The sequence below is a fragment of the Streptomyces sp. KL116D genome, from assembly GCF_030766975.1.
Classification (GTDB): Bacteria; Actinomycetota; Actinomycetes; order Streptomycetales; family Streptomycetaceae; genus Streptomyces; species Streptomyces longispororuber_A.
Window position 1 is genome coordinate 1 of sequence record NZ_JASERH010000043.1, and the last position, 56,819, is coordinate 56,819.

The window sequence follows — 56,819 nt, forward strand, 5'->3', positions numbered from 1 at the left end:
CCGTCGCCGCCGGCACCGGTGTGCTGCCCTCGCCGTTCGGCGGCCGGGACGACCCGGCGCCCGCGGCCTCCGTGTCCGCCGCCGCCAGCGCCGACGAGCCGCTCGCCTCGCCCTCGACGAGTTCGGGCCCGAGCGCCGATGCGCTGCCCGACGACGACGTGTCGCCCGACGGCAGCTCCAGTACCCCGGACCCGGACCACGGCCGGAGCTCCTCGACGGACGACAGGCCGTCCGCGCCACCGGGCCCCTGGGCCACCGAGAGCGGCAGGGACAGCGACGCGCTGCGCCGCCAGATCGTCGAGGGCTGCGTCAAGTACCGGAGCGGACAGCTCAGCGGCGAGCAGAAGCGACTGCTGCGGGAGTCCGTGAAGCGGTCCGGCAGGACCGACGACGACCTCGGCCGGCTCTGCGCGCGGGTGCTCGACCGGACCGACGACTCCGGCCCCGGCACGGACTCCGGAGGCGCCGGCGGCGGCAAGAACGACGGGAAGAACGGCGACCAGGACGGCGACGAGGACGACGACAGCAGCCAGGGCGGCAGCGACCAGAACGCCGGCTACTACCCGTCGGTGCCCAAGCCGAGCCTCTCCTACAGCGTGTCCCCGGAGCTGCCGTCGGCCACTCCGCGGCCGTCCGCGTCGTCGTCCGCCTCCGCGTCCCCTTCCGCGACGCCTTCCCCGTAACCCCCTGCGACCTGCGCAGATGTCATCCACCGAAGAAAGTCGCGCGACAGGTGTGACGTTTTTCGTGCAGACGACGCAGTACTGAGTGAGCCGACTGGTCATCGGCCGTGCACGAGCCGGGGTTCCCCCCGTACCTACGGCTCAGTGCCACTGGCGTGGGTGGGACACGTTCCCCCGGTCCCACCCACGCCGCTCAACTCTCCGGCCCGCTCGTGGCGGTCACCAGTAGACGACGACCTTGTCGCCGGTGCGGACCTGGGCGAACAGGCTCGCGATCTTCGCCTCGTCCCTGACGTTCACACAGCCGTGCGACGCGCCCGCGTAGCCCCGGGCCGCGAAGTCCGACGAGTAGTGCACCGCCTGGCCGCCGCTGAAGAACATCGCGTACGGCATCGGCGTGTGGTAGATCGTCGAGACGTGGTTGCGGGACTTGAAGTCCACGTGGAAGAGGCCCTCACGGGTCGGTGTGTACTGCGAGCCGAACCGGACGTCCGTCGTCAGCAGCCGCTTGCCGTCGACCATCCACGACAGCGTCCGGCTGGTCTTGCTGATGCACAGCACCCGGCCCGTCATGCACCGCGGATCCGGCTTCGCCGCGGGCTGCCCGCCCGCCGCGTACAGCTCGTCGCGGGTCGGCTGGTGCGTCATCCTCACCAGCCGCTGCCACGTCACGGTGTCCGTCGTGCCGGTGCGCGGCAGCCCACGCTTGCCCTGGAACCCCTTGACCGCCGCGGTCGTCGACGGGCCGTACGTGCCCGTCGGCCCGTCGAAGAGCCACGCCACCTGACGCAGCCGCGCCTGCAGCTCGCGGACCTTCGCGCCCTTGTCCCCGGGTGAGTAGAGGACCTCGGCCGGGGTGGGCGTCGGGGAGGCGGACGGCTTGGCGTCGTCCGCCGGGGCCGAGGGCGAGGGCGACGTCGATGACGCCTTCCCGGGCGACGGCGAGGCCGTGGTGGACGAGGCCGCCGACGGCGGCCCCCCGCTCTCGACCGCCTGCGCCGTACAGCCGCCGGCCAGGGCGAGCGCCCCGGCGACGGCGAGAGTTCTCCGTATGACAGATGTCCGCATGACGTCCCCCGCCTGCTGCGCTGTTCTCTCTTGTCACTTCAGATGCTGCCCGCGCCCGGATGGTTGCGAACTAAACGGGCCTGGTCCGGGAGTCCCCGGTCACCTGCGGGAAGGCTGTGAGCAAGGTCCCAGCGTGCGCCTCTCCACCCGCCGCACGCCCGCCGCTACAGTCCGTCGCGAGGGTCGGCTTTCTACTGGCAAGTAGCTCGCAGGCAACGCAAGCAACGGCAGATCGCTGGAGGCACAACCATGGCGCGCGAATCCGAGTCCGGACTGCCCATCGAGCCGGTGTACGGCCCGTCGGCTCTGGAGGGCTGGGACCCGGAGCAGAAGCTGGGCGAGCCGGGCGCCTATCCGTTCACGCGCGGTGTCTACCCGTCGATGTACACGGGGCGGCCCTGGACGATGCGCCAGTACGCGGGCTTCGGCACCGCGACCGAGTCCAACGCCCGCTACAAGCAGCTGATCGCGAACGGCACCATGGGCCTCTCGGTCGCCTTCGACCTGCCGACCCAGATGGGGCACGACTCGGACGCACCCATCGCCTCGGGCGAGGTCGGCAAGGTGGGCGTGGCGATCGACTCGATCGACGACATGCGCGTGCTGTTCGGCGGGATCCCGCTGGACAAGGTCTCCACGTCGATGACGATCAACGCCCCCGCGGCGCTGCTCCTGCTCATGTACCAGCTGGTCGGCGAGGAACAGGGCGTCGCCGCCGACCAGCTCACCGGCACGATCCAGAACGACGTGCTCAAGGAGTACATCGCCCGCGGCACCTACATCTTCCCGCCCAAGCCCTCCCTCCGGCTGATCGCGGACATCTTCAAGTACTGCCGGGCCGAGATCCCGAAGTGGAACACCATCTCCATCTCCGGCTACCACATGGCCGAGGCGGGTGCCTCGCCCGCGCAGGAGATCGCCTTCACGCTCGCCGACGGCATCGAGTACGTCCGCACCGCCGTCGCGGCCGGCATGGACGTGGACGACTTCGCCCCGCGCCTCTCCTTCTTCTTCGTGGCCCGCACGACGATCCTCGAGGAGGTCGCCAAGTTCCGTGCGGCCCGCCGGATCTGGGCGCGCGTGATGAAGGAGGAGTTCGGCGCGCAGAACCCCAAGTCGCTGATGCTCCGCTTCCACACCCAGACGGCCGGCGTGCAGCTCACCGCGCAGCAGCCCGAGGTGAACCTGGTGCGGGTCGCCGTCCAGGGCCTGGGTGCCGTCCTGGGCGGGACGCAGTCGCTGCACACGAACTCCTTCGACGAGGCCATCGCGCTCCCCACCGACAAGTCGGCGCGCCTGGCCCTGCGCACGCAGCAGGTCCTCGCCTACGAGACGGACGTGACGGCCACCGTCGACCCCTTCGCCGGGTCGTACGTCGTCGAGAAGATGACCGACGACGTGGAGGCCGCCGCCGTCGAACTCATGGGCCGAGTCGAGGACCTGGGCGGCGCGGTCAGCGCCATCGAGCACGGCTTCCAGAAGTCGGAGATCGAGCGCTCCGCCTACCGGATCGCCCAGGAGACCGACTCCGGAGAGCGCGTCGTGGTCGGCGTCAACCGCTACCAGCTCGACGAGGAGGAGCCCTACGAGCCGCTCCGCGTCGACCCGGCCATCGAGGCCCAGCAGGCCGACCGCCTCGCCGCGCTCCGCGCCGGACGGGACCAGGAGGCCGTCGACACCGCGCTCGCCGCCCTGAAGAAGGCCGCCGAGGGCGAGGACAACGTGCTGTACCCGATGAAGGACGCCCTGCGCGCCCGCGCCACCGTCGGCGAGGTCTGCAACGCGCTCCGCGAGGTGTGGGGCACGTACGTCCCCTCCGACGCCTTCTGACGATTCCGTCCCAAGATGTCCTGGTTCGAAGGCGCTTGGGGGTTCCGCCATCCGAAACCCCCGGGCGTCATGTCGTACGGTCGTGCGACACTCCGCCCATGCTGGGTGTCATCGATCTTCCGACCTATCTCGCGGGTCTCGTCCTCATCATCCTTCTCCCGGGGCCGAACTCGCTGTACGTGATCTCCGTCGCCGCCCGCCGCGGCATCCGCACCGGCTATACGGCCGCCGCCGGCGTGTGGTGCGGGGACACCGTCCTGATGACTCTGTCGGCGGCTGGCGTCGCCTCCCTCCTCCAGGCCAACGCCGTGCTGTTCGGCATCGTGAAGTACGCGGGCGCCGGCTATCTGACCTGGCTCGCGGTCGGCATGCTGCGCGCCGCGTGGAGCATGTGGCGCACCCGCCGCGAGCGGCTCGCCGAGCAGACCGGCGCCGCCGAGACGGAGCCCGTCCAGGAGCGGCCCTTCCGCCGCGCCTTCGTGGTCAGCCTCCTCAACCCCAAGGCGATCCTTTTCTTCATCGCCTTCTTCGTGCAGTTCGTCGACCCGTCCTACGCCTATCCCGCCCTCTCGTTCGTGATCCTCGGCGCCTTCGCGCAGATCGCCAGCGTCCTGTACCTGTCGGCGCTGATCTTCAGCGGCACGAAGCTGGCCGCCGCCTTCCGGCGCCGCAAGCGGCTCTCCGCCGGGGCGACGTCCGCGGCCGGTGTGCTGTTCCTCGGGTTCGCAGTGAAGCTCTCGCTCGCCAGCGTGTAGCCGCCCGGCGGGGGTGTGCCTCACGCCCCCGCCACCCCGGTCTCCGCCAGATACTCCACCACCCCCTCCGCCGTCTCCCCGGCCCACGCGACATAGCCGTCCGGCCGCACCAGGAAGACGCCCGTGCCGTACGCCTCGTACGCCGGGATCCGGGCCGTGCGCACCGCGTCGCCCGCGAGCTCCGGCAGTCCGGCCTCCGTGCCCACCGCCAGCAGCGTCCAGTGCGGCCCCCGGTACACGTCGAAGAGCCGCACCCCGCCGCGCCGCCCGTCCGGCGCCCGGTCGCCCGCCCGCAGCGCGTCCTCCGGCAGGCCCGTGCGGGTCTCCCGGGTCAGCGCCGACTCCCGGTAGCCCAGGGCGAGCTGCTTCACCTCGTCGCCGCGCTGCGTGTGCGCGCCCGCCGCGCTCGCCCGGTGGATGCGGGTGCTGATGCCGAGGACGTCCGCCGCGATCGGCAGCCGCTCCTCCTCGTACGTGTCCAGGAGCCCGGCCGGGGCGCCCGCCAGGACGGCTGCCAGCTTCCACGACAGGTTGTACGCGTCCTGCACGCTCGTGTTCAGTCCCTGGCCGCCCGCGGGGGAGTGGATGTGCGCGGCGTCGCCCGCCAGGAAGACCCGGCCCGCCCGGAACCGGTCCGCCATCGCCGCCCTGGCCCGGAAGTCCGAGGCCCAGAGCACCTCGGCGACGTGCTCCTCGGCGAGCGTCGTCCGGGTCGCCAGCAGCTTCGCCACGCCCGCCGGCGAGGTGTCCGGCACGGCCGACTCGTCCGCGTACTGCGCGGCCAGCTGGAAGACGCGGCCCTCGTCCGACGGCAGCGGGCAGAACGCCACGCCGCCGTCCGCCGCCTTCGGCCACACGTGCCAGTGCGTGTCCGGCACCGGCGCGTCGTCCGTGACGCGGACGTCCGCCACCAGCATCGGCTTCGGGTCGACCGTCTCCCCGGTCATGCCGATGCCGAGCACCCTGCGCACCGTGGACCGGCCGCCGTCCGCCGCCACCACGAACCGCGCGCTGACCCGTGCGCCGTCCTCGAACGCCGCCGTCACCCCGTCCGCGTCCTGGTCGAGTCCCGCGAGCGCGCAGCCGAAGCGGACGTCGCCGCCGAGCTCCCGCAGTCGCGCGTACAGCACCGCCTGCGTGCGGGCCTGCGGTATCAGCCAGCCCTCCGTGAAGGGGACCTGCTCGGTCGGCTCGGAGCGCTGCATCATGTCCCACTCCTGGCCCGGCTCGTCGCCCTCCCAGACCCGCATCTTCGGGTACGGCGTGCCCGCCGCGTGGATCGCGTCCAGCACCCCGAGGTCGTACAGCACCTCCTGGGTGCGCGGCTGCAGACCCTTGCCCCGCGAGCCGGGGAACAGGGACTCCGCCCGCTCCACCAGCAGCGCCCGCACCCCGCGCCGCGCCAGGTCCGCCGCGAGCACGAGCCCGGTCGGACCCGCGCCCACGACCAGTACGTCCGTCGTCCCAGCGGTCATCGCCACCGCCTCCTTAACGTCGTTAAATTGCGATGTCCCGAGCATGACCTTAACGGCGTTAAACTGTCAAGCGTGGCTGAGCAGAGGAACCCGAAAGAGCCGGAGAACGCGCCGGGGAACGCACCGAAGGGCGCACCGAAGAGCGCGGCGAAGAACGAGCCGAAGAACGAGCCGAAGAAGGCCAGGCTCGACAAGGCGTACGTCGCCGACACCGCCCTCGACCTGCTGAACGACGTGGGTCTCGAAGGGCTGACGCTGCGCGCCATCGCCAAGGAGCTCAACGTGCAGGCACCCGCCCTGTACTGGCATTTCAAGAACAAGCAGGCGCTGCTCGACGAGATGGCGACCGTGATGTTCCGGCGCATGACGGAGAGCGGCACGGAGGGCGGCACGGAGGCCGACAAGAGGGCCGGCAAGGGGGCCGGGTACGAGCCCCGCGGCAGCTGGCAGGAGTGGCTGCTGCTCGGGAACCGGCAGCTGCGGGCGACGCTGCTGCGCTACCGCGACGGCGCGAAGGTCTTCAGCGGATCACGGTTCACCGGCACCGACCACGGGCCGCAGATGGAGGCGAACCTGCGCTTCCTGGTGGACTGCGGCTTCACCCCCGACCAGGCGACCTGGGCCAGCTCCACCACGTACATGTACACGCTGGGCTTCGTCACGGAGGAGCAGGGCATGCGGTCGCAGGCCCCGGACGCCCCGCCGCCCGTCGACGTGGCCGAACGGGCGGAACTGCTCGCCGACTATCCGATGGCGGCGGCCGCGGGGGAGCAGCTGTTCGCCGCGTACGACGAGCGGTTCGAGGAGGGGCTGCGGCTGATCGTGGCGGGGATCGAGGCGCGGTACGGGATCCGCTGAGCGGTCGTCCCCGGTGCCGCCCGCAGGGCGTCAACCGGTGGATCCCCCGGTGAAGCCCGCGGGCAGCGGTGTACCCGTCGCGCGCAGCTGCCTGATCGCCGCCACGATCGAGTAGCAGTCGAAGAGCGCCGAATGCTCCTGCCCCGCGCAGGGCACGGGCAGCCCGAGCGCCTGCCACAGCCGCCCCGAGTTCACCGAAGTCGTCTCGGGCGCGGCCGAGTTGAGCCAGGGCCGCAGCGTCATGAAGTGGACGTCGAGGAAGCCGTTCTTGACCTCCTCGCCGCGGGCCCGCGCCCACCCCACGTTCTCCCCGAGCACGACCATGTCGTTGCCGTACGACAGGGCCGACTGCCCCGCGCAGAAGCCGAGGAACTCGCCGAGCGCCTCCGCGGGCGGGCGCCCCTCCCGGTCCACCGCCTCCTGCGTGATGCCGGTCAGCTCGGTGAAGTAGGCGGACAGACGGGGGTTGGCCACGGGGCGGACCAGCGTCTCGAACTCCTCGACGACGCGGTACTCCTCGTCCAGCCGCAGCGCACCGATCTGGACCAGCTCGCGGAGCCGGCCGGGACCGCCCCAGTCCTGCTCCAGGGCGCCCGGCCACGTGGTGAACTCGAGGTCGAACACGACAAAGGTCGACGAGGTTGCCACGTCACTGCCTGCGCGTCCCACCACGTCACTGCCTCCGCGTCCCACCACGTCACTGCCTCCGCGTCCCGCGACGTCACTGCTGCCGCGTCTCAGGCTGCCCTACGCGTCCGGTTCAGCGCCTTGCGCAACGCGGGCGTCGCCCACTCCTCGACGTAACGGTTCAGCAGCCAGGCGAGCAGCAGCATCGCGCCGACCGTGCCGGCGAACGTGACCGACGACGGCAGCCCGGCCTTGCGGTGCAGCGCCTCTATGACCACCCAGCCCAGGTGCTCGTGGACCAGGTAGAAGGGGTACGTGAGGGCGCCCGCGACCGTCAGCCAGCGCCAGTCGGCCCACCGGGTCCAGCCCAGCGCGATGGCCGCGACCGCGAAGAAGCCGAGCGTGACGACCGCGATGATCCCGTACGAGGAGCGGTTCGAGAAGAAGTCCGGGTTCGGCGCGTGCCACAGCCGGTCGACCGCGTAGTGCTGGCCGATCAGCCAGCTGACGGCGACGATGCCCCACGCCGTCATGTCACGGCGGTCCCGGTGCACCAGGTACAGGCCGACGCCGCCGATGAAGAAGGGCGCGTACTCCGGCATCAGGGCCAGGTCGAGGAGCGGCTCGCCCGACCCCTGGGCGAGGGCCGCAGCCAGTGTCCACACCGCGCAGAACAGCACGACCCGGTGCCGGGTGGCGCCCGGCAGGACGACGCACAGCGCGAACAGGGCGTAGAAGCGCAGCTCCGCCCAGAGCGTCCAGCACACCCCCAGCACCCGGTCCACGCCCAGCGGCTGCTGGAGCATGGTGAGGTTGACCAGGGCGTCGCTGGGGGACACCGCGTGGTACGCCACGACCGGCAGCGCGAAGACCCCGGTGACCAGCACGATCGCCACCCAGTACGCCGGGAAGAGGCGGGAGACCCGGGACGCGAAGAACGAGCGCAGCGGGCGCCCCCAGCCGCTCATGCAGATCACGAAGCCGCTGATGACGAAGAAGATCTGCACGCCGAGACAGCCGTACGCGAACCAGCCGTGCAGGGACGGGAACTGGGTGCGCGGCGAGGTCCCCCAGGCGTGCGAGACCTCGCCGTCCCGGCCGCCGTAGTGGTACGCGGCCACCATCAGCGCGGCGATCAGACGCAGCCCGTCGAGCGCGTACAGACGGGCTGCCGCGGGTCTCGGGGACGGCGGCGCGGCCGGGGCTTCGGGGCCGGAGGCCGGCTGGGGGACTGTGGTCGTACCGGTGACGGTCATCCGAGTGCGGCTCGCTTGAAGGATCGGGCCCGCCGCGCGACCCGGCGTACCGCCGCGTTCCGGGGAATGAAGGACAGCTGGGTCGGGATCGCCCCCGGAAGGGCGAGGGAGGTCAGACGCCGGCGCTTGAAGTAGCGCCAGGTGTGGTCGTCGAGGCGGGTCGACAGATAGCGCTCGGCGGCCGGCCGCAGGTCCGGGTAGATCTTGGCCTGCATGGCGAAGCCCACCGCGCGCAGCAGCTCCGTCAACTCGGCGACGGACGTGCCCTGTTCCTGCGACTCGACGCCCGGCCGGTCGGTCAGTTCCGGCAGCAGCGCGTCGACGATGGTGACCGGGACGCGGTTGCTGTTCTGGTACGGGGTGAGGCGGTCCAGGAGGGTGCCGGTGCCGACGCGGGCCACCGGGATCCCGTACAGCGCTTGTGCGGTGAGCAGGGCCGTGGAGAAGCAGCCGACGACGAGGGCCGGGCGCATCCGCTGGTAGAGGACCTCGGCGAGGACCGGGGTGTCCAGGACGGTCAGCTCGACACCGAGCTTGTCCGCCTCCTTCTCCAGGGTGCGCGACCAGCGGGCCGGAGCGGTGGGGTGCGGCTTGAACACGATCTGGTGGTGGCCGAGTTCGGCGGCGCCGCGCATCATCCGGACGTGCAGGTCCTCCTCCTCCTCGGCGGTGAGGATGTCGAGCGCCGAGAGGTACTGGCCGAGGAGCAGCGCCGGTTCGCCGGTGAGCTCGGGCAGGTCGGTCGCGGTGTCGCCGAGTTCGGCGAGCACCTTGACGAAGACCTCCGTCGGCACGATCTCCGGCTCGACGCCGAACTCCGTGAGCAGCAGCGGCTTGAGGCCCGGCACCAGATCCAGGTGGAGGAGGCGGCGCACCCGGGTGCCGACCAGCGGGTCCAGCTTGTTGCGGGTCGGGCCGTAACTCATCAGGCCGTCCGCGTACACGTCGACGGGCGCGCCCGTGAAGATCTGCGCGACGGCCATCGCCGGGTTGACCTGGATGGACTCGACGGCCAGCTCGACGTCGTCGTCGCCAAGACCCCAGTGCAGCCTCAAGTACCGCTCCCAGAGCGGCAGGTCGTCGGCGCGCGGTGCCCAGCCGCCCGGGTGGAACGGCGAGATCGCCTCGTTCCACGACAGGACGCCGTCGAAGCGGCCGCGCAGCCGCTCGAAGCCGGGCATCTCGTCGACGGCGGGCGTCGTCTCGGGCGTCGCCGCGTTGTTGGCGACAAGCAGCAGGGTGCGGTCCGCCGGGGCGAACCGCTCCGCGTCCAGGGCCGCCGCCAGGGTCGCGGCGCCGTACAGGGTCGAGGCGAGCAGGATCCGGGTGGTGCTACGGGTCGTCACGCGGCGGCCTCCGCACTCACCGGGCGACGGCGCAGGCGGCGCAGCCGCGTGGCGCGCTGTATGTCCATCGAGTCGAGCGCCTCGTCGAGAACCTGCTGCGGCATGCGCTTGAGCGCCGCAGCGCTGAGGGACTTCAATTTGCGCGCCACAGGTGCTTCGAACCTTTCGATGGATCCCAAGTGATGGGAAATGATGGCGCAGTAGGTGCGCACGGCCTTCGGGAGAAGCTGATCGGCGTCCCGGTCCTGCGCGGTTTCCCGTACGACTTGGTCGAATGCGCGAATGAAATCGAGCTGGCGTACGTCACCGATCTGGGTGAGCGACGACGCGACACCGCGCCGGTAGAAAACGCCCAACAGGCCGACCGCGGCGAAGGATTTCGCCTCGCGGTGCAGCCGCCAGATCCACGGCCGGTCCTCGGCCGTGCGCAGCCCGTCGGTGAAGTGCAGCAGTCCGGCGTCGGCGAGCCGGCGGTGGTAGATGCCGGCCCACGCGTACGCGTAGTCGACGGAGGTGGAGCGGTCGGCGGGCAGGATCGCGTCGCGCGGGTCCATGACGACACCGCGCAGACCGGTCGGCACCCGGTGGATGGAGCGGGCCCGCGCGGTGCACTGGACGTGGTCCGTGCGCACGAAGTCGCAGCCCAGGTCCTCTATGGCGGCGAGGAGTTGCGGATAGTAGCCGGGCGCGAGCCAGTCGTCTCCGTCCAGGAACGTGAGGTACTCGCCGCGCGCCGTGTCCAGTCCGGTGTTCCGGGCCGTGGCGAGTCCCCCGTTCCGCTCGTGTCTGACGACGACCGCGCCGGGCAGCTCGCGCTCGGCGCGCGCGAGAATGTCCGGTGTCTCGTCCTTGGAGCAGTCGTCGACGAGAATGAATTCGAAGTCGTCCCGCGCGTTGGCGCGAAGACTTCTGAGGGTGTCGGGCGCGTATTGCTGCACGTTGTAGAACGGCACGATGACGGAGAGCTTGACCACGTCGGTGACGTTAGGCGGCGGCCCGGCATTCGTCTTGACCGGCAACTTGATGTCAGGTGAACGACGTGTGGCGGGACCGTGAACCGGCCCTGCCGGAGGGCTTTTCCGAGGCTGATTCGCCATTCGTCGGTGTGCTGTTAACCGTTTGTTGCACTCCGGTTGGGCCGCGGCTCGAAATGCCTTCCTAACTTCTTCGACGTGCCAGCAAGTACCGAAGCAAGGAACGGAAAGACCCCAGGGAAGCCTCCCCGGGTCGCCGTGCTCGCGGACTCCGACACCCGATGGAAATGGGGGTCGCTCACCGCCTCCCGACTCCTTCCCGAGAGCGCCGCCCTCGACGGCTTTCTGCTGCGGGGTCGCGCCACCCCCACTCCCCGCCAGCTCACCGAGGTCGGTGTCCGCGCCGACAGCCTCCACGAGGTGACGGCCGCCGAGTTCCTCCACCGGATGCAGCGGGACTCCGCATCGTACGACGTGGTCGTCCTCGCCCTCGTGGGCGGAGCCGTCCAGGCCGTACTGCACGGACTCGCCCACGCCTGGCAGGGGGAGGCCCGCCGGCCCGTCGTCGTCACCGGCTACGTCGGCGTCGTCTACGAGAAGCTCGCCGACGGCCTGCTGCTGCGGCACGGCGCCGACGTGGTCCTCGCCAACTCCCGCTACGACGCGGAGCGCTTCCGCGCCGTCTACGAAGGAGTGGGCGCGGACGCCTCGTCGGTCACGGAGTGCGCGCTGCCGTTCCTCGGCGGGGCGCCCTACGAGGCGGAGCACGACCCGTACACGGTCGTCTTCGCCGCGCAGCCCTCCGTGCCGGACACCCCGGCCGACCGGCTGTACCTGCTCAACCGCCTTGCGCAGCACGCCCGTCTGCACCCGGAGCGCGAGGTGCTGCTCAAACTGCGCAGCAAGCCGGGCGAGCACACCACGCACATCGAGGAAGTGCCCTACCAGAAGCTCGCCCAGCGCCTCGGCGACGAACTGCCGTCCAACGTCCGGCTCGTGTACGGGAACATGGGCGAGGTCCTGGACCGCACCGACCTGCTGGTCACCGTCAGCTCCACCGCCGCCCTCGAATCGCTGCACCGGCGCATCCCCACCGCGCTGCTCACCGACCTCGGGGTGCGCGAGGCGCTCGGCAACCACCACTTCACCGGTTCCGGCTGCCTCGTCTCCTGGGACCAGTTGGACGCCGGGGAGCGGCCCGTGGCGGATCCCGCGTGGGTCGCCCGCCAGGGAGTCGCCGCCGACGGCACGTACGAGCACGCCTTCGACGGGGCCCGCGCCAAGGTCGCCGAGCTGCTGGGCCGGGACCGCGGGCCGCTCGCCCCGTACTACACGCGCACCACGGCCCCCGGCTACCTGCCGCGCGTCCTCGCCCGCCACCACCTCGCGCCCGACGGCTCACCGCTGCCCGGCGCGCCCGCCGCCGACAAGGAGGCCGGCGCCGTCCGGCAGATCGTCCGCCGCGCCGCCCGCGGCGCCTACCGGCACGGCGTGCAGCGCGTCGCCCCCGTGATCCGGCGGATGGGGGAGCTGTGACCCCCCACACCCACGAACTCCCCGAAGGAGAACCGCAGATGACCGACCCGGAAGCGGGACAGGCGGCCCCCGTGCGCCGTGTGCTCGCCGTGATCCCCGCCCGTGGCGGCTCCAAGGGGGTCCCGGCCAAGAACCTCGCCGCGGTCGGCGGCGTGCCCCTGGTCGCCCGCGCCGTCCGCGAGTGCCTCGCCACCCGGCACGTCACCGACGTCGTGGTCTCCACCGACGACGCGGCCATCGCGGCCGCCGCCCGGGAGGCGGGCGCCGAGGTCGTCACCCGGCCCGCCGCCATCGCCGGTGACAAGGCCACCTCCGAGGCGGCCGTGCTGCACGCCATGGACGCCCACGAGGCGCTGCAGGGCGCGGCCGTGGACGTCGTCCTCCTCGTGCAGTGCACCAGCCCCTTCATCGAGCGGGACGACATCGACGGGGTCGTGGCGGCCATCGTCGAGAACGGCGCCGACAGCGCGCTGACCGTCGCCCCGTTCCACGGGTTCGTGTGGCGGGACGCGGCTGACGAGCCCAAGGGCATCGCGGCCGAGCGGACCGCGGCGGAAGGCGGCGGCGTCGCCGTCCTCACCGGTCAGGAGACCAGCGGCGGCTACGGCGTCAACCACGACAAGTCGTTCCGGCCGCGCCGCCAGGACCGCCCCCAGGACCTCCTGGAGACCGGTGCCGTCTACGCGATGGAGGCCACCGGCTTCCGCCGCCACGAGCACCGCTTCTTCGGCCGTACGGAACTCGTCCGCACCGACCCCGCCCGGGTCCTGGAGATCGACGACCCGCACGACCTGGCCCGCGCCCGCGCGCTGGCCCCTCTCCTCGACCTCACCGCCGCCGCGGCACGCACCCTCCCCACCCGGGAGGACATCGACGCGGTCGTCCTCGACTTCGACGGCACCCAGACCGACGACAAGGTGCTGATCGACTCCGACGGACGGGAGTTCGTCACCGTGCACCGCGGTGACGGCCTCGGCATCGCGGCCCTCCGCAAGAGCGGCCTGACGATGCTGATCCTGTCCACGGAGGTGAACCCGGTGGTCGCCGCCCGGGCCCGGAAGCTCAAGATCCCGGTCCTGCACGGCATCGACCGCAAGGACCTCGCACTGAAGCAGTGGTGCGAGGAGCAGGGCATCGCGCCGGAGCGCGTGCTCTACGTCGGCAACGACGTCAACGACCTCCCGTGCTTCGCCCTCGCCGGCTGGCCCGTGGCGGTCGCGAGCGCCCATGACGTCGTGCGCGGCGCCGCACGCGCGGTCACCACCCTCCCCGGTGGCGACGGCGCGATCCGAGAGATCGCCAGCTGGATCCTCGGCCCCTCTCTCGACTCCCTCGAAACCAAGTAAGGAACGCACCTCTCATGTCTGTTCTCAACTCCCGCCTCCGCACCTTCGGTTCGCGCACCGCGGGCCCCGGTCAGCCCGTGTACATCACCGGTGAGATCGGCATCAACCACAACGGCGACCTGGAGAACGCGTTCAAGCTGATCGACGTCGCCGCCGAGGCCGGCTGCGACGCTGTCAAGTTCCAGAAGCGCACGCCCGAGATCTGCACCCCGCGCGACCAGTGGGACATCGAGCGGGACACCCCCTGGGGCCGCATGACCTACATCGACTACCGCCACCGCGTCGAGTTCGGCGAGGACGAGTACCGCCAGATCGACGAGCACTGCAAGAAGCGCGGCATCGACTGGTTCGCCTCCCCGTGGGACACCGAGGCCGTCGCCTTCCTGGAGAAGTTCGACGTCCCGGCCCACAAGGTCGCCTCCGCGTCGCTGACCGACGACGAGCTGCTGCGCGCCCTGCGCGCCACCGGCCGCACCGTCATCCTCTCCACCGGCATGTCGACGCCGAAGCAGATCCGCCACGCGGTCGAGGTCCTCGGCTCCGACAACATCCTGATGTGCCACGCCACGTCGACGTACCCGGCGCAGGCCGAGGAGCTCAACCTCCGCGTCATCAACACCCTCCAGGCCGAGTACCCGAACGTCCCGATCGGCTACTCCGGCCACGAGACCGGCCTGCAGACCACGCTCGCCGCCGTCGCCCTCGGCGCCACCTTCGTCGAGCGCCACATCACCCTCGACCGCGCCATGTGGGGCTCCGACCAGGCCGCCTCCGTGGAGCCGCAGGGCCTCACCCGCCTCGTCCGCGACATCCGCACCATCGAGGCCTCCCTCGGTGACGGCGTCAAGAAGGTCTACGAGTCGGAGCTCGGCCCGATGAAGAAGCTGCGCCGCGTCGCGGGCGTCGTCGCCGAGTCGGAGATCGCCGTCGCGGCCGGCGAGCCCGTGGCCGTCTGATCCGTACGACCCCCACCTCCACCGCGGTCCGGCGCACTCGACCAGCGCCGGGCCGCCACGGCGTCCCCGGGGAGGGCCGCAAATGTCCAGCAGCACGCTGTGCTTCGTCGAGAGCCCGGTGCAGCTCCTCAACGTCCTGGAGTGGGCCCACCACGACGGGGCCACCGCGACCGTCGTCGTCCTGTCGCCCACCGACCCGATGACCCGCGGCCAGCTGCGCCGGATGGCCGAACTCGCCCGCGGGGAAGGCCACACGGTCCGCTGGGAGGAGGCGCGCGGCGGCGCGGCCGCCCCCTTCCAGACGATCGGCGGCCTCGCGGGACCGCTGCGGGCGGCCGACCGGATAGTGATCGGCGACCCGTTCTCCCGCTACGTGCAGCTGCTGCTGACGATCACCCGCGCCCGTGACCTCGTCGTCGTCGACGACGGCACCGCCACGATGGAGTTCGTCTCCCAGCTCGCCCGCGGGGAGCGGCTGGTGCGCTGGCACCGGCGCGGCGGCCGCCCTGGACCCCGCGATCTGGTCTTCGGCCCGATCTCGTCCGCGGCCCGCCGCCGGCTCACCCCGCGGGCGGGCCGCCGGGCGGTGTCCCTGTTCACCTCCATGCCGGTCGACGAGGCCCTCGACGGAGTCACCGTCAGCGCCAACGCGTACGCCTGGACCCGGGCCCGCTTCGGCCCGCCCCGGCTGACCCGCGGCGCCGACCTGGTCGGCACGTCGCTCGTGGAGACCGGCGTCGTCGACCTCGACCGCTATCTCGAAGCGGTCCGCGAGCTGGCCCGCGCGCACGGCGCCACCCGCTACTTCGCGCACCGCCGCGAGAGCGCCGACAAGCTGCACCGGCTGGTCGCCGAGACCGGCCTGGAGGTCGTCCGCCCCGACCTCCCCCTCGAACTGATCGCCCGGCGCGGCCCCATAGGCCGGACGATCCTCAGCTTCCCGTCGACCGTCGTGCACACCCTGCCCATCGCCCTGGAGGGCACCGGCGTCAAGGTCGCGGTCTGCGAGATCGACCCGGCCTGGCTGCGCCAGGGCGTCTCCGACCACGCGCAGGGCTTCCTCGCGGGCATCGCGGGGTCGGCGCGGGGGGTGCGCACGGTGTGAGGCCCGGCGGGTCCGGCCCGCCGGGACGGCACGGCGAAATCCCCTGGACCCGGGCCACCCGGGCCGCCTAGCCTGCCTTCCGTGACCAGCCCCGAGTCCGACAGACTCCGGCCACCGGCAGCCGTCCGGTGGCCTTCTTCCGCGCAGCGCCGAGGCATCCCCTCCGGATCCCGCCTCCGCTGACGCCTGCCATCGGACGCACTGCCGTACCGCGACCTTTCCCTTTCGTCGTTCGTACGGTCACGGAGTCCGCTGTGCCCTTCACCCTCCATCTGCTCGCCCTCGCCGTCTTCGCGCAGGGCACCTCCGAATTCATGCTGTCCGGCCTCCTGACGGACATCGCCCACGACCTGGGCGTCTCCGTCCCCGCCGCCGGCGCGCTCACCTCGGCCTTCGCCGTCGGCATGATCGTCGGGGCGCCGCTCATGGCGGTCCTCGCGGTCCGCCGCTCGCGCCGCGCGGCGCTCCTCGGCTCGCTGTCGGTGTTCCTGCTCGCGCACGTGGCGGGCGCCCTCACCAGCAGCTACGGCGTGCTGCTCGCGACCCGCGTCGTCGCCGCGCTCGCCAACGCCGGGTTCCTCGCGGTCGCCCTCGCCACGGCCGCGGCCCTGGTGGCCCCCGACGCCAAGGGCCGCGCCACGTCGATCCTGCTCGGCGGCACCACCCTGGCCTGCGTCGCGGGCGTGCCGGGCGGCGCGCTGCTCGGCCAACTCCTCGGCTGGCGCGCCGCGTTCTGGGCGGTCGCGCTGATCTGCGTGCCCGCGCTCGTGGCGGTCGTGCGGTCGGTCCCGGCGGGCGGCGGCTCCCGGGCCGGGGTCCGCGGCGAACTCCCCGCCCTGCGCAGCCCCCGCCTGCTGACGGCCCTGCTGCTCGGCGCCCTGGTCAACGCGGCCACCTTCGCTACGTTCACCTACCTCGCGCCCCTGGCCACCGAGGTGACCGGGATCGGGGCGGACCGGGTACCCGTGCTGCTCGCCCTGTTCGGGCTCGGCTCGTTCACCGGGGTGAGCGTGGCGGGCCGGCTCTCGGACGCCCGGCCGCTGCCGGTCCTCGTGGGCGGCGGCGCGGCGCTGGCCGCGGGCTGGCTGCTGCTCGCCCTCACCGCGGGGAACGCGCCGGTCACCCTGGCCCTCGCCTTCGTGCAGGGCGCCCTGTCCTTCGCGGTCGGCTCGACCCTGATCGCCCGCGCCCTCTACGCGGCGTCCGGCGCGCCCACCCTCGCGGGCGGCCTCGCGACGGCCGCCCTGAACGTCGGGGCGGCGCTCGGGCCCTGGGCCGGCGGGCTCGCGATCGGGGGCGGCCACGGATACCGGGCGGTGCCGGGGGTGAGCGCGGGGCTCGTGCTGGCCGCGTTCGCGGTGGCGGCCCTCGCCGCGTACAGGCGTTCGTACGGAGACACGGCGAAAGCCCCGGTGTAGCCGCAGGTCGAAAGAGTCGTCATACCCGTCTGGCGCGATCCATATGCGTAGCGCGGCCAGGTTTCTTACCCCAATCTGGCTGAACTTTTGTTGATCGAGGGTTAGTTGGCCTGTGCATCGCCCTACCCTTCAGAGGGTGAACCAGACGATGTCCCGAGAGTCCGAGGCCGACAAGCCGGGGGAACCCACCCCGGGCGGCGCCCTCCCCGGTGTGCTGCCCGACGCGCTGCGCGCAGAACTCGTCGCCTTCCGACGTGACTTGCACATGCACCCCGAGCTGGGCAACCAGGAGTTCCGTACCACCGCCGCACTCAAGACCCGCCTGGAGAAGGCCGGGCTCACACCGCGCGTGCTCGGCATCGGCACCGGACTCATCTGTGACATCGGCACCGACGCCGGTGAGTGGACCGGCGGCCGCGGCATGCTCGCGCTGCGCGCCGACATCGACGCGCTGCCCATCCCGGACACCAAGGCGGACTGCGCGTACCGCTCCACCGTCCCGGACCGGGCGCACGCCTGCGGCCACGACGTGCACACCACCGTCGTGCTCGGGGCCGGCCTGGTCCTCGCCGAGCTGCACCGGGCCGGCCGGCTCCCGCACCCGGTCCGGCTGATCTTCCAGCCCGCCGAGGAGGTGCTGCCCGGCGGCGCCCCCGACGCCATCGAGTGCGGTGTGCTCGACGGCGTGCGGCGGATCGTCGGCGTGCACTGCGACCCGAAGGTCGAGGCCGGCCGGATCGGGCTGCGGCACGGCGCCATCACCAGTGCCTGCGACCGGCTTGAGGTCACGCTCGACGGGCCCGGCGGCCACACCGCGCGCCCCCACCTCACCACCGACCTGGTCACCGCCGCCGCCAAGGTCGCCACCGACGTGCCCGCGCTCGTCGCCCGCCGGGTCGACGCCCGCTCCGGGCTCGCCGTCACCTGGGGCCGCCTGGAGACCGGTCACGCGTGCAACGTGATCCCGCAGCACGCCGAGCTCTCCGGCACCGTCCGCTGCCTGGACATCGAGGCGTGGCGGCACGCGCCCGACCTGGTGCACGGCGCGATCCAGGAGATCGCCGACCAGTACCGCGCCAAGCCCGTCGTGAACTACATCCGCGGCGTGCCGCCGGTCGTCAACGACCCGGCGGTGACCGATCTGCTGCGCGACGCCATGGTCACCCGGCTCGGCCCCGACTCCGTCGAGGACACCCAGCAGAGCCTGGGCGGCGAGGACTTCTCCTGGTACCTGGAGCACGTGCCGGGCGCGATGGCCCGGCTCGGGGTGAAGGCCCCGGGGGAGCGTGGCAGCAGGGACCTGCACCAGGGGGACTTCGACGCCGACGAGTCCGCGATCACGGTGGGCGTGGAGCTCTTCACGGCGGCGGCGCTGCTCGACGCGGGGGAGTGAGCGGAGCGGTCGGTTCGACACCGTTCGCCGGAGTGCTTCACCGGCCCGTAACCGGCGGGCGGCACGAATCGATAACGGCCCGTTCGCAGGGCATTCCTAGGAGTGTCTACGCGCGTTATCGTGCGCCGAACTGAGCGCCATTTCAGGCGTGTTGGATGATTGGGGAACTTCCTGATGCGTCGAATATCACGGCTGACGCAGATTGCCGTCGGCGTCACCGGCCTGGCGCTCGCCGCCACCGCTTGTGGCGGCACCAGCTCCGAGAAGAACGCGGGTGGTGAGGGCAAGTCCGACCTGGGCCTGGCCATCGCCTACGACGTGGGCGGCCGGGGCGACCAGTCGTTCAACGACTCCGCGTACGAGGGCCTGGTCAAGAGCCAGAAGGAGTTCGGCTACAAGACCGCCGACCAGGAGCCGAAGGACGGCGAGTCCGACGACGACAAGGCCCAGCGGCTCTCCAACCTGGCCAAGGCCGGCTACAACCCGGTCGTCGGCATCGGGTACGCCTACGGCCCGGCGATGACCGAGGTGTCGAAGAAGTTCCCGAAGACCACGTTCGGCATCGTCGACTCGGTCGTCGAGGGCAAGAACGTCGCCTCCCTGGTCTTCGCCGAGAACGAGTCGTCCTACCTGGCCGGCGTGGCCGCCGCCAAGGCGACCAAGACGAACCACGTCGGCTTCGTCGGCGGCGTCGACAACGAACTGATCAACAAGTTCCAGGCCGGCTTCGAGCAGGGCGTCGCCGACACCAAGAAGGGCATCAAGGTCGACGTCCAGTACCTGGACGAGGACCCGGCCAAGGGCTTCGCGAGCCCGGACCTCGGTGAGGCCGCCGCCGGCAAGCAGCTGGAGGACGGCGCCGACGTGCTGTACCACGCGGCCGGTCTCTCGGGGCAGGGCGTGATCAAGGCGGCCGCCGAGCAGAAGAAGTGGGTCATCGGCGTCGACTCCGACCAGTACAAGCAGCAGTCGCTGGCCAAGTACAAGGACTACATCCTCACCTCCGCGCTCAAGGAGGTCGGCGGCTCGGTCTACGCGCTGGCGAAGTCGGTCAAGGACGGCAAGCCGCTGAGCGGCGTGCAGACCTTCGACCTCAAGGTCGACGGCGTGGGCGCCTCCGAGTCGAACCCCAAGTTCCAGGAGATCGCCGGTCTCGCCGACGCCGTCGCCAAGGCCAAGAAGGGCATCATCGACGGCACGATCAAGGTGGACACCAAGCCGAAGAAGTGAGTTGTACGTATGACGTCGAATCCGTCATACGTACAACGTCGAGGGCGGGCGCCGGACTCTTCGGCGTCCGCCCGTCTTCGCATTCGGAAAGCCCCGTCGGGAGTGTGGCGAGCGCCTCGCATCGCCCTGGTAACAAGTTGGACAGACAGGGTTTTATGTTTTGTCTACGCGCGTTACTGTGCGGCGAACTCAGCGTCGGGTCCTCTGCGCCGGCGCTTGTACGAAGGAGCACTTCTCAATGCGCCGGGTTTCCCGCATAGCGGTCGCAGGCACCGCGACCGCCTCGCTCGCTCTCGCCCTCTCCGCCTGTGGCGGCACCTCCTCCGACGCCCAGTCGTCCGACGACGGCGGCAAGGCCAAGGGCCTCGCCATCGCCTACGACGTGGGCGGCCGTGGCGACCAGTCCTTCAACGACGCCGCCTACGAGGGCCTGGTCAAGAGCCAGAAGGAGTTCGGCTACAAGACCGCCGACCAGGAGCCGAAGGACGGCGAGTCCGACGACGACAAGACCCAGCGCCTGGTGCAGCTGGCGAAGATGGGCTACAACCCGGTCGTCGGCATCGGCTACTCCTACGCCCCGGCCGTGAAGGAGGCCGCGGCGAAGTACCCGAAGACCACCTTCGGCATCGTCGACGACTCCTCGGTCCAGGGCAAGAACATCGCGGACCTGGTCTTCCAGGAGAACGAGGTCTCCTACCTGGCCGGCGTCACCGCCGCCCTGAAGACCAAGACCGACCACGTCGGCTTCGTCGGCGGCGTCGACAACGCGCTGATCAACAAGTTCGAGGCCGGCTTCCGCCAGGGCGTCGCGGACACCAAGAAGAGCATCAAGGTCGACGTCCAGTACCTGGACGAGGACCCGGCCAAGGGCTTCGCCTCGCCGGACCTGGGCAAGGCCGCCGCCGAGAAGCAGCTGGAGGACGGCGCCGACGTGGTCTACCACGCCGCGGGCCTGTCCGGGCAGGGCGTCATCGAGGCCGCCGCCGCCGCGAAGAAGTACGCGATCGGCGTCGACTCCGACCAGTACAACCAGGAAGCCCTGGCGAAGTACAAGAGCTCCATCATCACCTCGGCCACCAAGGGTGTCGCCGAGTCGATCTACAAGCTCGCCAAGTCCGTCCAGGACGGCAAGCCGGAGACCGGCGTCATCACCGGCAACCTGAAGTCGGGTGAGGTCGCCCTCGCCGACTCCAACCCGGAGTTCAAGAACGACGCGAAGCTCCAGGCGGCCCTGAAGAAGGCCGAGGCGGGCATCGTCGACGGCTCCGTCAAGGTGCCCGTCAAGTAGTCCGCGAGCGGTCCGCCTCCGTCTTCGGCGGACCTGCCACGCAGGAACCGGGGTACGGGGATCCCTCCCCGTACCCCGTTCGTGCGATCCTGCTCGGCATCGCATCCCGTACTCGAACTCACTCCTCGCACACCGCTGTTGGGGCGCTACGCGTGTAGGCCGGCCCCCTTTCCCAGGAGAGTGCGCCATCGCCACGACAAGCTCCCCGCCGACCGCCGTCGCCGTAGAACTCAAGGGCATCACCAAGCGGTTCCCCGGTGTCGTCGCCAACCACGACATCTGCCTCACCGTCCGCAAGGGCACCGTGCACGCCCTGGTCGGCGAGAACGGTGCGGGCAAGTCCACGCTCATGAAGATCCTCTACGGCATGCAGAAGCCGGACGAGGGCACCATCGCCATCCACGGCGAACAGGTCTCGTACTCCTCGCCGGCCGACGCCATCGCCCGCGGCATCGGCATGGTCCACCAGCACTTCATGCTGGCGGACAACCTCACGGTCCTGGAGAACGTGGTCCTCGGCAGCGAGAAGCTGTACGGGATCGGCGGCAAGGCCCGCCGCAAGATCCTGGAGATATCCGAGCGCTACGGCCTCGGCGTGCGCCCCGACGTCCTCGTCGAGGACCTCGGCGTCGCCGACCGCCAGCGCGTGGAGATCCTCAAGGTCCTCTACCGCGGCGCCACCACCCTGATCCTCGACGAGCCGACCGCCGTCCTCGTCCCGCAGGAGGTCGACGCGCTCTTCGACAACCTGCGCGAGCTCAAGTCCGAGGGCCTGGCGGTCATCTTCATCTCCCACAAGCTGGGCGAGGTGCTCTCCGTCGCGGACGAGATCACCGTGATCCGGCGCGGCACGACCGTCGGCACGGCCGTCCCCGCCGAGACGACCTCCAAGCAGCTCGCCGAGCTGATGGTCGGCAGCGAACTCCCGACGCCCGAGACCGCGGAGTCCACCGTCACCGACCGCCCGGTCCTCCAGGTCGAGGAGCTGCGCCTGGCCGCCCCCGGCGGCGGCAAGCCGCTGCTCGACGGCATCTCCTTCACGATCCACGCCGGTGAGGTGCTCGGCCTCGCGGGCGTCGAGGGCAACGGCCAGACCGAGCTGATCGAGACCCTGATCGGCCTGGAGCAGGCCGACAGCGGCACCGTCCGCCTCCTCGGCGACGACGTCACCGGCTGGCCCACGCGCAGGCGCCGCGAGTCCGGCGTCGGCTACATCCCCGAGGACCGCCACCGCCACGGCCTCCTCCTGGACGCCCCGCTGTGGGAGAACCGGATCCTCGGCCACGTCACCGAGGCCCCCAACTCCAAGGGCATGTGGCTCGACCCGAAGGCCGCGCAGGCCGACACCGAGCGGATCGTCAAGGAGTACGACGTCCGCACCCCCGGCATCGACGTGACGGCGGCCTCCCTCTCCGGCGGCAACCAGCAGAAGCTGATCGTCGGCCGCGAGATGTCGCACAGCCCGAAGTTCCTGATCGCCGCCCACCCCACCCGCGGTGTGGACGTCGGCGCGCAGGCCCAGATCTGGGACCAGATCCGCGAGGCCCGCCGCGAAGGGCTGGCCGTGCTGCTCATCTCGGCCGACCTCGACGAACTGATCGGCCTCTCCGACACCCTCCGGGTCATCTACGACGGCCGCCTGGTCGCCGACGCCGACCCGGCCTCCATCACCCCGGAAGAGCTGGGATCCGCCATGACCGGTGCCGCCTCGGGCCACCTGGAGCACACGGAAGACGGTGCCTGACCATGAACATCTTCAAGCGCTGGTCCGCGGCGCACACTGAGAGGGTCCTGCTCGCGGCGGCCGGTCCCGTCATCGCCCTGGTCGTGGCGTTCACGCTGACCTCGATCGTGCTCGCGGCCTCCGGGGAGAACCCCTTCGAGCCGTTCTCGATCATGTTCGAGCAGGCGACGTTCTCCGACGTCCAGGTCCTCATCATCAATGACGCCGCCGGTCTCTACATCGGCGCGCTCGCGGTGGCCGTCGGCTTCCGGATGAACCTCTTCAACATCGGCGTCGAGGGCCAGTACCGGCTCGCCGCCTGCGTCACCGCCATCGTCGGCGCGCACATCGCCTTCCCGGCGTTCCTGCAGATCCCGCTGCTCATCCTGTCGGCCGCGGTCACGGGCGCGATCTGGTCCGGCATCGCCGGCGTCCTCAAGGTGACCCGCGGCGTGAGCGAGGTCGTCTCCACGATCATGCTCAACTCCATCGCCGCGTCGGTGATCTCCTACCTCACCCTGGAGGACGCCTTCGGCGTCGCCGTCGGCAACAACCGGACCACCGGCGAGATGGACAAGGCCGGCTGGTTCCCGGGCATCGACATGGGCGAGGGCGTCGGCACGATCTACGGCTTCGTCATCGTCGGAGTCGCCCTCGGCGTCATCTACTGGCTGATGCTCAACCGCACCCGGTTCGGCTTCGACCTGCGCGCCTCGGGCGCCTCCGAGTCCGCGGCCGCCGCCTCCGGCGTCTCGGCGAAGAAGATGGTCCTCACCGCGATGCTCCTGTCGGGCGCGATCGCGGGCCTCGCCGGCCTGCCGACGCTGCTCGGCTCGACGCACACCTTCTCCGACTCCTTCCCGGCCTCGCTCGGCTTCAACGCCATCACCGTGGCGCTGCTCGGCCGCAACAGCCCGGCGGGCATGGCGCTCGCCTCGCTGCTGCTGTCCTGGCTGTTCAACGCGGCCGACCCGCTCGACCTCCAGGGCTACAGCTCCGAGATCGCCACGATCATGCAGGGCCTGATCGTGATCGCCGTGGTCGTCTCCTACGAGTCGGTCCGCGTCTGGGGCACCCGCCGCCAGCAACAGCGCGTCGGCGCCGAACTCGCCGCGGGCCACGTCCTCGGCACCACCGACAGCGACGACACCAACGACACGAAGAAGGAGGTGGCGGCCCGATGAGCACGGCTCCCGCACTCGACAAGACGCCGGCCGCCGCCCCGGCGGCCCGGCGCAAGCTCAGCCTTCCCGTCCTGCTCCTGATCATCGCCGGGCTGCTCTGCCTGGTCTCGGCGGTCCGCCTGATCACCGACGCCGACGGCCTCACCTCCGTCAGCCAGATGTCCACGGCACTGCGCCTCGCCGTCCCGATCGGCATGGCCGGTCTGGGCGGTCTGTGGGCCGAGCGGGCGGGCGTCGTCAACATCGGCCTCGAGGGCATGCTCATCCTCGGCACCTGGTTCGGCGCCTGGGCCGGCTACCAGTGGGGTCCGTGGACCGGCGTCGTCGCCGCCCTGATCGGCGGCGCGATCGGCGGCCTGGTGCACGCTCTCGCGACGGTCACCTTCAACGTGAACCACATCGTCTCCGGTGTGGCCATCAACATCCTGGCCCTCGGCGCCACCCGCTACCTCTCGGTCCTCACCTACGACGGCATGGAGGGCGCCACCTCCCGCCAGTCGCCCGCGGTGCCGAGCCTCGGCGAGTTCACGGTCCCCGGCCTCGCGGACGCCCTCGGCGACCTCAACAAGCAGGGCTACTTCCTGATATCCGACCTCGCCGGCCTGCTCGGCGGCGTGATGACCCGGGTCTCCTGGCTGACGCTGATCGCGGTCGCCCTCGTCCCGATCTCCTGGTGGATCCTGTGGCGCACCTCGTTCGGGCTGCGCCTGCGCTCCTGCGGCGAGAACCCGATCGCGGCCGAGTCGCTCGGCGTCAACGTGATCAAGTACAAGTACCTGGCCGTGATCATCTCGGGCGCGCTGGCCGGCCTCGGCGGCGCCTTCCTCTCCATGGTCTCCTCCAACTACTACCTGGAGGGCCAGACCGGCGGCCGCGGCTACATCGGCCTCGCCGCGATGATCTTCGGCAACTGGATGCCGGGCGGACTCGCCCTGGGCGCGGGCCTGTTCGGCTACAGCGACACCCTCAAGGTCCGCGGCGGCACGGAGAACACGCACGCGCTGCTCCTGCTGATCGCGATCCTGGCGCTGCTCGCGGTGGCCTGGCTGATCTGGAAGAAGAAGTACGTGGGCGGCGTCGTGACGCTCGCCGTCTCGGTGCTGCTCTTCTTCTGGTACGCGTCCACGGACTCGGTGCCCAGCCAGGTCGCCACGGCCATGCCGTACGTCCTGACCATGCTGGTTCTGGCACTCTCGGCCCAACGGCTGCGCATGCCGAAGGCGGACGGACAGCCGTACCGGAAGGGACAGGGCAAGTGACCGACACCGACTGGGAGGCCCTGCGGGCGGCCGCGCGCGAGGCCATGTCCCGTGCCTACGCCCCGTACTCGGGCTTCCCGGTCGGTGCGGCGGCCCGCGTCGACGACGGCCGCACGGTCACCGGCTGCAACGTCGAGAACGCCTCGTACGGCATAGGGCTGTGCGCCGAGTGCGGGCTGGTCTCGCAGCTGCAGCTCACGGGCGGCGGGCGGCTGACGCACTTCACGTGCGTGGACGGCAAGGGCGACCTGCTCATGCCGTGCGGCCGCTGCCGTCAGCTGCTGTACGAGTTCGGCGGCCGGGAGCTGCTCCTGGAGACGCCGGGCGGGGTGCGGACGCTGGCGGAGATGCTGCCGGACGCGTTCGGCCCCGAGCACCTGAACTGACGGTTCCCGCACGTGCGTCGGGCCCGGTACCGCTCTCGCGGTGCCGGGCCCGACGCGTTGGGGGGACGGGCCGGTCAGTGCTTGCGCCCCGCGGCCGGGGCGGGGTCGAGGACGGATTCCCGGTCCGCCTTCACCTGCGGCGTCTATGCGCGTAGAGTCGGCGGGATCCACGCGCGCACCTCGCACGCCCGAGCCGGAAGGAATGCCATGGACGTCATCTCCGTCATCCGTACGAAGCGGGACCGGGGCCGCCTCAGCGACGCCCAGATCGACTGGGTCGTCGACGCGTACACCCGGGGCGAGGTCGCCGACGAGCAGATGTCGGCGCTGGCCATGGCGATCTTCCTGAACGGGATGGACCGCGCGGAGATCGCCCGCTGGACGGCCGCGATGATCGACTCCGGCGAGCGGATGGACTTCTCGGTCCTCGCGCGGCCCGCCGCCGACAAGCACTCCACGGGCGGCGTCGGCGACAAGATCACGCTGCCGCTCGCCCCCCTCGTCGCGGCCTGCGGCGCCGCCGTGCCGCAGCTGTCCGGGCGGGGCCTGGGCCACACCGGCGGCACCCTCGACAAGCTGGAGGCGATCCCCGGCTGGCGCGCGGACATCTCGAACGAGGAGATGATGCGGACCCTGGCGGACGTGGGCGCCGTGATCTGCGCGCCCGGCAGCGGCCTCGCCCCCGCCGACAAGAAGCTCTACGCGCTGCGCGACGTCACGGCGACCGTGGACTGCATCCCGCTGATCGCCTCCTCGATCATGTCGAAGAAGATCGCGGAGGGCACCGGCTCCCTGGTGCTCGACGTGAAGGTCGGCACGGGCGCCTTCATGCGTGAGCTCGACCAGGCCCGGGAACTCGCGGCCACGATGGTCGGGTTGGGCGCCGACCACGGTCTGCCGACGGTCGCGCTCGTGACGGACATGAACACCCCGCTCGGCCTGACCGCGGGCAACGCGCTCGAAGTACGGGAATCCGTCGAGGTGCTGGCCGGCGGCGGCCCCGCCGACGTCGTCGAGCTCACCCTCGCCCTGGCCCGCGAGATGCTCGACGCGGCCGGCCTGAAGGACGCCGACCCGGCGAAGGCCCTCGCGGACGGCTCGGCGATGGACGCGTGGCGGCGGATGATCGCGGCGCAGGGCGGTGACCCCTCGGCCGCGCTGCCGGTGGCCCGCGAGACGCACGTCGTGACGGCGCCGCGGTCCGGCGTCCTCACCCGGCTCGACGCCCTCTCGGTGGGCCTCGCGGCCTGGCGGCTCGGCGCCGGCCGGGCCCGCAAGGAGGACCCGGTGCAGGCCGCCGCCGGCATAGAACTGCACGCGAAGCCGGGCGACCCGGTCGTCGCGGGCCGCCCCCTGCTGACCCTGCACACGGACACGCCCGAGCGCTTCGCGTACGCCCTGGAGGCGCTGGACGGCGGCTACGACATCGCGCCCGCGGGGACGGAGTTCACGGCGGGCCCGATCGTGCTGGAACGCATCGGCTGACCCGGGGTTCCATCGTTCGGGAGGACGGGACCGGTGCACGCGCGCCGGTCCCGTCCGGCCTGCGTTCCGGTGCTGCTCGGCGGCGCCGCCGCCCGGAGGGCCGGCCTCACCCCAGCAACGCCGCGACCACCACGAGCACCGGCACCGACACCATCGTCGACAGCAGGATCGACTCCCGGGCCAGCCGCTCGCCCACCCGGTAGCGGCTCGCGTACGTGAAGAGGTTCTGGGCCGCCGGGAGCGCCGAGGTCACCACGACGTCCAGGAGGCGGGCGCCGTGCAGGCCGAACACGAACGAGGCCAGGGCCCAGGCCGCCAGTGGCTGGCCGATCGCCTTGAGGGACGTCGACAGCAGCACCGGCACCCGGTCCGCGCCGCGCCCGCCCGGCCAGGAACTGCCGCACAGCGAGATCCCGAACGCGATCAGGATCGCCGGGACCGACATGTTCGCGATCAGTTCCAGCGGGTCGAAGACGGGGGAGGGCACCGTCCAGCCCGTCGCCGACACCAGCACCCCGGACAGCGAGCCGATCGCGATCGGATTGCGGAACGGCGTGAAGAGGCGCTGCGCCCAGGTGAGTCGCGGGCCCGACGACGCCTCCGCCAGGTCCAGGATCGTCAGCGCGACCGGCGTCACCACGATCTGCTGGAAGAGCAGGACCGGCGCCACCAGCGACGCGTCGCCCAGCACGTACACCGCGATCGGGATGCCCAGGTTCCCCGAGTTCACGTACGAGGAGCAGAGCGCGCCGATCGTGGTGCGGCCCACGCCCCAGCGGCGCACGACCCCCACCGTCACGAAGACGCTGGCCACCGCCACCGTGGACAGCGCGGTGACCAGCAGGCTCGGCGAGAGGATCAGCGACAGGTCCGCCTTGGCGAGCATCGTGAAGAGCAGGGCGGGCGTCGCCACGTGGAAGGCCAGCTTGGTGAGGACCTCACGGCCGCCGTCGCCCAGATAGCCGCGCCGGCCGATGACGTAGCCGACCGCGATGACGATGGCGATGACCGCGAACCCGTTGAGTACCCCCTGCACGTACCCCACCCTCGGACGCGGAGGAACCGCAGGTCAACGTTGATCCAGCTCAACGTGACCCAGCACACGCCGCGTATCCGGACGGCACCGATGAGTTCCGGCCCGCCGCCCGGTCCTGAATACGTGGCTGCTTCCTCGTCTCCTTCTGTCGTGGTGGTCGCCGGGCCGATCAGACCCGGCGACGCACCCGGGCTGTGCGAGCGCGTCCTCGCCGCCCGGGCGATCACGCCGACCGTGGTCGTCGACGTCTCCGGAGTGACCGGCACCGACCTCGCGACCATCGACGCCCTCGCCCGGATGCAGCTCGCGGCCCGCCGGGCCGGGGGACGGATCCGGCTGCGCGATCCGTCCCCGAAGCTGGCCCTGCTGATCCAACTCGCCGGTCTGGCCGGCGTGCTGAGAGCCGAGGCGCCCGGAGCGGACGACTCAGGCGTCGAGGTGCTCCGGGACGCCGAACAGCGGGAACCACCGCTTGCTGAGGTCCAGGAAGCAGTGGAATCCGGCGATCCGGCCCTCTGAGATCTCCAGGACCTGGATCGCCCACGGCGTGAACCCGCCGTTCTCCGGGTCGGGCTTGTAGTGGGCGAACGCCGGCGTCCCGTTCGCCGAGACCGGCAGCAGGCGGGAGCCCTCGCACTCGTGGCCGAGCGTGAGCATGAAGCCCGTGATGTCGTCCGTGCCGCGCAGCCAGAGGTCGAACGGCGGCATCGTCATGACGGCGTCCTCGGCCAGGAGCTCGGTGAGCGCCTTCATGTCATAGCCCTCGAAGGCCGTGACGTAGCGCTCCAGGAGCTTCTGCTGCTCGTCGTCGAGCGGGTTCGCCGTCGCCGAGTCGGCGGGGGGTGCCTCCGCGAGCGTGGCACGGGCCCGCTGCAGCGCGCTGTTCACCGACGCCACCGAGGTGTCGAGCAGCTCCGCGACCTCCTGCGCCTTCCAGGCCAGGACCTCGCGCAGGATCAGCACCGCCCGCTGCTTCGACGGCAGTTGCTGCAGGGCCGCGACGAACGCGAGCCGCACGGACTCGCGGGCCACGGCCGCCTCGGCCGGATCGTGCACGGTCGGCAGGACACGGGCGTCGGGCATCGGCTCCAGCCAGACATTGTCGGGGCGCGGATTCAGTGCGGCCTGCGCGAGCGGCGCGGCGGCCGTCAGGTCCATCGGACGGGCCCGCTTGTTCCCCGCGTTCAGCAGGTCCAGGCAGACGTTCGTCGCGATCCGGTACAGCCACGAGCGCAGCGAGGAGCGGCCCTCGAACTTGTCGAAGCTGCGCCAGGCCCGCACCATCGTGTCCTGCACGGCGTCCTCGGCCTCGAACGCCGAGCCCAGCATCCGATAGCAGTACCCGGTCAGCTCGACCCGGTACTTCTCCAGGTCTTCGAGTCCGGCCTTCGTCGCGGTGTCGCTCATTGTCCAACGCCCCCAAGCGGCTGTGAGTCCCAGCACTCCGCAAGCTACCGCAGCCCACTGACAACGGCCCCCGGACCGGCGAAACGCGCAGGTCCGAGGGCCGGGGTGGTCATGCGAGGGACGCCTGCCACCGGGAGTGGCCGGGTGGTCTCAGTGCGCGTGCGCCGCTCCGCGCACCGTCCCGCGGGCCGTGGCCCGCGCCGCGTACGTGCCCCACACCGTGATCGAGACGACGCCGAGCACCGCGACGAAACCGAGGGCGACCGTGCCGCCCCAGCCCGCCGCGTGGAAGGCGACCGCGCCGACGGCCGAGCCGACGCTGGAGCCGATGTAGTACGCGGACTGGTACAGCGCCGACGCCTGCGCCCTGCCCTGCGTGGCGGTGTGGCTGACGGACGACGACGCGGTCGCGTGCCCGGCGAAGAAGCCCGCCGTGATCAGCATCAACCCGAGCAGCACGACGAGCAGTTGGGGCACCAGGGCGAGCAGCAGGCCCGCCGTCGTGGTGCCCGCGGCCAGGTACAGGGTGCCGCGCCGCCCGAGCCGCGCGACCAGCTTCCCGGCCGCGGCCGACGAGGCCGTGCCCACGAGGTAGATCAGGAAGATCGAGCCGACGACGCCCTGCGGGAGGGAGAACGGGGCCGCCGTGAGCCGGTAGCCGATCACCGTGTAGACCGCGCCGAACACCATCATGAACAGCGCGCCGATCACGTACAGGCGGCGCAGCAGCGGATTGGCGAGGTGGCCGCCGACCGTCCGGGCGAGCGCCCGGGGCCGCAGCGAGCCCGGCGTGAAGTTCCGCGGCGCCGGCAGCAGCATCCGGAAGGCGATCGCGCAGACCACCGCGATCACCCCGATGGTGCCGACGGCCGCCCGCCAGCCCCACGCCTGCGCGATCCAGCCGCCGATGACCCGGCCGCTCATGCCGCCGATGGAGTTGCCCGCGACGAACAGGCCGATGGCCGCGACCAGCGCATTCGGCCGCACCTCCTCCGCGAGGTACGCCATCGCCGAGGCCGGCAGCCCGGCCAGTGCCGCGCCCTGCAGCGCCCGCAGCGCGATCAGCACGCCGAGGTTCGGCGCGAAGGGGACCAGCAGCCCGAGCGTGACCGCCACCGACAGGGAGGCCGTCATCACCGTGCGCCGCCCGAACCGCTCCGACAGGGCGCTCAGCGGCAGCACGCACAGCGCGAGCGCGCCGGTCGCACCGGACACCGTCCAGCTCGCCGCGCTCGCGCTGGCGCCGAAGTCGGCGGAGACGAGGGGGAGCAGGGCCTGCGTGGAGTACAGCAGCGCGAAGGTCGCGACACCGGCGAGGAACAGGGCGAGGCTCATCCGGCGGTAGCCGGGCCCGCCCGGACTCATGCGGGTGTCACCGGAGGAAGGCGAAGGGACGGGGGCGGCGACCGCAGGGCTGGCGGCCGCCCGGCTACTGGCAGGAGGCATACCGACGAAGGTAGGACCGCCCGACTCATGCGTCCAATGCATGAACACTCCATAATCGTTCCCATGGAGCATGAGCAGAGGTCACGGCGGCGCCCGTCACCGTCCAGTGACGCAGAAGACATGGTCACCCTCCTCGCGCCGCGGCTCTCCTACTTCGCCGCGGTCGCCCGCACCGAGCACGTCACCCGCGCCGCGCAGGAGCTGAACGTCCCGCAGTCGACGCTGTCGCGCGCGATGGTCCGGCTCGAACAGGACCTGGGCGTCGAACTGTTCGCCCGGCACGGCCGCACGGTGTCGCTCACGCCCGCGGGCCGCACCTTCCTCGGCTCGGTCGACCGGGCCCTCGGCGAGGTGGAGAAGGCGGCCGAGTCCGTCCGCGCCGACGCCGATCCGGAATCGGGCAAGGTCGCCTTCGGCTTCCTGCACACCATGGGTACGGAGACGGTGCCCGGCCTGATCCGCGCCTTCCGCGCCGACCATCCCCGGATCCGCTTCAGCCTCGTGCAGAACTACGGCGAGGCCATGCTGGAGAAGCTGCGCGCGGGCGAGCTCGACCTCTGCCTCACCTCTCCGGTGCCGGACGCCCCCGGTCTGGTGGCCCGCCGCCTCGACGAGCAGCGGCTGCGCCTCGTCGTCCCCGAGGACCACCGCCTCGCCACCCGCAAGCGCATCCGCCTCGCCGAGACCGCGGACGAGGTGTTCGTCACGCTGGAGCCCGGCTACGGGCTGCGCCGCATCACCGACGACCTGTGCGCGGAGGCGGGCTTCAAGCCGCGGATCGCGTTCGAGGGCGAGGAGGCGGAGACGCTGCGGGGTCTGGTCGCGGCGGGGCTCGGGGTGGCCCTGCTGCCGCCACCGGCCGTGCCGCGCCCCGGCGTTGTGGAGCTGGCGGTCACCGGGCAGCGGGCGGTCCGGGAGATCGGGGTGGCCTGGCTCGACGGCCACCCGGACACCCCGCCGGTCGCCGCGTTCAAGAAGTTCCTGCTGTCCCGGCGGGGGCGGTTGCTCCCGGAGCAGGCGGGGCTGGAGTAGCGCGCCCGTGCCACCATGCCAGGAGGCGGCGGACGGCCGAGGGACGACGGGCGGGCAGGACAGGGTGGGCGAACGTTCCGGGGCATCCGACGACTGGGCGGTCAAGGCGCGGCGGTTCGGCCGGGCGGGCCTGTTCCTCGTCCTGGCCGGCGCCGTCCTGTTCGCCCTCGTCCCGCTCGCCGAGGCGGACAACCGGGCGTACGCGGCGGCCCCCGACTGCCCCGCGGGCACCCGCGCCGACACCTGCCGGGCCGCCGTCACGGAGACCGTCACGGCCAAGGGCCGCGACTCCGACGACCGGAACGCCCGCTCCTACCTGCGGCTGCGGGCCGCCGGCGCCCCCGCGGCCGACGACCACCGGGTCGAGTTCACCGACCCCGGTCCGGTCCACGACGCGGTGCGCCGCGGCGACCGGGTCACCGTCACGTACTGGAAGGACCAGGTCAGGGCGGTCCGGTTCGGTGACCGTACGCAGCAGGCCGCGCTGTCCCGGGTGCACGACGGCCGGCTGCCCGGCGCGTTCGCCGTGGCGGCGCTGGCCGGCGGGCTCGGCGCCCTCTCGTTCTGGGCGCGCAGCCGCCGCCGGCCGGTGCGCGCGGGCGACCGGTACCCCTGGGGGCACACCGTCGGGTTCGTGACGGGCCTCCTCGTCGCGTGCGCCGGCTTCCCGGTCGTGCTCCTGGGCTCCGACGTGTGGGCGGGCCTGCGGTTCACCGCGGGCGCCGTCGTCCCGGCGCTGCTGTTCTCGGTCCTGGTGTGCTGGTGGTCGGTGCGGCGCGGGCGGCGGGGCCCGGCGAGGGTCGTCCCGGTGCCGCCCGCCGGGCGGCGGGTGCTGCGCGCGGTGGTGCACGGCGACGTGCCCTACAGCAGGCCGGGCTACGACTGCCTGGTGATCGGCGACGGCCCCCCGACGGCCACCCCGGACCCCACGGGGAAGGTCGCGCTCGCCCCGCTCCCGGCGACCCTCACGGTGCGCCGGGTGCGCGAACTCCTCGTCGGGGAACCGCCGTTCGTGCCGCCGAGCCGGCGCGAGACCCCCGTCGTCGTGGAGTGCGCCGACGGCGACCGCACGGTCCTGGTCCTCGCGGGGGAGAACGACGCGCCCCGGGTCCTCGGCGCGCTGCTCGCCGCGGCCGCGGCCGCCGGTACGGACACGGACGCCGGGGACTACCTCCCCAGCGACTGACCGAACCCGGCCGCGAGCGGCATCCGCAGCCCGATCGGCGGCGGCGCGGCGAGCGCGTCCTGGAGCGGCCGGGAGAACGGGCGGCCGAAGAGCGTGCCGAGCGTGAAGTCGGCGGCGAGCGCGGCGACTTCGGGCCGGTGACCGGCCAGACTGTGCCCGTCCGAGTGCACCTCGAACCGGCACACGTCCCGGTTCGCCTTCTTCGCCCGCCCGGCCAGCCGGAACGACAGCTCCGGGTCCGTGCGCCGGTCGTCGGTGCCGTGCACGATCAGGACGCGCCGCCCCGCGAGCTGCTTCACCGGTTCGGGCGGCGCCGCGACGTCGTCCTCCGGCAGCCAAGGGGCGATCGCCAGCACGGAGTTGACGGCCGGGTGGCCGCCTGCGTGCAGGGCCGCGCGTCCGCCCATGTCGACGCCGAGCAGACACACCGGTACGTCCCCGTAGCGGCGCACGACCTCGTCGGCCGCCCACTCGGCGTCCCGGGCGAGCCCGGCCTGCGTGCCGTTCCAGCCGCGGACCCGGTAGTGCACGACGTGCGCGACCAGGCCGTCGTCCCGGCCCGCGCGGGTGAGGCGGCGGGCGAGGGAGCGTATGGCCGGGGCGGCAAGGGGCGACGGTCTGCGGGTGGACGTCTCCTCGCCCGCGGGCAGCAGCAGCACCACGCCGCTGACCGCCCTCGGCACGGGGCCGACCGCCTTGCCGAGCCTGGCCGCACGGACCGGCGTCGCTTGCTGCTGCATGACAGAACAGTGTCAGAAGCCCTGATGTACGCCACCCGTCCGCAGGGTCACTGTTGCGTATCGACCGATCTTGGCCCGGTGGTCCGTCGGCAACGAACCGACAACGAACCGGCGCGATCTACGCGCGTAGGAGTTAGAGTGCCGAAATGACGAGCCAGACCACCGCGAACCCCGACGGCCGCCAGGTGCCGACCCCCGAGCAGATCCGCCGCGCGCCCAAGGTGCTCCTCCACGACCACCTCGACGGCGGCCTGCGCCCGGGCACGATCGTCGACCTGGCGCGCGAGCAGGGCTACGCGAACCTGCCCGAGACCGACCCCGACAAGCTGGGCCTCTGGTTCCGCGAGGCGGCCGACTCCGGTTCCCTGGAGCGGTACTTGGAGACGTTCGCGCACACCTGCGCCGTCATGCAGACCAAGGAGGCCCTCTTCCGGGTCGCCGCCGAGTGCGCCGAGGACCTCGCCGAGGACGGCGTCGTCTACGCCGAGATCCGCTACGCGCCGGAGCAGCACCTGGAGCAGGGCCTCACCCTCGAAGAGGTCGTCGAGGCGGTCAACGAGGGCTTCCGCGAGGGCGAGCGCCGCGCGAAGGCGAACGGGCACCGCATCCGGGTCGGCGCGCTGCTCACCGCGATGCGGCACGCCGCCCGCGCCCTGGAGATCGCCGAACTCGCCAACCGCTACCGCGACTCGGGCGTCGTCGGCTTCGACATCGCGGGCGCCGAGGCGGGCTTCCCGCCCACCCGCCACCTCGACGCGTTCGAGTACCTCAAGCGCGAGAACAACCACTTCACGATCCACGCGGGCGAGGCGTTCGGCCTGCCCTCGATCTGGCAGGCCCTGCAGTGGTGCGGCGCCGACCGGCTCGGGCACGGCGTGCGCATCATCGACGACATCAAGGTCGGGGCCGACGGCGGCGTCCAGCTGGGCCGGCTCGCCTCGTACGTCCGTGACAAGCGCGTCCCGCTGGAGATGTGCCCGTCGTCCAACCTCCAGACGGGCGCGGCGAGTTCCCTCGCCGAGCACCCCATCGGGCTGCTGCGCAAGCTGCGCTTCCGCGTCACGGTCAACACGGACAACAGGCTCATGTCGGGGACCTCCATGAGCCGCGAGTTCGGACTGCTGGCCGAGACGTTCGGTTACTCGCTGACGGACTTCGAGTGGTTCACGGTGAACGCGCTCAAGTCGGCGTTCATCCCGTTCGACGAGCGTCTCGCCATGATCAACGACGTGGTGAAGCCGCGGTACGCCGAACTGCGCGCGGAGTGGCTGTTCCAGTAGGCCGAACCCATCGGAACCCACCGTTCCGGTCAACCTGGTGTTGACGAAGATCGACATACTGTCACCTCAGGTTCACGAGGCCGTCCGCGCGCCTCTGACCTGCGGTTCTTTCCTTCGGAACGGTGGGTTGCGAGAGGGCGTGGCACAGAGGGTCCAGTAACTCCCCGGCGGGTTGGGGTGTTGGCCAGCACGGAACCCCGTCTTCAAGGAATCAGGAACAAGGGACCCATGAAGCAGTCTGCTGCCAAGACCCTCGGTGTCGCCGCTCTCGGTGTCGCCTTCGCCGCCGCCGGTGCCGGTGCCGCGAACGCCGCCCCGGCCGTTCCCGACGCCGCCGGGGCCCTCGGCTCCGTGACCTCGGCCGTGCCCCTCGAGCAGGCGGCGAGCACGCTGCCCGCCGGTGGCCCGGAGGCCGTGAGCGCCGCGCACAACGCCCTGGGCGGCGGCCTCACCGCCGCGCAGCCCGTCGTCGAGAAGGTCGCCGAGGGCGGCGACCCGGTCTCCGGGCTGCTCGGCGGGCTGCCCACGAAGGGCCTGCCCACCCAGGGCCTGCCGCTGGCCGGCGGCGGCCTGCCGCTGGGTGGCTGACCGCACCGCAGAACGCCGAAGGGGCGCACCCGCGATCCGCGGGTGCGCCCCTTCGGCGTGCGCCGTCACCGGCCGTGGGTCACCAGGCCTGGCGGACCTTGCCCTCGCTCGGCAGCAGCACCCACAGCGCGATGTACAGCAGGAACTGGGGGCCGGGCAGCAGGCACGAGAGCAGGAAGATCACGCGCATCGTGGTCGCGGAGGTGCCGAAGCGCCGTGCCAGCGCTGCGCACACTCCGCCGATCATCCGTCCGTTGGTGGGGCGGGCCAGGGCGGTCATGGTGGGCTCCTTCGCGAACCTTCGAGGATTGCTGTCTACGTCTTCGAAGGTACGGTCACGAACCGGGCAAAGCGTCAGCTCACGGGGCGATGCCGACCCTGGTAATCGTCGGGGTCCGACCCTGAGGAGACTCCTCCACGGGCAGGGGAAGCCTCTCGGACCTACGGCGGAGCCACGCCCTGAGGGCGGGCGTCACCGCGAGGTGCGCGAGCCCCACGCCCACCGTGTTGAGCAGCAGCGAGTCGATGTCGACGACCTGACCCGGCACGCCCGTCTGCAACAGCTCGATGCCGAGCGAGATGAGGGCGCCCGCCGCGACCGTGCGCACCAGCGAACCCCACACCGAGACGTGGAGCCGGCCACCGGCCAGCGGAAGCAGCACGCCGAGCGGCGCGAGCAGGACGAGTCCCTCGCCGATGCGCTTCGCCCCCTCGCGCCAGCCGAGCGCCAGATCGGCGCGGATGCCCGCCAGCGGATGCAGGTTCGCGGCGCTGACCCATGGCACGTCCAGGGGGCGCAGCGTGATCCATCCGACGAGCAGAAGATGCACGGCGAGAAGGGCTAGCCCTGCCGTACGGAAGCGGAAGGCGGCGCTGTGGCCGCCCGAGCGATGGCGCTGCACGCCCCCCTAGACGCCGGGGGCGGGAGGATCGGTTCCGGGGGGTTCGGGATGACGTGGGTCACCCGACGGTCTCGGCGGGCGCCGGGATGAGTCCGGGCCGCGCCTTCACCGCGTCCGAGCACTCGTAGTCGCGCAGCGGGTCGTCACCGGGACCGCCGAGCACCACGTGCCCGCCGTCCTCCGCCGTCACCCGGCTGTTCGCGAACGTGCACACGATCTGGGCCAGGGCGTACGGCGAGAGGTCGTCGGGCGGCGTGTTCAGCCGCAGGGCGTCGGCCGGGTCGCCCTGCCGCGGGCCGGTGACCCGGGTGCCGGAGCGGACGTCCGTCGAGTAGCCGGCCTGCCGCTCGTCCGCCGGCGGGCGCTTCGCCAGCTGCTCCAGGAGCTGCTGCGCGACCACGACGCGGTCCGTGCCCTGACCGCGGTCCAGGGTCACCGTGCGGTCCACCGTCACCAGCTGCGACGTACAGACCAGATAGACCTGCACCGCGAACTCGCCGCCCGCCCGTGCCTCGACCTCGTCCGAGCCGGACAGGGAGCAGCCCACGCGGGTGGGCGCCGCGCCGAAGTCGGTGGGCACCTCCGTGGACCGGATGCCACAGCCGGCCAGCAGCACCGACGTGATGCCGAGCAGCCCCAACAGGCGTACGCGCAGCCTCACTTGGTGACACCGCCTTCCTGTGATCCCTTGGTGTGGTCACCGTCGTCCGGGGGCGTCTCGGTCAGCGGCGACGCGTCGCGGGGCAGCCGCAGGGTGAACACGGCGCCGCCGTCGGGGGAGTTGGCGGCGGTGATCTCACCGCCGTGGACGTGCGCGTTCTCCATGGCGATGGAGAGCCCGAGGCCGCTGCCCTCCGACCGCGGACGCGACGCGCTCGCCTTGTAGAAGCGGTCGAAGACGTGCGGCAGGACGTCCTCGGGGATGCCGGGACCGTGGTCGCGCACGTCGATGACGAGCTCGTCGCCCTCGGTGCGCACGGAGACCCGCACCGGCGAGCCGCCGTGCTTGAGGGCGTTGCCGATCAGGTTGGCGAGGATGACGTCGAGCCGGCGCGGGTCGAGACGGGCCATGTTGCCGCGCTCCGCGTCGAGGTCGACGGCGTCCAGCCAGGCCCGGGCGTCGATGCAGGCGGTGATCTGGTCGGCGATGTCGACGTCGTCGAGGACGAGCCGCGCGGTGCCCGCGTCGAAGCGGGTGACCTCCATCAGGTTCTCGACCAGGCCGTTCAGCCGTCGCGTCTCGCTGACGACGAGGCGTACGGCGGGCTCGATCATCGGGTCGACGGACCCGGTCTCGGCGTCGAGCTCCTCCTCCAGGACCTCGGTGACCGCGGTGATCGCGGTGAGCGGGGTGCGCAGCTCGTGCGACATGTCGGCCACGAAGCGGCGCGACGCCTCGTCGCGGGCCCGCATGTCGGCGACCCGTTTCTCCAGGCTGGCCGCGGCGCCGTTGAACGTCCGGGACAGTTCGGCGAGTTCGTCGGTGCCGGACACGCGTAGACGGGTGTCGAGCTTGCCCTCGCCGAGCCGGCGGGCCGCGACCCCGAGCCGGTGCACCGGCTTGAGCACGGTCGTCGCCGCGGCCTGCGCGAGCAGCGCCGAGCCGATCAGCGCCAGCGCCGTGGCGATGCCGAGCGACCAGGCCAGGGAGTTGAGGTCCTTGGCCTCCGGCTCCAGCGACTTCAGCATGTAACCGGTCGGCCCGCCGTCCACCTTGGCGCCGCCCACCAGGTACGGGGTGTCGTCCTGCGTGGTCCGCTGCCAGTACAGGTGGTACGGGTGCTTGTTGTTCTCGGTGATCGTCTGCTTCTCGTTCACCGCCTTGCGCAGCGACCCCGGCACGTCGGCGAGCGTGAACGCGTCCAGGTCCGAGTTGCCCACGACCTGGCGGCCGTTCTCGTCCGTGCCGATCAGCAGCACGCTGAAGTGCTGGCTGCTGTTCGCCATCAGGTTCGCCGCGTGCTGCAGCTCGCCCTGCGTGGGGTGCTCGGGCAGCACGGCCGCCCGGTTCTGCATCTCCTGCTGGAAGTCGCTGAGCGCGGAGTCCTGGGTGCGGGTGAGGACCGCCTCGCGGTTGAGCCAGTACGCGATCCCGGACGCGGACACCGCGGCCGTCAGGGCGACCAGGGCGAAGACGGCGACGAGCCGCAGCCGCAGGCTGGTGAAGCGCAGACCGGCCAGGATGGCCTTCTTCGCGGCGGCCGGGCCGCGGGGCTTGTCGGCGGGCCTGTCGTGCGGCTTGTCGGCCGGCTGGTCGAGCGGCTCCGTCACTGAGGAGTGTCCAGCCGGTAGCCCACGCCGCGCACGGTACGGATCAGGGTCGGCGACGACGGCACGTCCTCGACCTTGGCACGCAGCCGCTGCACACACGCGTCGACGAGCCGCGAGTCACCGAGGTAGTCGTGCTCCCACACGAGCCGCAGCAGCTGCTGCCGCGACAGAGCCTGCCCGGGACGCCGGCTCAGTTCGAGCAGCAACCGCAGCTCGGTGGGCGTCAGTTGGAGGTCCTCGCCGTTCTTGGTGACGGTCATCGCGGCCCGGTCGATGACCAGCGAGCCGAACGACGCCGCGTCGTTGGCCTCCCGCTCGCCGCGCCGCAGCACCGCCCGGATCCGGGCGTCGAGGACGCGCCCCTGCACCGGCTTCACGACGTAGTCGTCGGCCCCCGACTCCAGGCCCACCACCACATCGATGTCATCGCTGCGCGCGGTGAGCAGGATGATCGGCAACTGGTCCGTGCGCCGGATGCGCCGGCACACCTCGAACCCGTCGATGCCGGGCAGCATCACGTCGAGCACGATCAGATCCGGCCGCTGCTCGCGCAACAGCTTCAGACCGTCCTCGCCGGTGGCAGCGGTGGCAACCCGATGGCCCTGGCGCGTAAGAGACAGCTCCAGGGCCGTGCGGATGGCGTCGTCGTCCTCGATCAGCAACAGGGAAGGCACGAGCGCCATTCTGGCCCATAGGAGGCCCTTAGTTCGACCGCTGGAGCGCTCCCACACGTGACCCGCACTACCTCGGGCGCTGTGACAGGTCTGTGACAGTCGACGGACACCGTCATGAAGTCGCCCGGGCAAGCTTTTGGACATCGCAAGGAACGAACACGGCGATCAGCAGGATCTGACGGAAAAAGCACCGGACTCCACGACGGGGGGCGCGAGATGAACACGCTGCACAGCACCACCTCAAGCGCAGTTGTCACGCGTCTGCACGACGTCGTAGCGAACCGGTCCGAGAAGTCCGGTGCCGTGAGCGGGCGGGGGTGCGCTCGCGGCACCGGGCGTCAGCACACCGTGTACATGACGGTGGTTGACACGCACGAGGCGGTTTCCGACGGGGGAGCTCACGGGGGAGCCGCGTACAGGGAGGAATCGGGGGAGCAGCGTCGCACTTCCTTGTCGGAGGCCGAGTTCACGGCCTACGTCCAGGAGCGCCGCGCCTCCCTGTACGCAACCGCCTACCACTTGACCGGTGACCGTTTCGAGGCCGAGGACCTGCTCCAGAGCGCCCTCTTCTCGACGTACCGGGCGTGGGACCGCATCAGTGACAAGGCGGCGGTCGGGGGGTACCTCCGCCGCACCATGACGAACCTGCACATCAGCGCGTGGCGCCGCCGCAAGCTGAACGAGTACCCGACCGAGGAGCTGCCGGAGACGGCGGGCGACACGGACGCGATGCGGGGTACGGAGCTGCGGGCGGTTCTCTGGCAGGCCCTGGCCCGCCTTCCCGAACTGCAGCGCACGATGTTGGTCCTGCGCTACTACGAGGGCCGCACCGACCCGGAGATCGCCGAGATCCTCGACATCAGCGTCGGCACGGTCAAGTCCAGCATCTGGCGGTCGCTGCGGCGGCTGCGCGACGACGAGGTCCTGAGCTTCGGCCGGGACCAGGAGGAGTCCTTCGGCGAGCTGGTGGCCTGAGGCGAGGAGCCCGTCCCGGGGGGAGCGGGTTCTGTAACGGGGGGCGTTACGGGGGAGGTACCGGGGGGATCACGGGGGATCGCCGCGGGGGGAGTGAGCGGGACCAGAAAACCGGGGGGTCTTTCTGGTCCCGCTTCGCGTGGGCGTCTGCGGGCCCGGTGGGGGTTGCTCGCGCAGTTCCCCGCGCCCCTGGGCGTCTGCCGGGTTGCGGGGTGTTCTCGACCGCGGCCCGGTGGGGCTTCTCGCGCAGTTCCCCGCGCCCCTGAGATGCGCACTTCGTGCGGCATCTCCCCCCGGGGGAGAAGGCTGCGCGCAGCGCATGCCTTCCAGGGGCGCGGGGAACTGCGCGAGAAGCCCCACGTACCCGCAGATACCCACGGAAGGTCGGACCGGTAGGCCGAGGGGAACGGTTACGTTCGGGTGTGGACGCGGCCGGCGGCTGCCGCGGCCACGCGGCCCAGTGCCTCGTCCCGGCCGCACGCGTACGCGCCGAGCGAGACCTGCCGGGCCACGATGGACCGTTCGGCCCGCATCAGGCGCCAGCCGCGCCGCAGCAGGAACGGAACCGACTTGCGGCCCTCCCGCAGATCCCGCAGCAGCCGGCGACGGAAGGTCGTCGAGGGGCGGCCGCGCAGGCACAGCGCGTCGGCCAGCACCCCGAGATCACGGCAGCGCTCCACGATGTCCGCCGCGAAGATCCCCTCGGCGAGGAACAGCGGCGTGCGCTCGATGTCGAGCGTCTCCGCACCCACCCGCGAGCTGGTCGAGATGTCGTACACGGGGATGTTCGTGCGCCCCTTCTCGCAGAGCGCGACGATCGCGGCGACCGCCACGTCGGCGTCCCAGGAGGCCGGGGAGTCCCAGTCGATGTCCGAACTGCCCGGCACCAGCGGCAGCGTGGGGTCGCCGGCCTCCTTGTAGAAGTCGTCGAGGCAGAGCACGGGCAGCCCGGAGCGGGCCGCGAACGACGACTTGCCGGAGCCGGAGGGCCCGGTCAGCAGGACGACCCGGGTCGGTATCGGAGGATGCGAACTCACGAGAGACCAGTGTGAGGCATCCGGGGCCCGGCGCCGACCCCGCGTGGTGACGTTGTGGCACGAGCCACGTCAACTACGCTGTGTGGCCACGCGATTACCCGCATCACCGTTTCGAGAGGCTCAGGCGGAACCATCATGGCGCGACACGCAGTCCGCACGTCCCCTTCCAGCACCCGCCGTACGCTGCTGCGCGCGGGCCTCACCGTGGCAGCCGCCGGTGCGGCCGTCGCCGCGGGCGGCGCCGCCGCGAGCGCCGCGCCAGGAGCGGGGGCGGACCCGGGCACCCCGGTCCAGGCCCTGACGCAGGCGGTGGGCACCTCGGCCGGATACGGCCTCGCGCCCGTGAAGGACCTGAAGCTCGACCCGCTGGCCGGCACCGGCGTCGACCCGCTGGACAACGCCATCGGCACGCAGGTCGCCGACTTCAAGCCGGTCAGCACGGCGGCCGTGACGGGCCCGGTGACCTCGGGCAGCTCGCTGAGCGAACTGCCGCTGGTCGGGCCCGCGACGGGGCTGCTGCCGGGCTGACCGGGGTGCGTCAGGCGTCGGCGGTGCCCGGGGCGGACGGCTGCGCGGCGCGCGTCCGCAGCGGCACCTCGCGCACCGCCCACGCCACCGCGAACCCGACCGCGCACAACGCCGCCGTCCCCAGCGCCACCCCGTGCGTCCCGTCGACGACACCGGCCGGCGTGAGGCCCGCCCCGACCCGGCTCGCGAACACCGATCCGAGCACCGCCACCCCGAGCGAGCCCCCGGTCGTCCGCAGCAGCGTCTGCGTACCGCCGGCGGCCCCGATGTCGCGGGGGTCCGCGCTGTTCATGGTGATCAGCATCGCGGGCTGCAGCTGACAGCCGATGCCCGCGCCGAGCAGCAGGGTCAGGCCGGACGCCGCCCAGACCGGGGTCCCGGTGCCGAGCAGCAGCAGGGCGAGCGCGCCGAGCGTGGCCAGGGTGCCGCCCGCGATCGGATAGGCGCGGTAGCGGCCGCCCGCGGACACCCGGCGCCCGATCGTCAGCTGCGCGCCCATCATGCCGAGCATCAGCGGCAGCAGGAGCAGCCCGCTCTGTGTCGACGTCCTGCCCCGGACCAGCTGCATGTACTGCGGCAGGTAGCTGGCGGCGGCCAGCATCGCCGCGCCGGCGACGAAGCTCAGGACCTGCGCGACCGTGAAGTTCCGGTCGCGGAACAGGCGGGGCGGGATCACCGGCTCGGCCGCCCGCCGCTCCACCCGCACGAACGCCGCGACGGCCGCCGCCGAGACGGCCGCGAGGGCCGCGATCTGCGGTGAGGTCCACGCGTACGTCGGGCCCGCCCAGCTCGCGAGCAGGGTCAGGGCGAGGATCGCCGCGGTGAGCAGTGCGGCGCCCGCGAGGTCGACGCGAGCCCGCACCCGTTCGGTGCGCACCCGCACCCCCGCGCCGATGACCAGGAGCGCCACGGCGCCGACGGGGACGTTGACGTAGAACACCCAGCGCCAGTCCAGCTGGTCCGTGAGGAAGCCGCCGACGAGCGGGCCGCCGATCATGGCTGCGGGCAGCAGGACGCCGATGACCGACTGGGAGCGGCCGGCCTCCGCGGGGCTCAGCAGCGTCCCGATGAGCGAGAGCGCGCCCACGAACAGGCCGCCCGCGCCGATCCCCTGCAGGGCGCGGAAGGCGATCAACTGCCCCATGTCCTGGGCGAGTCCGCACAGGACGGAGCCGGCGAGGAAGACAGTGATCGAGGTGAGGTAGCTGCCCTTGCGGCCGTAGAGGTCGCCGGCCTTGCCCCACAGGGGAGTGCTGACGGCGGTGGTCAGGAGGTACGCGGTCACCACCCAGGACAGCTGGGTGACGCCGCCCAGGTCCTCGACGATGACCGGCAGCGCCGTGCCGACGACCGTGCCGTCGAGGGTGGCCAGCACGATGCCGAGCAGCAGGCCCGCGATCACCAGCCGGGAGGGCGGCGCCGTGGCGGCGGCCGGCCGGGACTCCACGGGTGTCGTCATGAAGGTCCTCAACTCGCGTACGGGCTGACGGACTTGGCGTTGCGCAGGGCGTGCGCCCACCAGGTCAGCTGGTCGAGCATCGCCTTCGCGGCGGCGTCCACCGCCGGGTCGTCGACGCGGCCGTCCGCGTCGAACGATCCGTAGGCGTTGTGGAAGCTGACCGTGTTGCGGATCGTCGTGGCGTTCAACTCGGCCATCACGACCCGGAGTTGCTCGACCGCGCGCAGGCCGCCGGACAGGCCCCCGTACGAGACGAAGGCGATCGGCTTGCCGTGCCACTCCGTGTTGTGCCAGTCGATCGCGTTCTTCAGGGCCGCCGGGAAGCTGTGGTTGTACTCGGGCGTGACGAAGACGAACGCGTCCGCCGCGGCGAGGCGCGGTGTCACCGTCGCGAGCGCCTCCTTGGTCCCGGGCGGCGGTTCCTGGCCGAAGGCGGGCAGCACGGTCGGCAGCGGGGTCTCGGCGAGGTCGACGATGTCGCTGCGCAGGTCGGCGCGCTGTCCGAGGTGGCCGCTGAGCCACCGCGTGACGACGGGCGCGAAGCGGCCCTCGCGGGTGGAGCCGACGAGGACGGCGACGCGGAGCGGAGGGGCGGTGGACGTGGCGGATGCGGCGGGCGCTGTGGCTGATGTGGGTGATGCGGGAGATGTGGGCGATACGGACATGGGGACCCCCTGGTGACGAACGCCTGTGACACCTGTTTGTGTACGGCGTATCTTCGATGCGTACAACGTACACATCGATGTGTACGGCGTCCACTGTGGATACGATGTACACCTACGTCTGTCCGGGAACGCCGCAGGAGAAGGGGGCCGTCAGTGGTCGCGAAGAAGAAGCCGGGGCCGGAGCCCTCCCTGTGGGAGCGGCTGGAGCGGCCGGCGGCGCCGCGCGCCGCGCTCACGCCGCGGCGGATCGCCGAGGTCGCCGTCGCGGTGGCCGACGCGGAGGGGTTCGCGGCCGTCACCATGCGCCGCATCGCCACCGAGCTCGGCGTCGCGCCCATGGCCGCGTACCGCCACGTGGACGGCAAGGAGGACCTGCTGGCGCTGATGGTGGACCGGGTCTCGGGCGAGCTGGCGATCCCCGACGACGTGACGGGCTGGCGCGAGGTGCTGCGGGCCTACGCCGTGCGCACTCGCGCCACGACGCTGGCCCACCCCTGGATGGCGCAGCTCCCGGCCCCGCTCTTCGTGCTCACGCCGACCCGGATGGCCGTCGCCGAGCGGCAGTTGGCGGCGCTCGACGGCCTGGGGCTCGACGCCGACACGATGATGGCGGCGTTCCGCGCCGTCGCCGCGTACGTCCACGGCGCGACGCAGTCCGAGGTGGCGCTCGCCCGGTTCATGGCGGAGCACGGCTGGGGCAGCGGCGACGAGACCCGCGAGGGGCTCGCCCCGCAGATGAACTACCTGCTGGACAGCGGCCGTTACCCGATCTACCGCGCCTACGCGTACAGCGCGACCCGCAAGGACGACCCCGCCTGGGAGTTCGAGTTCGGACTCGACTGCGTCCTGGACGGCGTCGCGCGGCGCCTCGGGATCTGAGCGATCCGGGACGCCGCGCGAGGTCCGTGCGTCGGGAGGGCCGCTAGTACGAGGAGCCGGACGCGCCCAGCGAACCCGTCGGGTGCCAGACGGTCTTCGTCTCCAGGAAGTACGTCAGCCGGTCCGTGCCCGGGTCCGCCGTGAAGTCCTCCACAGGCTGGGGACGGCGCACCCGCTTCAGGTTGTCCGCGGCGGCGATCTCCAGCTCCTTGGCGAGGGCCGGCTCGGCGCCGGTGAGGTCGATCCCGTTCACGTCCTGGTGCGCGGCGAGCGACGGGGCGATCTCCGACGCCTTGCCGGACAGGACGTTCACGACGCCGCCCGGCACGTCCGAGGTGGCGAGCACCTCGCCGAGGGAGAGCGCGGGCAGCGGGGACGCCTCGCCGGCGATCACGACCACCGTGTTGCCGGTCGCGATGACCGGGGCGATCACCGAGACCAGGCCGAGGAACGACGACTCCTGCGGGGCGACGACCGCGACCACGCCCGTCGGCTCGGGGGTCGAGAGATTGAGGAAGGGGCCCGCGACCGGGTTCGCCCCGCCCACGACCTGGCCGATCTTGTCGGTCCAGCCCGCGTACCAGACCCAGCGGTCGATCGCCGCGTCGACGACGGCCGCGGCCTTCGACTTGCTCAGGCCCTCCGCCTCGGCGACCTCGCGCACGAACTGGTCGCGGCGGCCCTCCAGCATCTCGGCCACGCGGTACAGGACCTGCCCGCGGTTGTACGCGGTCGCGCCCGACCAGCCGCCGAACGCCTTGCGCGCGGCGACGACGGCGTCACGGCCGTCCTTGCGGGACGAGAGCGGCGCGTTGGCGAGCCACTTCCCCTTGCTGTCCTGCACTGCGTACACCCGGCCGCTCTCGGAACGCGGGAACTTCCCGCCCACGTACAGCTTGTAGGTCTTGAAGACGCTGAGGCGCTGCTGCTCGGACTTCTCAGACATCGAGGTAGGCCTCCAGACCGTGGCGGCCGCCCTCGCGGCCGAAGCCCGACTCCTTGTAGCCGCCGAACGGCGAGGTCGGGTCGAACTTGTTGAACGTGTTGGCCCAGACGACCCCGGCCCGCAGCCTGTTCGCCACGGCCAGGATCCGCGAACCCTTCTCGGTCCAGATGCCGGCCGAGAGCCCGTACTGCGTGTTGTTGGCCTTCGCCACCGCCTCCTCGGGGGTGCGGAAGGTCAGGACCGAGAGCACCGGGCCGAAGATCTCGTCCCGGGCGACGGTGTGCGCCTGCGTGACGTTCGTGAAGAGCGTCGGCGCGAACCAGTAGCCGGAGGAGGGGAGTTCGCACGGCGCGGACCAGCGCTCGGCGCCCTCCGCCTCGCCGGTCTCGGCGAGCGCGGTGATCCGGGCCAGCTGCTCGGCCGAGTTGATCGCGCCGATGTCGGTGTTCTTGTCGAGCGGGTCGCCGAGCCGCAGCGTCGACAGCCGGGACTTGAGGCGGTCGAGCACCTCCTCCTGGACCGACTCCTGGACGAGGAGGCGCGAACCCGCGCAGCAGACCTGGCCCTGGTTGAAGAAGATGCCCGTGACGATGCCCTCGACGGCCTGGTCGATCGGGGCGTCGTCGAAGACGATGTTCGCGCCCTTGCCGCCGAGCTCCAGCGTGAGCTTCTTGTCCGTGCCCGCGACGGTCCGGGCGATCTGCTTGCCGACGGCCGTGGAACCGGTGAAGGCCACCTTGTTCACGTCCGGGTGGGCGACCAGGGCCGCGCCCGCGTCCCCGTACCCGGGAAGGATGTTGACGACGCCCTTGGGCAGGCCCGCCTGGCGGCAGACGTCCGCGAAGAACAGCGCCGACAGCGGCGTCGTCTCGGCGGGCTTGAGGACGACCGTGTTGCCCGTGGCGAGCGCCGGGGCGATCTTCCACGCCAGCATCAGCAGCGGGAAGTTCCACGGGATGACCTGGCCGGCCACGCCCAGCGGCTTCGGGGCGGGGCCGAAACCGGCGTGGTCGAGCTTGTCCGCCCAGCCGGCGTAGTAGAAGAAGTGCGCGGCGACCAGCGGGAGGTCCGCGTCGCGGGTCTCCCTGATCGGCTTGCCGTTGTCGAGCGTCTCCAGGACGGCCAGCTCGCGGCTGCGCTCCTGGATGATCCGCGCGATGCGGAACAGGTACTTGCCGCGCTCCGCGCCCGGCAGCGCCGACCACTTCGCGAACGCCTTGCGGGCCGCCTGCACGGCACGCTCGACGTCGGCCTCACCGGCCTGCGCGACCTCGGAGAGGACCTCCTCGGTGGACGGCGAGACGGTCTTGAAGACCTTGCCGTCGGCGGCGTCGGTGAACTCGCCGTCGATGAACAGCCCGTACGACGGGGCGATGTCGACGACCGACCGGGACTCGGGCGCCGGTGCGTACTCGAACACAGAAGTCTGCTTGTCCATGGTCATGGGTGTCAGTCCACCGTCACGTAGTCGGGACCGGAGTAGCGGCCGGTGGCCAGCTTCTGGCGCTGCATCAGCAGGTCGTTGAGGAGCGAGGAGGCGCCGAACCGGAACCAGTGGTTGTCCAGCCAGTCGGGCCCCGCCGTCTCGTTGACCAGGACGAGGAACTTCACCGCGTCCTTGGCCGTGCGGATGCCGCCCGCGGGCTTCACCCCGATCTGTACCCCCGTCTGCGCACGGAAGTCGCGGACGGCCTCCAGCATCAGGAGCGTGTTCGCCGGCGTCGCGTTGACGCCGACCTTGCCGGTCGAGGTCTTGATGAAGTCGGCGCCCGCGATCATTCCGATCCAGCTGGCGCGCTTGATGTTGTCGTACGTCGACAGCTCGCCGGTCTCGAAGATGACCTTGAGGCGGGCGGCGCCGCAGGCCTCCTTCACGGCGCGGATCTGCTCGAAGACCGTCAGGTAGTCGCCGGAGAGGAAGGCTCCGCGGTCGATCACCATGTCGATCTCGTCCGCGCCCGCGGCCACGGCCTCGCGCACGTCGCCGAGCTTCACGTCGATGGCGGCGCGGCCCGCCGGGAAGGCGGTGGCCACGGAGGCGACCTTCACGCCGCTGCCTGCGACGGCCTCCTTGGCCGTGGCGACCATGTCCGGATAGACGCAGACGGCGGCGGTGCGCGGGGTGCCGCGGTCGGTCGGGTCGGGGTTGACGGCCTTCGCGCCGAGCGCCCGGACCTTGCCCGGGGTGTCGGCGCCCTCCAGCGTCGTCAGGTCGATCATCGAGATGGCCAGGTCGATGGCGTACGCCTTCGCCGTGGTCTTGATCGAGCGGGTACCGAGCGAGGCGGCGCGCGCCTCCAGGCCGACCGCGTCGACGCCGGGCAGCCCGTGGAGGAAGCGGCGGAGCGTGCTGTCGGACGCGGTCACGTCAGCGAATGCAGTGGGCATGGTCACGAGGGGAGCATATCTACGCGCGTAGCGGCTGTACAGGGGGCGGGGTGGGGGTGGGGGCGCTGTTGCGGTTCCGGTGGGGGCTGGTCGCGCCGTTCCCCGCGCCCCTTGAAACCCGACCTCGGCTGCCGGCCGGTGGGGCTTCTCGCGCAGTTCCCCGCGCCCCTGAGATGCGCACCCTTCGGGTGGCATCTCCCCGGCGGGGGAAGGCTGCGCGCAGCGCATGCCTTCCAGGGGCGCGGGGAACTGCGCGAGAAGCCCCACCGGGCCGCACCCGCCCGCGAGGCCCCCCGCTCGAGTCAGCGCAGCGTCAGGCAGAATCGGGGCCATGACGAGCGAAACCACGTCCCCGGACCGCATCTACCGGTCACCCGCCGGCATCGCGGGCGGCGTCGTGCTGCTCGCCCTGGGCGCCTGGCTCGGCGCCGACGCGGTGCTCAGCGGCGAGGGCCGCACCCCGTGGCTGGCGCTCGCCGGACTGCTCTTCGCCGTGCCGCTGGTCGTCGCGTTCACGATCCGCCCCGCCGTCTTCGGCAACGACGACCGGCTCCGCGTCCGCAACCCGTTCCGCCTGATCACGCTGCCCTGGGCGGCGGTCGCGGACTTCCGGTCCAGCTACTCCAACGAGGTGTTCGACCAGGCCGGCACCAAGTACCAGCTCTGGTCGATCCCGGTCTCCCTGCGCGCCCGCCGCAAGGCGCAGCGCAGCCAGATGCGGGCCGAGACCCGGCAGGCCCGCAACCCCTCGGCCACGCCCTCCGCCCCGTCGCCCGGCCCCTCGTCCGACCAGGCCATGCAGGAGCTGCGCGAGCTGTACGAGGCCCGCGCCGCGGCGGCGACGTCGCAGGGCGAGCCGACGGTCCGCTGGGCGTACGAGATCATCGCCCCGGCCGTCGCGGGCGGCGTGCTCCTGCTCGTCCTCCTGCTGCTGGGCTGAGAGCGTCCGCCCTCACGGGGCGCTCGGCCACACCAGCACCATGTACGCGCCGCAGTACGCCGCGCAGAGCACCGCCCCGGTCACCCCGATGACGAGGAACCGCCGGGACGTCCGGGCCAGCGCCAGCGCCACCGGCAGCAGCAGCGGGAAGCCGGGCAGCAGGAACCGGGCCCGCGAGAAGTAGACGCCGCCGCTGCCGAGCACGATCGCCAGCAGCACCCCGGTGAAGATCAGCAGCGGCAGCGGCTGGCGGTCCAGGACGGACAGGCCGTACAGCACCACCGACGCGAGCAGCGTCACCGTCACCATCACCAGGAAGAGCTCGGGCGTGGAGTCGTACGCGAGGAACTCCCGCATCCGGCGCAGCGTCTCGACGCCCCCGTCGAGCTCGTTGTGCCAGAGCCGCTGCACGGCGAAGTAGCCGTCCCAGCGGCCGAGTCTGAGCCCCACCCACCCCACGTACGCGAGCCAGCCGAGCGGCGCGAGCAGCACGCCCGTGAGGACCCGCCGGGAGAACCGGCGGCGCAGCGCGAACAGCCCGCACAGGCCGACCGCCGCCGCGAGCGCGATGCCGGTCGGCCGGGTCAGGCCGGAGAGCGCGGCGAGGGTGCCCGCCCACACCCAGCGGCCGGTCAGCACGGCGTACAGGGACCAGGCGACGAACGCCGTGAACAGCGACTCGGTGTAGCCCATCCACTGGACCAGGCCCACCGGCAGGCACGCCCACAGGAACGTGAGGAGGATGCCCACCCGGCGGCCGTGCAGCCGGTCGCCGACCGCGAAGACGCCCCACGCGGCGACGAACGAGCAGGCCATGGCGGACAGCAGGCCGACGGTCGCGCGCGAACCCGGGGTGACGGCGGCCAGCGCCTTCACCAGGACCGGGTAGAGCGGGAAGAACGCGAGGTTGTTCGCGTCGTACTCGGTGCCGAGGGTGCGCTCGTAGCCGTGGTCGGCGATGCCCAGGTACCACTTGGAGTCCCAGTCGGCGGCCAGCGTCGGCCAGATGCCGTGGCCCTCCTTGTGGGCCCAGACGCCGAGGACGAGCAGGGCGAAGACGCGCACGGCCGTGTACGCGACCAGGGCGGGGGCCGCTCGCCGCAGGGAGCGGGTGACGCGGGTGCGGATGCCGGTGATCGCGGTGCCCGGGGCCGGGCGGCTGCGGCGTGCCTTCGGGAGAAGGGGGGCCTCGGTTGCGGTCGGGGGCACGTCTGCGGCTCCTGGGGGTCGGGCGGTTCGGCGGGGGCAACGTTCCCGTTGCGCCCCGCCGTTGTCGCCCACCCTTGCGTCAACTGACCCGCAGGAATCACTCGTCCGTGTGGTGGGGCCCCTAGATGCCGGCCGCGGCCGACAGGTCCCGCTTGAGGGCCGCCAGGCGCTGCGCCGCCTCGGTCCGCGCCGCGGGCAGGCCCGCCCGCTCGGCGACCGGCACGACGACCTCCAGGTAGCACTTCAGCTTGGGCTCCGTGCCGGAGGGGCGGACGATGACGCGGGCCCCGTCCAGCGTGTAGCGCAGGCCGTCCGTCGGGGGCAGCCCGCCGGCGCCCGCCGACAGGTCCTCCGCCGACGTCACCGCGAGACCGGCCAGCTCCGCCGGCGGCCGCTCGCGCAGCCGGTGCATGGCGGCGGCGATCACCGACAGGTCGTCCACCCGCACGCTCAGCTGGTCCGTGGCGTGCAGACCGTGGGCGAGCGCCAGGTCGTCGAGCGCGTCCAGGAGCGTACGGCCCTGCTCCTTCAGCCCGCTCGCCAGCTCGGTCACCAGGAGCGCGGCCGTGATGCCGTCCTTGTCGCGCACGCCCTCGGGGTCGACGCAGTAGCCGAGCGCCTCCTCGTAGCCGTAGCGCAGGCCCTCGACCCGGGCGATCCACTTGAAGCCGGTCAGCGTCTCCGCGTACGGCAGCGAGGCCGCCTCGGCGATCCGGCCGAGCAGCGACGACGAGACGATCGACTCGGCGAGCACGCCCGTGACGCCCCGCTCCACCAGGTGCGCGGCCAGCAGCGCGCCCACCTCGTCGCCGCGCAGCATCCGCCAGGCGGCGCCGTCGCGGACGGCGACGGCGCAGCGGTCCGCGTCCGGGTCGTTGGCGATGATCAGGTCCGGTGCCTCGGACAGGGCGCGGGCCGTCGCGAAGGACAGGTCCATCGCGCCCGGCTCCTCCGGGTTCGGGAACGCGACCGTCGGGAAGTCCGGGTCGGGCTCGGCCTGTTCCGGCACGAGCACCGGCTCGGGGAAACCCGCCCGGGCGAACGCCGCGAGGAGCGTGTCCTTGCCGACGCCGTGCATCGCCGTGTAGACGGTGCGGGCCGTGCGCGCGGAGCCCGGCGCCAGGACCGCGTCCGTGCGGGCCAGGTACGCCGCCAGGACCTCGTCGCCGAGCGTCTCCCAGCCCGACTCCGCGCGCGGCACGTCGTGGAGCGAGGCGACCGCGTCGATCTCGGCGGCGATCTCCGCGTCCGCGGGCGGCACGATCTGCGAGCCGTCCCCGAGGTAGACCTTGTAGCCGTTGTCCCGGGGCGGGTTGTGGGACGCCGTGACCTCGACGCCCGCGACCGCGCCCAGGTGCCGTATGGCGAAGGCGAGCACGGGAGTGGGCAGCGGGCGGGGGAGGACCGCGGCGCGCAGCCCCGCGCCCACCATCACCGCGGCCGTGTCCCGCGCGAAGTCCGCGGACTTGTGGCGCGCGTCGTAGCCGATCACGACCACGCCGTCGGTCTGCCCCTTGGCCTTCAGGTACGCGGCCAGGCCCGCGGCCGCCCGGATGACCACGGCGCGGTTCATCCGCATCGGGCCCGCGCCCAGCTCACCGCGCAGACCGGCCGTGCCGAACTGCAGCGTGCCCGAGAAGCGCTCGCCGAGGGCCGCCAGGTCTCCGGCCCCGATGAGCCCGGCCAGTTCCTCGCGGGTCTCGGGGTCGGGGTCCTCCGCGAGCCAGGTCTTCGCCCGGTCGAGCAGTTCGCTGCCAGATACGGTCACGGTTCGCATTCCTTCAGACGTCAGACGTACGGGTTCAGATCTTGGCGAGGACCTGGGTCAGCAGCTCGCCCATGCGGACGGCCGAGTCGCGGCCGGCCTGGAGGACCTCTTCGTGGTTGAGCGGCTCGCCGGACAGGCCCGCGGCCAGGTTCGTCACCAGGGAGATGCCGAGCACCTCCGCGCCCGCCTCGCGGGCCGCGATGGCCTCCAGGGTGGTGGACATGCCGACCAGGTCCGCGCCGAGGATGCCGGCCATCCGGACCTCGGCGGGGGTCTCGTAGTGCGGGCCGGGGAACTGGGCGTAGACGCCCTCCTCCAGCGACGGGTCGATCTCCTGGCACAGCGTGCGCAGACGCGGCGAGTACAGGTCGGTGAGGTCGACGAAGTTCGCGCCGACGATCGGCGACGTGGCCGTCAGGTTGATGTGGTCGGAGATGAGGACCGGCTGGCCGGGGCGCATGCCCTCGCGCAGACCGCCGCAGCCGTTCGTCAGCACGATGGTCTTGCAGCCCGCGGCGGCGGCCGTGCGCACGCCGTGCGCGACGGCGGCGACTCCGCGGCCCTCGTAGTAGTGGGTGCGGCCGAGGAAGACCAGGGCGCGCTTCTCGCCGACCTGGTACGAGCGGACCTTGCCGCCGTGGCCCGCCACCGCGGCGCCGGTGAAACCGGGCAGCTCGGTGAAGGGGAACTCGGCGGCCGGCGCGCCGAGCGCCTCGGCGGCGGGCGCCCAGCCGGAGCCCATCACGAGGGCGACGTCGTGGGTCTCGGCACCGGTGAGTTCGCGCAGGCGCGCGGCGGCGGTGTCGGCGGCGGCGTAAGGGTCGCCCTGGAGGTGGTCCGGAGTAAGCGATGCGTTCACGCGCTTGAGGGTAGCCGCTCACGTCCTACGCGCGTAGATGTCGATGGGCCCGGTCTTGCGATCGTTGTCTTGTCGTTTCCGACGAACCGCTCCGCTCGGGGGTCGGAATCGCGCCGTGGGGCTGGTTCGCGGGGAACTGCGCGAGAAGCCCCCACCGGCCCGCACCCGCGAACACACCGGAAAGACCGGTCAGCAAGGGCGCTTGCGCAGTTCCATCACGTAGTCGTGGGGGGCGCCCGCGGACTCCGCCGCGTCGGCGATCTCACCCAGGTACCGGGCGGACGGCAGACCGCCCTCGTATCCGTTCAGTACGTACACCCACGCGGGCTCCTCGCCCTCCAGGGTGTCGATGCGCACCCGCATCCGCCGGTAGATGTCGAGGCCGACACCCTCCCAGCGGTCCATGGACTCCTCGTCCATCGGGGCGATGTCGTACAGCGCGACGAAGACCTGCGACCGGGGTGCCTCCACGATCGTGGCGAGCGCACCCTCCCAGCCCATGTGCTCGCCCCCGAACGTCAGCCGCCATCCGGTCAGCCAGCCCGTCGCGCGCAGCGGCGAGTGCGGAGCGCGGCGCGTCATGAGCCGCGGGTCGAGATTGCCGGCGTACGCGGCGTAGAGCGACATGAGGTCGAGGGTACGTCAGACGGCTCATCCGTCCCGTACGGAACGGAGGCACCCCCTCTTAAGAGGGGAGACGTGTGTGCGGCACCCGGACGGGGGCCCCGGCTCGGTGGGGTCTTGAAGCGTGCGGGACAATGGAGTACGTGACTCGGATCGTGATCATTGGCGGCGGACCTGGCGGATACGAGGCGGCACTGGTGGCCGCCTCGCTCGGCGCGGAGGTGACCGTCGTCGACTGCGACGGTCTGGGCGGGGCGTCGGTGCTCACCGACTGCGTGCCGTCGAAGACCCTGATCGCGACGGCCGAGGTGATGACGACCTTCGACTCCTCGTACGAGGAGCTGGGGATCATCGTCGAGGACGACACCCCGGACCCGGACTCCCCGGCCCGCGTCGTCGGCGTCGACCTCGGCAAGGTCAACCGCCGGGTGAAGCGCCTCGCGCTCGCCCAGTCCCACGACATCACCGCCTCCGTCACCCGGGCCGGTGCCCGCGTGCTGCGCGGCCGCGGCCGCCTCGACGGCCAGCAGGACCTCGACGGCTCCCGCAAGGTGATCGTCACCGCCGCCGACGGCACCGAGGAGACCCTCGTCGCCGACGCCGTGCTGCTCGCGACCGGCGGCCACCCGCGCGAGGTCCCCGACGCGCAGCCCGACGGCGAGCGCATCTTCAACTGGACGCAGGTGTACGACCTGGAGGAGCTCCCCGAGGAGCTCATCGTGGTCGGTTCCGGTGTCACGGGCGCCGAGTTCGCCGGTGCCTACCAGGCGCTCGGTTCGAAGGTCACCCTCGTCTCGTCGCGCGACCGCGTGCTGCCGGGCGAGGACCCGGACGCCGCCGCCGTCCTGGAGGACGTCTTCCGGCGCCGCGGCATGAACGTCATGGCCCGCTCCCGCGCCGCCTCCGCCAAGCGGGTCGGCGACCGCGTCGAGGTCACCCTCGCCGACGGCCGGGTCATCTCCGGCACGCACTGCCTGATGGCGGTCGGCGCGATCCCCAACAGCGAGGGGCTCGGCCTGGAGGGGGCCGGCGTCAAGGTGAAGGACTCCGGGCACATCTGGACCGACAAGGTCTCGCGCACGACCGCCCCCGGTGTGTACGCGGCCGGTGACGTGACCGGCATCTTCGCCCTCGCCTCGGTGGCGGCCATGCAGGGCCGCATCGCGATGTACCACTTCCTGGGCGACGCGGTGGCGCCGCTGAACCTGAAGACCGTGTCGTCGAACGTGTTCACCGACCCCGAGATCGCCACGGTCGGCGTCTCGCAGGCCGACGTCGACGGCGGGAAGTTCGACGCCCGCGTCGTCAAGCTGCCGCTGCTGCGCAACCCGCGCGCGAAGATGCAGGGCATCCGGGACGGCTTCGTCAAGATCTTCTGCCGCCCGGGCACCGGCATCGTGGTCGGCGGTGTGGTCGTCGCGCCGCGCGCTTCGGAACTGATCCACCCCATCTCGATCGCGGTCGACAACAATCTGACGGTCGAACAGATCGCGAACGCGTTCACCGTGTACCCCTCCCTTTCGGGCTCGATCGCCGAAGTGGCCCGGCAGTTGCACACGCGGAAGATCGCCGAAGAGGGCTGACGCTCCGTAACCCGCCCCAGGTCACGGTGAGTTGCGGCCCATGCGGGCGGCATAGGCGCAGTGGGTAAGCACCCCCGCTGCGCCTATACCACTTCCAGGGCAGTTGTGCGAACAGAACCTGTAATTCGGCGCAAACAGCTGAAAGCAGACGGTCGTTGGGGTTACTGTCAGTTTCGTGTTCGCTGCAGAACGTCGTCAATTGATCCTCGAAATGGTGCGAGCCAATGGAGCGGTATCGCTCCGGGAGCTCGCCCGCGTCGTCCAGACCTCCGAAGTGACCGTACGGCGGGACGTGCGCGCACTGGAGGCAGAAGGACTCCTGGACCGCCGGCACGGCGGTGCGGTATTGCCGGGCGGATTCACGCGGGAATCCGGCTTTCCGCAGAAGTCACATCTCGCGACCGCAGAGAAGACGGCCATCGCCGATCTCGCCGCGGGTCTCGTCGAAGAGGGCGAGGCCATCGTGGTGGGCGCGGGGACGACCACGCAGGAGCTGGCCCGCCGGCTCGCGCGTGTGCCGGGCCTGACCGTCGTCACCAACTCCCTTCTGGTGGCCCAGGCGCTGGCCCATGCCAACCGCGTCGAGGTCGTCATGACCGGTGGCACGCTGCGGGGTTCCAACTACGCACTGGTGGGCAGCGGGGCCGAGCAGTCCCTGCAGGGCCTGAGAGTGTCCCGGGCGTTCCTGTCCGGGAGCGGTCTCACGGCCGAGCGAGGGCTCTCCACCTCCAACATGCTGTCGGCTTCCGTGGACCGGGCGCTCGTCCAGGCCGCGGCGGAGGTCGTCGTGCTCGCCGATCACTCCAAGCTCGGGACGGACACCATGTTCCAGACCGTGCCGACCGACGTGATCACGCGACTCGTCACCGACGAGCCGCCCGGGCACGACGACCGGGCCGCCACGGAGCTCCAGGCACTGGCCGACCAGGGCGTCCAGATCGCCGTCGCGGGGGCGGGGCCTTCGTCGGCGGGGGGCGGTGATCCCGTCCCGGCGCGGCAGCCGCGCCGGGATGTGCCGCTCCCCGGCCAGCGCCGGCTCCCGTCCGGCGGCCACCCGCTCAGGAACGCGGCGACGCTCGACGCCACACCCGAGCGCTCGGCACGCGTGGCCGATCTGCGACGCCGCTAGCTCCGGCGCCGCCCGCGCTCTAGGGCGCGGTAATACCTCGTAGCGTCAGCTTGAGGAGCCGGTCCGCCAGATCCGGGTCCGACGGAG

General features: G+C 72.0%; 53 protein-coding genes and 1 pseudogene (1 of these 54 running past the window's edge). 28 read left to right on the forward strand and 26 right to left on the reverse strand.

The features are described from left to right. Positions 1-683, forward strand: a pseudogene (locus RBJ77_RS17695) (hypothetical protein); the annotation flags it as partial. 219 nt (positions 684-902) lie between these two features. Here RBJ77_RS17695 and RBJ77_RS17700 read toward each other — a convergent pair. Beyond that, a complete protein-coding gene (locus RBJ77_RS17700) occupies positions 903-1,751 on the reverse strand; it encodes a L,D-transpeptidase family protein (protein ID WP_372345914.1) in 849 nt (282 codons plus the stop codon). A 249-nt stretch (positions 1,752-2,000) separates the two neighbouring features. Between RBJ77_RS17700 and RBJ77_RS17705 the strand changes: the two genes are divergently transcribed. Further along, positions 2,001-3,581 carry a methylmalonyl-CoA mutase gene (locus RBJ77_RS17705; protein ID WP_372345915.1) on the forward strand — a complete coding sequence of 527 codons (1,581 nt, stop codon included), beginning with the start codon at positions 2,001-2,003 and terminating at the stop codon, positions 3,579-3,581. A 98-nt stretch (positions 3,582-3,679) separates the two neighbouring features. Beyond that, positions 3,680-4,336 (forward strand): leucine efflux protein LeuE, encoded by a 657-nt coding sequence (gene leuE, locus RBJ77_RS17710; protein WP_372345916.1) that lies wholly within the window; start codon positions 3,680-3,682, stop codon positions 4,334-4,336. Between the two features lie 20 nt (positions 4,337-4,356). On the opposite strand, the gene RBJ77_RS17715 is transcribed toward leuE, so the two are convergent. Continuing rightward, positions 4,357-5,811 carry an FAD-dependent monooxygenase gene (locus RBJ77_RS17715; RefSeq protein WP_372345917.1) on the reverse strand — a complete coding sequence of 485 codons (1,455 nt, stop codon included), beginning with the start codon at positions 5,809-5,811 and terminating at the stop codon, positions 4,357-4,359. 72 nt (positions 5,812-5,883) lie between these two features. Between RBJ77_RS17715 and RBJ77_RS17720 the strand changes: the two genes are divergently transcribed. Beyond that, entirely contained in the window at positions 5,884-6,669 is a 786-nt protein-coding gene (locus RBJ77_RS17720; RefSeq protein WP_372345918.1) for a TetR/AcrR family transcriptional regulator C-terminal domain-containing protein, read from the forward strand. Between the two features lie 30 nt (positions 6,670-6,699). On the opposite strand, the gene RBJ77_RS17725 is transcribed toward RBJ77_RS17720, so the two are convergent. The 4 genes from RBJ77_RS17725 to RBJ77_RS17740 form a co-directional block, all read right to left on the reverse strand. Then, a complete protein-coding gene (locus RBJ77_RS17725) occupies positions 6,700-7,293 on the reverse strand; it encodes an exonuclease domain-containing protein (RefSeq protein WP_372345919.1) in 594 nt (197 codons plus the stop codon). A gap of 113 nt (positions 7,294-7,406) precedes the next feature. Then, positions 7,407-8,552 (reverse strand): acyltransferase family protein, encoded by a 1,146-nt coding sequence (locus tag RBJ77_RS17730; protein WP_372345920.1) that lies wholly within the window; start codon positions 8,550-8,552, stop codon positions 7,407-7,409. Beyond that, positions 8,549-9,898, reverse strand: a complete 1,350-nt coding sequence (locus RBJ77_RS17735) for a polysialyltransferase family glycosyltransferase (RefSeq protein ID WP_372345921.1) — start codon at positions 9,896-9,898, stop codon at positions 8,549-8,551. Before RBJ77_RS17735 ends, RBJ77_RS17730 begins: the two co-directional genes overlap by 4 nt. Then, positions 9,895-10,872, reverse strand: coding sequence for a glycosyltransferase family 2 protein (locus RBJ77_RS17740; protein WP_372345971.1), 978 nt, complete (start codon positions 10,870-10,872; stop codon positions 9,895-9,897). The genes RBJ77_RS17735 and RBJ77_RS17740 overlap by 4 nt, the downstream gene beginning before the upstream one ends. A gap of 198 nt (positions 10,873-11,070) precedes the next feature. Here RBJ77_RS17740 and RBJ77_RS17745 point away from each other — a divergent pair, with 198 nt between their 5' ends. The 13 genes from RBJ77_RS17745 to RBJ77_RS17805 all read left to right on the forward strand — a co-directional run bounded on the left by RBJ77_RS17745 (position 11,071) and on the right by RBJ77_RS17805 (position 27,181). Then, positions 11,071-12,408, forward strand: a complete 1,338-nt coding sequence (locus tag RBJ77_RS17745) for a DUF6716 putative glycosyltransferase (protein WP_372345922.1) — start codon at positions 11,071-11,073, stop codon at positions 12,406-12,408. A gap of 38 nt (positions 12,409-12,446) precedes the next feature. Then, positions 12,447-13,754 (forward strand): cytidylyltransferase domain-containing protein, encoded by a 1,308-nt coding sequence (locus RBJ77_RS17750; RefSeq protein WP_372345923.1) that lies wholly within the window; start codon positions 12,447-12,449, stop codon positions 13,752-13,754. Between the two features lie 14 nt (positions 13,755-13,768). Then, positions 13,769-14,710: an N-acetylneuraminate synthase family protein gene (locus RBJ77_RS17755; protein WP_255975321.1), complete on the forward strand. Its 942-nt coding sequence runs from the start codon at positions 13,769-13,771 to the stop codon at positions 14,708-14,710. 82 nt (positions 14,711-14,792) lie between these two features. Beyond that, the gene (locus tag RBJ77_RS17760; protein ID WP_255975322.1) at positions 14,793-15,815 is read left to right on the forward strand and encodes a hypothetical protein; all 1,023 of its coding nucleotides are present in this window, start codon (positions 14,793-14,795) and stop codon (positions 15,813-15,815) included. 254 nt (positions 15,816-16,069) lie between these two features. Next, the gene (locus RBJ77_RS17765) at positions 16,070-17,233 is read left to right on the forward strand and encodes a Cmx/CmrA family chloramphenicol efflux MFS transporter (RefSeq protein WP_372345924.1); all 1,164 of its coding nucleotides are present in this window, start codon (positions 16,070-16,072) and stop codon (positions 17,231-17,233) included. A 148-nt stretch (positions 17,234-17,381) separates the two neighbouring features. Next, on the forward strand, positions 17,382-18,626 hold the full coding sequence (locus RBJ77_RS17770; protein WP_372345925.1) for an amidohydrolase: 1,245 nt from the start codon (positions 17,382-17,384) through the stop codon (positions 18,624-18,626). Positions 18,627-18,800: 174 nt separating this feature from the next. Next, positions 18,801-19,856 carry a BMP family protein gene (locus RBJ77_RS17775; protein WP_372345926.1) on the forward strand — a complete coding sequence of 352 codons (1,056 nt, stop codon included), beginning with the start codon at positions 18,801-18,803 and terminating at the stop codon, positions 19,854-19,856. Positions 19,857-20,094: 238 nt separating this feature from the next. Further along, the gene (locus RBJ77_RS17780) at positions 20,095-21,144 is read left to right on the forward strand and encodes a BMP family protein (RefSeq protein ID WP_372345927.1); all 1,050 of its coding nucleotides are present in this window, start codon (positions 20,095-20,097) and stop codon (positions 21,142-21,144) included. Between the two features lie 187 nt (positions 21,145-21,331). Beyond that, positions 21,332-22,888, forward strand: coding sequence for an ABC transporter ATP-binding protein (locus RBJ77_RS17785; protein WP_372345972.1), 1,557 nt, complete (start codon positions 21,332-21,334; stop codon positions 22,886-22,888). Between the two features lie 2 nt (positions 22,889-22,890). Further along, on the forward strand, positions 22,891-24,051 hold the full coding sequence (locus tag RBJ77_RS17790; RefSeq protein ID WP_372345928.1) for an ABC transporter permease: 1,161 nt from the start codon (positions 22,891-22,893) through the stop codon (positions 24,049-24,051). Next, complete coding sequence (locus tag RBJ77_RS17795) at positions 24,048-25,310, forward strand: ABC transporter permease (RefSeq protein WP_372345929.1); 1,263 nt, start codon at positions 24,048-24,050, stop codon at positions 25,308-25,310. The genes RBJ77_RS17790 and RBJ77_RS17795 overlap by 4 nt, the downstream gene beginning before the upstream one ends. Beyond that, complete coding sequence (locus RBJ77_RS17800; protein WP_255975328.1) at positions 25,307-25,696, forward strand: cytidine deaminase; 390 nt, start codon at positions 25,307-25,309, stop codon at positions 25,694-25,696. Before RBJ77_RS17795 ends, RBJ77_RS17800 begins: the two co-directional genes overlap by 4 nt. Before the next feature lie 207 nt (positions 25,697-25,903). Continuing rightward, positions 25,904-27,181 (forward strand): thymidine phosphorylase, encoded by a 1,278-nt coding sequence (locus RBJ77_RS17805; RefSeq protein WP_372345930.1) that lies wholly within the window; start codon positions 25,904-25,906, stop codon positions 27,179-27,181. Positions 27,182-27,287: 106 nt separating this feature from the next. On the opposite strand, the gene RBJ77_RS17810 is transcribed toward RBJ77_RS17805, so the two are convergent. After that, on the reverse strand, positions 27,288-28,217 hold the full coding sequence (locus RBJ77_RS17810) for an AEC family transporter (protein ID WP_372345931.1): 930 nt from the start codon (positions 28,215-28,217) through the stop codon (positions 27,288-27,290). Positions 28,218-28,307: 90 nt separating this feature from the next. Here RBJ77_RS17810 and RBJ77_RS17815 point away from each other — a divergent pair, with 90 nt between their 5' ends. Next, a complete protein-coding gene (locus RBJ77_RS17815; RefSeq protein ID WP_372345932.1) occupies positions 28,308-28,736 on the forward strand; it encodes an STAS domain-containing protein in 429 nt (142 codons plus the stop codon). Here the strand turns inward: RBJ77_RS17815 and RBJ77_RS17820 are convergent. Both RBJ77_RS17820 and RBJ77_RS17825 read right to left on the reverse strand, forming a co-directional pair. Next, positions 28,644-29,624: a sigma-70 family RNA polymerase sigma factor gene (locus RBJ77_RS17820; RefSeq protein ID WP_372345933.1), complete on the reverse strand. Its 981-nt coding sequence runs from the start codon at positions 29,622-29,624 to the stop codon at positions 28,644-28,646. The genes RBJ77_RS17815 and RBJ77_RS17820 overlap by 93 nt on opposite strands. Before the next feature lie 150 nt (positions 29,625-29,774). Beyond that, positions 29,775-31,070 carry an MFS transporter gene (locus tag RBJ77_RS17825; protein ID WP_372345934.1) on the reverse strand — a complete coding sequence of 432 codons (1,296 nt, stop codon included), beginning with the start codon at positions 31,068-31,070 and terminating at the stop codon, positions 29,775-29,777. Positions 31,071-31,133: 63 nt separating this feature from the next. Here RBJ77_RS17825 and RBJ77_RS17830 point away from each other — a divergent pair, with 63 nt between their 5' ends. After that, positions 31,134-32,102 (forward strand): LysR family transcriptional regulator, encoded by a 969-nt coding sequence (locus tag RBJ77_RS17830; RefSeq protein WP_372345935.1) that lies wholly within the window; start codon positions 31,134-31,136, stop codon positions 32,100-32,102. A gap of 64 nt (positions 32,103-32,166) precedes the next feature. Further along, positions 32,167-33,288 (forward strand): hypothetical protein, encoded by a 1,122-nt coding sequence (locus tag RBJ77_RS17835; RefSeq protein ID WP_372345936.1) that lies wholly within the window; start codon positions 32,167-32,169, stop codon positions 33,286-33,288. Here the strand turns inward: RBJ77_RS17835 and RBJ77_RS17840 are convergent. Beyond that, positions 33,270-34,028, reverse strand: coding sequence for an alpha/beta hydrolase (locus RBJ77_RS17840; RefSeq protein ID WP_372345937.1), 759 nt, complete (start codon positions 34,026-34,028; stop codon positions 33,270-33,272). The genes RBJ77_RS17835 and RBJ77_RS17840 overlap by 19 nt on opposite strands. Positions 34,029-34,174: 146 nt before the next feature. On the opposite strand from RBJ77_RS17840, the gene RBJ77_RS17845 reads away from it, so the two are divergent. Together RBJ77_RS17845 and RBJ77_RS17850 are read left to right on the forward strand one after the other, a co-directional pair. Then, the gene (locus tag RBJ77_RS17845; protein ID WP_372345938.1) at positions 34,175-35,308 is read left to right on the forward strand and encodes an adenosine deaminase; all 1,134 of its coding nucleotides are present in this window, start codon (positions 34,175-34,177) and stop codon (positions 35,306-35,308) included. A 228-nt stretch (positions 35,309-35,536) separates the two neighbouring features. Beyond that, a complete protein-coding gene (locus RBJ77_RS17850; RefSeq protein WP_372345939.1) occupies positions 35,537-35,896 on the forward strand; it encodes an ATP-binding protein in 360 nt (119 codons plus the stop codon). A gap of 79 nt (positions 35,897-35,975) precedes the next feature. Here RBJ77_RS17850 and RBJ77_RS17855 read toward each other — a convergent pair whose 3' ends face one another. The 5 genes from RBJ77_RS17855 to afsQ1 all read right to left on the reverse strand — a co-directional run bounded on the left by RBJ77_RS17855 (position 35,976) and on the right by afsQ1 (position 39,743). Beyond that, positions 35,976-36,176 carry a PspC domain-containing protein gene (locus RBJ77_RS17855; protein ID WP_255975340.1) on the reverse strand — a complete coding sequence of 67 codons (201 nt, stop codon included), beginning with the start codon at positions 36,174-36,176 and terminating at the stop codon, positions 35,976-35,978. Positions 36,177-36,255: 79 nt separating this feature from the next. Continuing rightward, entirely contained in the window at positions 36,256-36,798 is a 543-nt protein-coding gene (locus tag RBJ77_RS17860) for a VanZ family protein (protein WP_372345940.1), read from the reverse strand. A gap of 58 nt (positions 36,799-36,856) precedes the next feature. Continuing rightward, positions 36,857-37,453 (reverse strand): hypothetical protein, encoded by a 597-nt coding sequence (locus RBJ77_RS17865; protein WP_372345973.1) that lies wholly within the window; start codon positions 37,451-37,453, stop codon positions 36,857-36,859. A gap of 2 nt (positions 37,454-37,455) precedes the next feature. After that, positions 37,456-39,069, reverse strand: coding sequence for an ATP-binding protein (locus tag RBJ77_RS17870; RefSeq protein ID WP_372345941.1), 1,614 nt, complete (start codon positions 39,067-39,069; stop codon positions 37,456-37,458). After that, on the reverse strand, positions 39,066-39,743 hold the full coding sequence (afsQ1, locus tag RBJ77_RS17875) for a two-component system response regulator AfsQ1 (protein WP_030682803.1): 678 nt from the start codon (positions 39,741-39,743) through the stop codon (positions 39,066-39,068). Before afsQ1 ends, RBJ77_RS17870 begins: the two co-directional genes overlap by 4 nt. A 216-nt stretch (positions 39,744-39,959) precedes the next feature. Here afsQ1 and RBJ77_RS17880 point away from each other — a divergent pair, with 216 nt between their 5' ends. Next, entirely contained in the window at positions 39,960-40,718 is a 759-nt protein-coding gene (locus tag RBJ77_RS17880) for a SigE family RNA polymerase sigma factor (protein WP_372345942.1), read from the forward strand. Between the two features lie 410 nt (positions 40,719-41,128). On the opposite strand, the gene RBJ77_RS17885 is transcribed toward RBJ77_RS17880, so the two are convergent. Beyond that, positions 41,129-41,755 (reverse strand): ATP-binding protein, encoded by a 627-nt coding sequence (locus RBJ77_RS17885; RefSeq protein ID WP_372345943.1) that lies wholly within the window; start codon positions 41,753-41,755, stop codon positions 41,129-41,131. A gap of 135 nt (positions 41,756-41,890) precedes the next feature. Here RBJ77_RS17885 and RBJ77_RS17890 point away from each other — a divergent pair, with 135 nt between their 5' ends. Further along, positions 41,891-42,283: a hypothetical protein gene (locus RBJ77_RS17890; protein ID WP_372345944.1), complete on the forward strand. Its 393-nt coding sequence runs from the start codon at positions 41,891-41,893 to the stop codon at positions 42,281-42,283. 10 nt (positions 42,284-42,293) lie between these two features. On the opposite strand, the gene RBJ77_RS17895 is transcribed toward RBJ77_RS17890, so the two are convergent. Further along, positions 42,294-43,742 carry a DHA2 family efflux MFS transporter permease subunit gene (locus RBJ77_RS17895; protein WP_372345945.1) on the reverse strand — a complete coding sequence of 483 codons (1,449 nt, stop codon included), beginning with the start codon at positions 43,740-43,742 and terminating at the stop codon, positions 42,294-42,296. Positions 43,743-43,750: 8 nt separating this feature from the next. Next, positions 43,751-44,407: an NADPH-dependent FMN reductase gene (locus RBJ77_RS17900; protein WP_372345946.1), complete on the reverse strand. Its 657-nt coding sequence runs from the start codon at positions 44,405-44,407 to the stop codon at positions 43,751-43,753. Between the two features lie 153 nt (positions 44,408-44,560). Here RBJ77_RS17900 and RBJ77_RS17905 point away from each other — a divergent pair, with 153 nt between their 5' ends. Beyond that, positions 44,561-45,286 (forward strand): TetR/AcrR family transcriptional regulator, encoded by a 726-nt coding sequence (locus RBJ77_RS17905; RefSeq protein WP_372345947.1) that lies wholly within the window; start codon positions 44,561-44,563, stop codon positions 45,284-45,286. A 43-nt stretch (positions 45,287-45,329) separates the two neighbouring features. On the opposite strand, the gene RBJ77_RS17910 is transcribed toward RBJ77_RS17905, so the two are convergent. The 3 genes from RBJ77_RS17910 to deoC are packed head-to-tail and all read right to left on the reverse strand — an operon-like array spanning position 45,330 to position 48,620. After that, on the reverse strand, positions 45,330-46,232 hold the full coding sequence (locus RBJ77_RS17910; protein ID WP_372345948.1) for an aldehyde dehydrogenase family protein: 903 nt from the start codon (positions 46,230-46,232) through the stop codon (positions 45,330-45,332). Continuing rightward, positions 46,225-47,676: an aldehyde dehydrogenase family protein gene (locus tag RBJ77_RS17915; RefSeq protein ID WP_372345949.1), complete on the reverse strand. Its 1,452-nt coding sequence runs from the start codon at positions 47,674-47,676 to the stop codon at positions 46,225-46,227. Before RBJ77_RS17915 ends, RBJ77_RS17910 begins: the two co-directional genes overlap by 8 nt. 5 nt (positions 47,677-47,681) lie before the next feature. Beyond that, positions 47,682-48,620, reverse strand: a complete 939-nt coding sequence (deoC, locus tag RBJ77_RS17920) for a deoxyribose-phosphate aldolase (RefSeq protein WP_372345950.1) — start codon at positions 48,618-48,620, stop codon at positions 47,682-47,684. A 331-nt stretch (positions 48,621-48,951) separates the two neighbouring features. Here deoC and RBJ77_RS17925 point away from each other — a divergent pair, with 331 nt between their 5' ends. Then, positions 48,952-49,560, forward strand: a complete 609-nt coding sequence (locus RBJ77_RS17925) for a PH domain-containing protein (RefSeq protein ID WP_372345951.1) — start codon at positions 48,952-48,954, stop codon at positions 49,558-49,560. Between the two features lie 12 nt (positions 49,561-49,572). Here RBJ77_RS17925 and RBJ77_RS17930 read toward each other — a convergent pair whose 3' ends face one another. The 4 genes from RBJ77_RS17930 to RBJ77_RS17945 form a co-directional block, all read right to left on the reverse strand. Further along, positions 49,573-50,769: a hypothetical protein gene (locus RBJ77_RS17930; RefSeq protein ID WP_372345952.1), complete on the reverse strand. Its 1,197-nt coding sequence runs from the start codon at positions 50,767-50,769 to the stop codon at positions 49,573-49,575. Positions 50,770-50,890: 121 nt separating this feature from the next. Next, positions 50,891-52,537 (reverse strand): phospho-sugar mutase, encoded by a 1,647-nt coding sequence (locus RBJ77_RS17935; protein WP_372345953.1) that lies wholly within the window; start codon positions 52,535-52,537, stop codon positions 50,891-50,893. 34 nt (positions 52,538-52,571) lie between these two features. Continuing rightward, on the reverse strand, positions 52,572-53,396 hold the full coding sequence (locus RBJ77_RS17940; RefSeq protein ID WP_372345954.1) for a purine-nucleoside phosphorylase: 825 nt from the start codon (positions 53,394-53,396) through the stop codon (positions 52,572-52,574). 189 nt (positions 53,397-53,585) lie between these two features. Further along, the gene (locus RBJ77_RS17945) at positions 53,586-54,023 is read right to left on the reverse strand and encodes a gamma-glutamylcyclotransferase (protein WP_372345955.1); all 438 of its coding nucleotides are present in this window, start codon (positions 54,021-54,023) and stop codon (positions 53,586-53,588) included. A 131-nt stretch (positions 54,024-54,154) separates the two neighbouring features. Between RBJ77_RS17945 and RBJ77_RS17950 the strand changes: the two genes are divergently transcribed. Further along, on the forward strand, positions 54,155-55,603 hold the full coding sequence (locus RBJ77_RS17950; RefSeq protein ID WP_372345956.1) for an NAD(P)H-quinone dehydrogenase: 1,449 nt from the start codon (positions 54,155-54,157) through the stop codon (positions 55,601-55,603). Between the two features lie 175 nt (positions 55,604-55,778). After that, positions 55,779-56,732: a DeoR/GlpR family DNA-binding transcription regulator gene (locus RBJ77_RS17955; RefSeq protein WP_372345957.1), complete on the forward strand. Its 954-nt coding sequence runs from the start codon at positions 55,779-55,781 to the stop codon at positions 56,730-56,732. A gap of 19 nt (positions 56,733-56,751) precedes the next feature. Here RBJ77_RS17955 and RBJ77_RS17960 read toward each other — a convergent pair whose 3' ends face one another. Next, on the reverse strand, positions 56,752-56,819 hold the 3' end of the coding sequence (locus tag RBJ77_RS17960; RefSeq protein WP_372345974.1) for a TetR/AcrR family transcriptional regulator. The gene runs 481 nt beyond the window's last position; 68 of the gene's 549 nt are visible here — the last part of the coding sequence; the start codon falls outside the window, past its right edge; it ends in the stop codon at positions 56,752-56,754.

Coding starts and splice junctions, on each gene's coding strand:
- RBJ77_RS17910 (WP_372345948.1), bottom strand. CDS start 46,232: ATGTCTGAGAAGTCCGAGCAGCAGCGCCTCAGCGTCTTCAAGACCTAC.
- leuE (WP_372345916.1), top strand. CDS start 3,680: ATGCTGGGTGTCATCGATCTTCCGACCTATCTCGCGGGTCTCGTCCTC.
- RBJ77_RS17750 (WP_372345923.1), top strand. CDS start 12,447: ATGACCGACCCGGAAGCGGGACAGGCGGCCCCCGTGCGCCGTGTGCTC.
- RBJ77_RS17790 (WP_372345928.1), top strand. CDS start 22,891: ATGAACATCTTCAAGCGCTGGTCCGCGGCGCACACTGAGAGGGTCCTG.
- deoC (WP_372345950.1), bottom strand. CDS start 48,620: ATGCCCACTGCATTCGCTGACGTGACCGCGTCCGACAGCACGCTCCGC.
- RBJ77_RS17890 (WP_372345944.1), top strand. CDS start 41,891: ATGGCGCGACACGCAGTCCGCACGTCCCCTTCCAGCACCCGCCGTACG.
- RBJ77_RS17900 (WP_372345946.1), bottom strand. CDS start 44,407: ATGTCCGTATCGCCCACATCTCCCGCATCACCCACATCAGCCACAGCG.
- RBJ77_RS17760 (WP_255975322.1), top strand. CDS start 14,793: ATGTCCAGCAGCACGCTGTGCTTCGTCGAGAGCCCGGTGCAGCTCCTC.
- RBJ77_RS17775 (WP_372345926.1), top strand. CDS start 18,801: ATGCGTCGAATATCACGGCTGACGCAGATTGCCGTCGGCGTCACCGGC.
- RBJ77_RS17770 (WP_372345925.1), top strand. CDS start 17,382: ATGTCCCGAGAGTCCGAGGCCGACAAGCCGGGGGAACCCACCCCGGGC.
- RBJ77_RS17830 (WP_372345935.1), top strand. CDS start 31,134: ATGGAGCATGAGCAGAGGTCACGGCGGCGCCCGTCACCGTCCAGTGAC.
- RBJ77_RS17795 (WP_372345929.1), top strand. CDS start 24,048: ATGAGCACGGCTCCCGCACTCGACAAGACGCCGGCCGCCGCCCCGGCG.
- RBJ77_RS17950 (WP_372345956.1), top strand. CDS start 54,155: ATGGAGTACGTGACTCGGATCGTGATCATTGGCGGCGGACCTGGCGGA.
- RBJ77_RS17780 (WP_372345927.1), top strand. CDS start 20,095: ATGCGCCGGGTTTCCCGCATAGCGGTCGCAGGCACCGCGACCGCCTCG.
- RBJ77_RS17805 (WP_372345930.1), top strand. CDS start 25,904: ATGGACGTCATCTCCGTCATCCGTACGAAGCGGGACCGGGGCCGCCTC.
- RBJ77_RS17755 (WP_255975321.1), top strand. CDS start 13,769: ATGTCTGTTCTCAACTCCCGCCTCCGCACCTTCGGTTCGCGCACCGCG.
- RBJ77_RS17945 (WP_372345955.1), bottom strand. CDS start 54,023: ATGTCGCTCTACGCCGCGTACGCCGGCAATCTCGACCCGCGGCTCATG.
- RBJ77_RS17850 (WP_372345939.1), top strand. CDS start 35,537: ATGAAGCAGTCTGCTGCCAAGACCCTCGGTGTCGCCGCTCTCGGTGTC.
- RBJ77_RS17925 (WP_372345951.1), top strand. CDS start 48,952: ATGACGAGCGAAACCACGTCCCCGGACCGCATCTACCGGTCACCCGCC.
- RBJ77_RS17915 (WP_372345949.1), bottom strand. CDS start 47,676: ATGACCATGGACAAGCAGACTTCTGTGTTCGAGTACGCACCGGCGCCC.
- RBJ77_RS17855 (WP_255975340.1), bottom strand. CDS start 36,176: ATGACCGCCCTGGCCCGCCCCACCAACGGACGGATGATCGGCGGAGTG.
- RBJ77_RS17820 (WP_372345933.1), bottom strand. CDS start 29,624: ATGAGCGACACCGCGACGAAGGCCGGACTCGAAGACCTGGAGAAGTAC.
- RBJ77_RS17895 (WP_372345945.1), bottom strand. CDS start 43,742: ATGACGACACCCGTGGAGTCCCGGCCGGCCGCCGCCACGGCGCCGCCC.
- RBJ77_RS17715 (WP_372345917.1), bottom strand. CDS start 5,811: ATGACCGCTGGGACGACGGACGTACTGGTCGTGGGCGCGGGTCCGACC.
- RBJ77_RS17700 (WP_372345914.1), bottom strand. CDS start 1,751: ATGCGGACATCTGTCATACGGAGAACTCTCGCCGTCGCCGGGGCGCTC.
- RBJ77_RS17730 (WP_372345920.1), bottom strand. CDS start 8,552: ATGACCGTCACCGGTACGACCACAGTCCCCCAGCCGGCCTCCGGCCCC.
- RBJ77_RS17815 (WP_372345932.1), top strand. CDS start 28,308: ATGAGTTCCGGCCCGCCGCCCGGTCCTGAATACGTGGCTGCTTCCTCG.
- RBJ77_RS17825 (WP_372345934.1), bottom strand. CDS start 31,070: ATGCCTCCTGCCAGTAGCCGGGCGGCCGCCAGCCCTGCGGTCGCCGCC.
- RBJ77_RS17880 (WP_372345942.1), top strand. CDS start 39,960: ATGAACACGCTGCACAGCACCACCTCAAGCGCAGTTGTCACGCGTCTG.
- RBJ77_RS17705 (WP_372345915.1), top strand. CDS start 2,001: ATGGCGCGCGAATCCGAGTCCGGACTGCCCATCGAGCCGGTGTACGGC.
- RBJ77_RS17845 (WP_372345938.1), top strand. CDS start 34,175: ATGACGAGCCAGACCACCGCGAACCCCGACGGCCGCCAGGTGCCGACC.
- RBJ77_RS17840 (WP_372345937.1), bottom strand. CDS start 34,028: ATGCAGCAGCAAGCGACGCCGGTCCGTGCGGCCAGGCTCGGCAAGGCG.